Origin of the sequence: Pseudomonas sp. B14(2022) (genome assembly GCF_012030485.1) — a bacterium.
GTDB lineage: Bacteria > Pseudomonadota > Gammaproteobacteria > Pseudomonadales > Pseudomonadaceae > Aquipseudomonas.
In genome coordinates this window covers 56,225-113,895 of record NZ_JAAUVM010000005.1, presented here as the reverse complement: position 1 = coordinate 113,895, position 57,671 = coordinate 56,225, and the positions used below count along the sequence as shown (strand labels likewise).

Genomic DNA, 57,671 nt, shown 5'->3' with positions numbered 1-57,671 from the left:
CGGCGGCTTCAATGAGGCGCCGCTGCTGGACACCCCGGCCTCGATCACGGTGATCAATGCCGCGTTGATCAAGGACCAGCAAGCACGCCTGCTCAGTGAAGTGCTGCGCAACGATGCCTCGGTGGGCGACAGCTACGCCCCCATCGGCTACTACGAAAATTTCGTGGTGCGCGGTTTCTCGCTGAATGCGGCGAGCAGCTACAAGATCAACGGACGCACTATCACCGGCGAGCAGAACGTTGCCCTGGAAAACAAGCAGCAGGTAGAAGTGCTCAAGGGTCTGGCCGGTTTGCAGAGCGGGATTTCCGAACCCAGCGGCGTGATCAACTACGTGACCAAGCGCCCGGAGGATGTGCGCTCGGTGACGGTGTCCACCGATGACCGTGGCAGTGGCTATATCGCCACCGACGTCGGCGGCTGGTTTGGCAGCGAGCAGCAATTCGGCCTGCGCGCCAACGTCGCCCATGAAGACCTCAATTCCTATGTGGAGCACGCCAACGGCCAGCGCGATTTTGTGTCCCTGGCCTTCGACTGGAACATCAGCCCCGACGCCGTGCTGCAACTCGACGCGGAATACCAGAACAAGCAACAACGCTCGGTGCCGGGCTACCAGTTGCTGGGCGGCACCGAGGTGCCCCACGATGCCTCGCCGAAAAAACTGCTGGGCCACCAGAGCGGTTCCAGGCAGGTCGGCATCGACGCGTTGAACCTCAACGGCACGTTCGAGTACAGCTTCAGCGACCAGTGGAAAGGCAGCGTCAGCGCCGCGCGCAGCAAGGTGGTGATTGATGACTACAGTTCGTTTGCCTGGGGCGGCGACACCAACGGCGTGGGCAACCACTTCACGCCCGAAGGCAACTACGACGTCTACGACTACCGCAGCCCCGACGATACCCGCCGTGACGATGAAGTCCAGGCGGCGATGACCGGCCTGTTCGACACCGCAGGCATCGGCCATGAACTGACCTTCGGCACCAGCGCGTTTCGCCGGGTGATCGACAAGCGCAAGTCCGTCAACGAGTACATCGGCACGACCAATATCGACGATGATGCACCGACGTTCACGCCCACCGACAAGCCTTTGAACGACAGCCATCGCACCCTCGACAGCCGCCAGTACGGCCTGTTCGTCACCGACCGCATCCGCTTCAACGAGCAATGGCAAACCATCCTCGGCGGCCGCGAAGTGCGCCTGGATGAAAAAGCCTTCGACGGCGTGACGGGCGACCAAGCCCGCCATACCCAGCAATACGTGTTTCTGCCCCAGGCGGCATTGATCTACAAACCCATAGAAAATATCTCGCTGTACACCAGTTACAGCAAAGGCCTGTCCCTGGGCGGCACTGCGCCGTGGTTTGCCAACAACGCCGATGAAACCCTGGCCCCGACCACCTCGCGGCAAATCGAAGCCGGGGTGAAATACGACTGGCGCCGCATCAGCTTCGCCGCCGCCGTGTTCCAGACGCGCCAGGCCTACCAGTACGCCAAGCCGGAGGGCGCCGGTACCTTTACCTATGTGCAACAGGGCGAGCAGAAGAACACCGGCGTGGAACTGTCGGCCAACGGCTGGGCCACCGAGCGCCTGCAGATTTCCACCAGCGTGGCGGCGATTCGTGCCCGGGTAAACGGCAGCGGCACGCCGGAATACGAAGAGCACCAGGCGATCAACGTGCCCAAGCTGCGCGCCAGTGTGTACGCCGATTATGCCTTGCCGTGGGTCAATGGCCTGGCGGTGCTCGGCGGCGTGCAATACAGCGCCAAGAAGTACGCCAACCGCAGCGGCAATGTGGAGGTGGGGGATTATGCGGTGGTCAACGTCGGCAGCCGCTACACCACCAAGGTCGACGGCTACGAGACGGTGCTGCGCCTGAGCGTCGACAACCTGTTCGACAAGCGCTACTGGCGCGACGCGGGCGAGTACATGGGCGATGACTATCTGTTCATGGGCGCACCACTGACGGCGCGCCTGAGTGCTTCGGTAAACTTCTGACACTTACCCCTGTGGCGAGCGGGCTTGCCCCGCGTTGGGCTGCGCAGCAGCCCCAATAAGAGCGCTGCAGTGCGCCAGGCAGCTCCGGGGCTGTGTTTTGGGGCTGCTCCGCAGCCCAACGCGGGGCAAGCCCGCTCGCCACAAAAGAGCCCTTCTCAACCACCTTTACTTGGGCATCTTGCGAAACCCTACCGCGAGTCGATTCCAGCTGTTGATGGTGGCGATGGCCACGCTCAGGTCGACTTGCTCCTGGGGGCTGAACTCAGCGGCAAGCGCAGTGAAGTCTGCGTCCGGGGCGTGAGTCTGGCTCAGCAGCGTCAAGCTCTCGGCCCAGGCCAATGCCGCGCGTTCACGCGGGGTGAAGAACGGCGTTTCGCGCCAGGCCGACAGGGTGTACAGGCGACGCTCGGTCTCGCCACCCTTGCGGGCATCGGCGGTGTGCATGTCGAGGCAGAACGCGCAGCCGTTGATCTGTGATACACGCAGGCGTATCAGTTCCAGCAATGGCAGCTCGATGGACAGTTTGCCGACGGCGGCTTCCAGGGCGAGCATGGCTTTCATGGCGTCTGGGGAAGCGGTGTAGAAATCGGTACGGGCTTGCATGAGGAACTCCAGAACGGTGGGAAGTGGTGGCTAGGTTAGCCACCGGGCCGTACGGGAGAAATAGCCAATTGCGGGGAAGAACAGGTGACCAATGGGGCGGTGTGTGATCAACCCGGCAATGGAATCACCCGCAACGGCCTCACCGATTTATAGGAAAAACTCGAATAGATCTCCTTGACGCAAGGCAGCGTCTGCAACACCTCCCGCGCAAACTCGCCGAACGACTCCAGGTCCTTCGCCACCACCTCCAGCAAAAAGTCATAGCGCCCCGACACGTTATGACAGGCCACGATTTCCGGAATATCCAACAAGCGCTGCTCAAACGCGCGGGCAATTTCCTGGGTGTGGCTCTCCATCATGATGCTGACAAACGCCGTCACCCCATACCCCAGCGCCTTGGGCGAGAGGATCGCCTGGTAGCCGCTGATCACCCCGCTCTCCTCCAGGTTCCTGACCCGCCGCCAGCACGGAGAAGTGGTCAGGGACACGCGGTCGGCCAGCTCGGCCACGGTTAAACGGGCGTTGCCTTGCAGGGCGTTTAATAATGCTTTGTCGGTGCGATCCAGCGTGACGGGCATGATGTGCCTCTGTTTATTGTTTTTAGCGATTTTTCATCCCCGGACAGGGGACTTGTCGGCAATATTTGGAAAATACAGCCGTGGTTATGAGCATAGCATTGTAGGAAATAAGGAGTGTCCGACATGAACAATAAACACAACGCATTCGGCTTTTCCACCCGTGCCATTCACCACGGCTATGACCCCAAGGACCACCATGGCGCACTCGTGCCGCCGATCTACCTGTCGGCCACGTTTGCCTTTCCCACCGCCGAATACGGCGCCGCCTGTTTTGCCGGTGAGGCCAGCGGCCATTTCTATACACGCATTTCCAACCCGACCCTGGCGCTGCTGGAGTCCCGCATGGCCACCCTGGAAAACGGCGAGGCAGCGGTAGCGTTCAGTTCCGGCATGGGCGCAATTGCCGCGACATTCTGGACCCTGCTGCGCCCAGGCGATGAGGTGATCGTCAGCCAGACACTCTACGGCTGCACCTTCGCCCTGCTGCATCACGGTATCGGCGAGTTCGGCATCAAGGTGCGCCACGTCGACCTCACCGACCTGGCCGCCCTGCAAGCGGCGCTGAGCCCCGCCACGCGCATGATCTACTGCGAGACCCCGGCCAATCCCACCCTGCGACTGGTGGACATCGCCGCCGTGGCCGCCCTCGCCCATCAACAGCCGAATGTGACCGTGGTGGTCGATAACACCTACTGCACGCCGTACCTGCAACGGCCCCTGGAACTGGGCGCCGACGTGGTGGTGCACTCCGCCACCAAATACCTCAGCGGCCATGGCGACATCACCGCTGGTATTGCCGTCAGCAACCAGGCCCTCGCCCAGCGCATTCGCCTGCAAGGCCTCAAGGACTTGACCGGCGCGGTGATGTCGCCCCAGGACGCTTCGCTGTTGATGCGCGGTCTCAAGACGCTGGCCCTGCGCATGGACCGCCATTGCAGCAACGCCCAGGCCGTGGCCGAAGCCCTGCAGGCGCATCCCGCTGTGGAGTGGGTGACATATCCGGGGCTGCGCAGCTTCGCGCAGTATGAATTGGCGGCGCGGCAGATGAGCCAGGCCGGCGGCATGATCGCCTTCGAACTCAAGGGCGGTATCGACACCGGTCGACGCTTCATGAATGCCCTCAAGCTGTTCACCCGCGCGGTCAGCCTGGGCGACGCCGAGTCACTGGCCCAGCACCCGGCGAGCATGACCCATAGCACCTACACCCCTGAAGAACGCGCGCATCACGGTATCAGCGAAGGCCTGGTGCGTTTATCAGTGGGGCTTGAGGACGTTGCCGACCTGTTGGCGGACGTGCAGCAGGCGTTGGCCAAGTGCAGCCGCGCCGTGCCGCGCCAAACGCTCAAGCCTCCCGCACCTTCACCTTCAAATGCCGCGCATACCAAGGCCGCTGCGGCACGCGCTTGAACAGGCCCTGCAACAGGTTCTCGTCCTCGCCAAAGGTAATGCGCAATGCGAGCTTCATGGTTTCCGGGTCCATCTCCATCGACTTGCCCATCTGCAACCCCGGTGTGGTGCTGCAGCCATGAGTGTCCGGGCCCAGCCACGGGTCGCCGACTTCGACCCAGCGCCCCGGCGCGAACCAAGCCACGCCATTGACGTCCAGGCGCCTGACCTCGCCGGGGTTGAAGCGTTCGTGGGCGCGGTACCAGTCTTCTATGCGGTCGTCGATCCAGCCGTGAAAGTGCCAGAACACCGGGTTTACGTGGGATGAAAACGGGTCGCCGAGGAAGTCGTTTTCTGCCGCGTACCAGCGCGCGGCAAAGTCTGCCGGGTCGCGGGCCAGGGGTACCGGGGCGCCGTTGGACGGGTCGCGGGGCACCGAGGCCCAGCGCATGTGCAGCCAGTCGTGCAGGCCCAGTTCCATTTCGGAGCCGAGTTGACCAAGGGTGCGTTTGGCCAGGTAGCGCGGGTCGCGGTATTGGGATTCCCAGACCTGGAAGTTGCTGTGGTAAGTCTCGGCGGCCTTGATGTCGGCGACCCACTGGGTGTACTCGCTGTCATCCGGCTCCGACCAGGTGGGCGGCAGCGCGAAGCCGTCGTGGTTGTCGAAGTAACGCAGGAAACCAAGGCGATCACGCTCCAGCGCCGGTTGCGGTTCGGGGAATGCGGGCCACGAGGGCAAGTCCTGCATGGAACGCGCGGTGCCGAGCATATGGCGGTGCATGAAGAAGAAGTCGATGCCCGAGCCGTTGCGGTCTTTGAGCTTGCCGCGGGCGTCGCGCTCTTTACCGCGCGGGCCGGGTTGCCAGCCGATGCCGCGCAGGGCGTCGCGTTTTGCTTCGGAGAGTTTGTGCCACTGGTCACGGGTGGCGTGCCATAGCTGGTGAAACAGGCGGTGCTCGGGGGCGATCAGCCAGGCCAACAGGGTCGGGTTGAGGCCGATGCGTTGGCGGGCTTCGGGAAACAGCTGTTTGTGGGCGATAAAGCGGTTGTCGCGCTCGGTCAGGGCAAGCGGCCGGTCCAGGTCGAGGATGTGCCCACTGAGGGTGCCGCTGCCGGCATTGCCGAAGTCGGCCCAGACCTCATCGAGGGTCATCTTGAACTCATAGGCGGGCCTGCCGTCGAGGGCATCGCGGTCGATCAGGCGCCAGTAGAGCAACGCGCCCTCGCCCGTCAGCAGGTCACCGAGCACGCGGTAGCGCGGTTCGCCTTCGCTGCGCAGGTTGGCGGCGGTGTCCAGGTAGCCGCGCAGGCCACGGCCACGGGGAGCGATGTCGAGCAGCAGTTCCAGGCCTTGCAGCGGCAAGCCCTTGAGGCCGGCGTCGCGGCCTTCCAGGCGCAGGCTCCACACCCCGCGCAAGGTGTTGGCCAAGTACTGCCCGGCGGTGTCGGCCAGGTCAACGGTGGCTTCGCCGGGAGTGATGGGGAATTCTTCTTCGCGCGTCAACTCGCGATGGGCATAGAAGGCGGCCGGCACAGCCGCGCCGGTCAGCGCCAGGCCTGCGATGAACCCACGTCGAGAGATGGTCATTGTCTACCTTAGGAAACGGCTTTATCAGAGCTAGAACGTTTGCAGGCCAGGGAAATTTACCGCCCTGCCCGCGTCGCCTAAATTTCCCCGCGCATCACTCGTTCCTCCCTGATAGCGAAGGCCTCAACTGACTGAGATGGCAATGACAAAACCACGTTCGAAAAAGGCGCTGTACATCGGCTTGCCGCTGGCACTGGCCATCGGTGCCGGCGCAGGCTTCCTGGCCTGGGATCACTGGTTCAAGGGCAATGCCGGCTACCCGCTCGCAGTGATCAAGCAGGCCAATGAAATGCAGGACCGCCTGCTGTCGTTCGACAGCCACATCACCGTCCCCATGGACTTCGGCACCGCCGGCAACGAGGTCGACAAGGACGGCAGCGGCCAGTTCGACCTGGCCAAAGCGGCACGCGGTCGCTTGTCCGGCGCTGCGCTGACGATTTTCGGCTGGCCGGAAATCTGGAATGGCCCCAACGCGCCGCACAGGCCCACTGACGGCTTTGTCGAGGAAGCCCGCCACGAGCAGGAGGTGCGCTACAAGATCATCTCCGGCATGGTGCGTGATTTTCCCAATCAAGTCGGCATCGCCTATACCCCGGACGACTTTCGACGCCTGCATGGCGAAGGCAAGTTTGCGATCTTTATCAGCATGCTCAACGCCTACCCGCTGGGCAATGACCTGAACCAACTGGACCTGTGGGCGGCACGTGGCATGCGCATGTTCGGCTTCAGCTATGTGGGCAATAACGCCTGGTCGGACTCATCGCGCCCGCTGCCGTTTTTCAACGACTCGGTGGATGCGCTCGACGGCCTGTCGGACATCGGCAAACAAGCGGTGCAGCGCCTCAATGACCTGGGGGTGATCATCGATGTGTCACAGATGTCGACCAAGGCCCTGGAGCAGGTGGCGCAGTTGAGCCGCACGCCGATGGTGGCGTCGCACTCGGCGCCGCGCGCAGCGGTGGACATCCCGCGCAACCTCAGCGACAAGGAACTGCAACTGATCAAGCGCAGCGGCGGCGTGGTGCAAATCGTGGGCTTCTCGGCCTACCTGCGCCCGCTGAGCCAACCGACCCAGGACAAGCTCAACACCCTGCGCGCCCGCTTCGACCTGCCCCCCCTGCCCAACCTGGCCGTAGCCTTGATGCCGGGTGACGCGATCATCGCCGCCTGGCCCGAGCACAGGTTCGGCGAGTACGCCAGCGCGCTGTACGCGATCCTCGATGAGGAACCCAAGGCCACGCTCAAGGACCTGGGCGACGCCATCGACTACACCGTGCGCAAGATCGGTATCGATCACGTCGGTATCGCTTCGGACTTCAACGACGGCGGCGGCCTCGACGGCTGGAACAACGTCGGCGAAATCCGCAACGTCACCGCCGAGCTGATCCAGCGCGGTTACTCCGAAGCCGACATCGCCAAACTGTGGGGAGGCAACTTCCTGCGGGTGTGGGACCAGGTACAAAAAGCCGCCAAGCCCTTGGCCAATCGTTAATCACCTAGAAGCAAGTCCATGACTGACCGCCGTACGTTTCTCAAGCTGGCCGGGGTAGTTGCCGCCAGCCTGCCATTGGGCGCTGCACGCCTCCCGCAAGCACTGGCTGCCAACACAACGGATGACCCATGGACGGGGTTCAAGCAGTTGTTCAACCAGGATCCGGATTACCTGCACTTCTCCAATTTCCTGGTGGCCTCGCACCCCAGGCCGGTACGCGAAGCCATTGAGCGCTACCGCGCACAGATCGACCGTAACCCGGGGCTCGCCATGGACTGGGACCTGGAGGAAACCTGGAAACGCGAAGGCCAGGTGCGCGAATGGGCCGGCCGCTACCTCAAGGCCGCCCCGCCGCAGATCGCCCTCACCGGCAGCACCTCCGAAGGCCTGGCGATGATCTATGGCGGGATCAAGGTGCGCCCGGACCAGGAAATCCTCACCACCGTGCATGAGCATTACGCCACCCAGAACGTGCTGGATTTTCGCGTGCTCAAGGAAGGCACCCAGGTACGCCGGATCACACTGTTCGAGCGCGCCAGCCAGGTCTCTGCCGACGAAGTAGTGGGAAACATCCAGCGCAATATCCGCCCCAACACCCGCGTGCTGGGCATGACCTGGGTACAGTCCGGCAGCGGTGTGAAACTGCCCATCGGTGAGATCGGCAAGCTGGTGGAGGAGCACAACCGCAACCGCGACGACAAGGACCGCATCCTCTATGTGGTGGACGGCGTGCATGGTTTCGGCGTGGAAAACCTCGACTTCCCCGACATGCACTGCGACTTCTTTATTGCCGGCACCCATAAATGGATGTTCGGCCCCCGCGGCACCGGCCTGGTCTGCGCCCGCAACCCTGAAAACAAGTACGTCACGCCCATGGTGCCGACCTTCTCCGAGGACAAGGACTTCGCCACCATCATGACCCCCGGCGGTTATCACGCCTTCGAGCATCGCTGGGCGGCGGATGAGGCCTTCAAGCTGCACCTGCAACTGGGCAAGGCGCCGGTGCAGGCGCGCATTCATGGGCTGAACGCCGAACTCAAGGAGCAATTGCTGGCGCACCCGCAGATCGAATTGGTCACGCCGCGCAGCCCCGAACTGTCGGCCGGTTTTACCTTCTTCCGGGTCAAAGGCCAGGACAGTGATGCGGTGGCGGCCCACATGCTGAAAAACCGCGTGGTGATCGATGCGGTGGACCGCGACGTCGGCCCGGTGATCCGCACGGCGCCCGGCCTGCTCAACAATTCCGAAGAAATCCAGCGCTTCATGACCCTGCTCAGCCAGCGGTTGTGACACCCCTTTCCCCTTTGAACGAGAGGCCCACATGACGCCATTGCGACTCAAACCCCTGACGGCCCTGGCGCTGACCGCCCTGTGCGGCGCGCTGCTGCCAGGCCTGGCCCAGGCCGCCACACCGCAACCGGGCAAAGTGTTCAAGGACTGCAAGGACTGCCCGGAAATGGTGGTACTCCCTGCGGGCACCTTCACCATGGGCACACCGGAAGACGAAGTCGGCCGCGAGCCGGACGAAGGCCCGATGCATGATGTGACCTTTGCCAAGCCGTTCGCCATGAGCCGCTTCCAGATCACCGCCGGCGAATGGGACAGCTATATCCGCCAGGCCGGTGTGAAGATCGCCGACGGCGACACGCGCCCCGGCCGCGAATGCATCGCCAGCAAGCCGCGCTACCCCCAGGGCCCGCGCCAGCCGGCGGTGTGCATGGACATGGACGATATCAAGCACTATGTGGCCTGGCTGTCGAAAAAGACCGGCCAGCAGTACCACATGGTCAGCGAAGCCCAGCGCGAATACGCCGCGCGCGCCGGTTCCACCGGGCCATTCCCCTTCCCGTTCGACGAGGGCAAGGGCTACAGCATCGCCGAGCATGCCAACACCTACGGGCCGGCGGACGGGTACAGCTATTCTTCGCCCGTAGGCAGCTACCCGCCGAATGCGTTTGGCATGTACGACATGCATGGCAATGTCTATGAGCGGGTGGCCGACTGCGAGCACCCCAACTATGTCGGCGCGCCGACGGATGGCAGCGCCTGGATGGAGCCGAACTGCGAGGGCTACATGATTCGCGGCAATGACTGGGGCGAGGCGCCGGTGTTCTCGCGTTCGGGCAACCGCAACACCATCTATCCGCAGACGCGGGGGGATTGGATTGGCTTCAGGGTAGTGCGCGATCTCTGAAGCTGACGGGATTTAATGTGGGGGGCTTGCTCCCGATGGGGTGCGGCAGTCGACATCGCCATTGACTGATACTCCGCCATCGGGCGCAAGCCCCCTCCCACAGTCAAATCGTGCGTGGCTTAGACCCCCTTCTGCGCCAACAACTCCAGGCCTTCATGCAGCGCCGGGAACAGGCTGTTGTTGAAGTTGTTCCAGCGCAGCTCGAGGATGGTGTCGTCCGGCGAGATCTCGGTCTTGAGCACGTCGTGGAACACTTCGCCGGAGTCGATGCCGTTGTCCACGTAGTGGAACGATGCGCCAGTGAGGTACAGCGGTTCACACGGCTGCGTCTGCTTGGTCGCCCAATCCACCACGGCTTGTCCACGGGCACCGTACAAGGCATTCCAGGTGGCGTAGGCACCCCGGCGCTCATAGGGCGATTCGATACGGGTGATACCGGGGTGAATGTTCATGATGCGACGGGCAAACGGCGCACCGGGGCGCACCAGTTCGTCCAGGATCACCAGCAGGCCGTCCAGCACCACGATATCGGCCTTCAATTCCACCAGCGTGTCATGCAGGCGGCGTTCGAAGTCCTGCTTGCCGGCGATATGCTCGGCGCTGCCCCGTGGCAGGCGGCGATAGGTGGACGGCACGCTCAGCAGCAGGTCGTTGACCAGGTTGCCCTGTACCTGCAAATCCGCCGGATAGAGCCACTGGCGCCCCGGTTTATAGGCAAACCCATAGTCAGCCACCAACTGCTGGTCGCGCGGGTTCTGCTCATCGTCGTCATACACCACGCCCACCAGGTTGTAGGCCTCGCCCAGCGACGTGTCGTTGAGCGACCCCACCAGAAACTCCAGCACCGACTTCATGTAGCGCTCGTGGTCCTTGTAGGCCACCGGCTGCCCGGCCTTGTCGGCGGCGGCATTGCGCAGGGACCACACGTACACCAGGTTCTTTTTCGTCATTGTTTCGCTCTCGCTGGAAAGATCAGGCACGCGCCGATACGCGTGCGCCTACACCACAAGAACGAACCAGCCGCCGGGCAATTTATCCACCCACCACACCACCGGGCATGCCGAGGTAAATAGTCGCGTCAATCTTTCGTTTGTCATGGGTAAGGGTCTGTGTGCCCAGCCCCCTCTTTTTCACTTTCCGGGAAGTACTTATGACCGACCCCAAGCGCGGCGCCTTCAAAGGTTTGCTTGCATTGCTCAGGCCGTTTCGCACCATCGTGACGGTCTCCATCGCCCTGGGCATGGCCGGCGGCCTGGCCATCACGCTGTTGCTGGCGACCATCAACAACGCGCTGCACTCTTCGACCGGTATGACCCAAGGCGTGATCCTGAGCTTTGCTGCGCTGTGCGTGCTGGCGCTGACCAGTTCGATCGTCTCCGATATCGGCACCAACTACGTGGGCCAGCGGATCATTGCCGCCCTGCGCAAGGATCTCGGCGAAAAGGTGCTGTCGGCGCCCATCGAGCAGATCGAACGCTACCGAACCCACAAACTGATTCCAGTATTGACGCACGACGTCGATACCATCAGTGATTTTTCCTTCTCCTTCACCCCACTGGCCATCGCAACCACAGTGACCCTGGGCTGCCTGGGCTACCTGGCGTACCTGTCGGTGCCGATGTTCCTGATGATGGTGGTGGCGATCGTCATCGGTACCGCCGTGCAGTACGCGGCACGCTCGGCGGGCATCAAGGGGTTCGAAGCCGCTCGCGACCAGGAAGACGAGCTGCAGCGCTACTATACCGCCATCGCCTCGGGTGCCAAGGAGCTGCGCATTCATCGGCCACGCCGCTATCGCATGAATACCCATCGCATCCAGGCGACTGCTGATCGTATCGGCGATATCCAGATCCGCTCTGTCAACATCTTCATTGTCGCCAAGACGTTCGGCTCCATGCTGTTTTTCGTGGTGATCGGCCTGGCGCTGGCCTTCCAGGCCTATAACCCAAACCCCGATCCGGCCGTGATCACCGGTTTTGTGCTGGTGTTGCTGTACATGAAGGGCCCGCTGGAGCACGTGGTGACCGCGCTGCCGATCGTCAGCCGCGCACAGATCGCGTTCTCGCGCATCGCCGAGCTGTCCGAGCGGTTCTCATCCCCCGAACCGCACCTGCTGCTGGAAGACAGTGAAGCGCCAAAACCCCAAGTGCACAGCCTTGAGCTGCGCGGCGTGACCTACAGCCCTCCGCCGGTGGAAGGCAGCGAGCCGTTCCACCTGGGCCCGATCAACCTGAGCATCAAGCAAGGCGATATCGTGTTTATCGTCGGTGAAAACGGCTGCGGCAAAACCACCCTGATCAAGCTGTTGCTGGGGCTTTATCAGCCGCAATCAGGTGAAATACACCTCAATGGCGAAGCTGTGATTGCCCCTACCCGCGACGACTACCGCCAACTGTTCACCACCGTATTCGCCGACTATTACCTATTCGACGATCTCGTCCAAGGGGGTGGGCAGAAGTCTCTGGACAGTGCGGCCCAGTATCTGGACCGCCTGGAGATCGCCCACAAGGTCACGATCAAGGACGGCGCGTTCAGCACCACCGACCTGTCCACCGGCCAGCGCAAGCGCCTCGCGTTGGTCAATGCCTGGCTGGAGGAACGCCCGGTACTGGTGTTCGACGAATGGGCCGCCGACCAGGATCCGGCCTTCCGCCGCATCTTCTACACGGAGCTGCTGCCAGACCTCAAGCGCCTGGGCAAAACCATCATCGTGATCAGCCACGACGACCGCTATTTCGACATCGCCGACCAGTTGGTGCGCTTGCGCGCTGGCAAGGTGGTGCACGAAATGGAGCCAGCATGAATTTTCTTTTCCGGTTTTTCCAGGTGGGAACGTCTCACTAGTGGTAATGAGAACCAACCTCATAAATACCTATAAACTGCCTAACTAAAATATAGAAGAGAAAGCACCCATGTCAGTACGACTCGGTCTCAGCCCCCTGAGCAAAGCGCTCTCCATGCGCAGGACCTTGAACATCCACCTCAAGCCTTGCGCCTTGGCCCTAGCGGTGTCGTTACCGCTATCGAGTTACGTGCAGGCACAAGAGATCGAGATCGACATTCCTGCACAGCCGTTGGGGACCGCGCTCCAGGAATTTGGCCGTCAGACCAACTTGCAGGTGCTATACAGCCCGACGGATGTACAGGGCAAAAACAGCACGACGGTGAAGGGCAAGCTAGAGCCAGCCCACGCCATCGCCGCCCTGCTCAAGGACACCGGTATCAGCTACGGCCTGCAAGGCAGCGCAGTGACCATCACGGCGGGCGCGACCTCCGGGCTGGAGCTGGGAGCCACCCAGGTGACCGCCAACCAGTTGGGTACGGTCACCGAAGGCACGGGCTCCTACACACCAGGCACTATCGCTACCGCCACGCGACTGGTGCTGACCCCGCGTGAAACACCGCAGTCGATCAGCGTGATTACGCGCCAGCATATGGATGATTTCGCACTCAACTCCATTGATGATGTGATGCGTCATACACCGGGCATTACCTTGTCGGCCCTGGACAGCGAACGCACTAACTATTTCTCCCGTGGGTTCTCGATCGAGAACTTCCAGTACGACGGCATCCCTACCCTGCGCAACTCGGCCTATTCGTCCGGGCAAACCCTGAGCGACATGGCGATCTACGACCGCGTGGAAGTCCTCAAGGGCGCAAGCGGCCTGCTGACGGGCGCCGGGGCACCGGGCGCAACCATCAACCTGATCCGCAAAAAGCCTACCCGTGATTTCAAAGGCAGCGTGGAGCTGGGTGCCGGCAGCTGGGACAACTATCGCTCCCAGGTCGACGTAAGTGGCCCTCTCACCGAGAGCGGCAACATCCGCGCCCGTGCCGTAGCCGCGTACCAGGACAATCATTCGTTCATGGACCGCTACGAGCGCAAGACCAACGTGTACTTCGGCACCGTGGAAGCGGACCTGGACGAGGACACCCTGCTCACCATCGGCTTCGACTACCAGAACAGCGATCCTCAAGGTTCTGGCTGGTCGGGCAGCCGCCCGCTGTTTGACCGTAGCGGCAACCGCATCGATGTAAAGCGCTCATACAACAACGGCGCGAAGTGGAGCAGCTGGGAACAGTTCACTCAGAGTTTCTTCACAACCCTGGAGCACAATTTCGACAACGGCTGGGTGGTCAAAGGCCAGTACACACACCAGTTCTCCGGTTATGACGCGCCGATGGGTGCGATCCAGCTGGGCCCATTCACGGCAACCGGTCTGTCGACGCTCTACGCGAACAAATTCACCGGCGATACCCGATCCGACTCCGGCGATATCTACGCCAGCGGCCCATTCAGTCTGGGCGGCCGCGAGCATCAGTTGGTGGTGGGCGCCTCTGCGTCCAATTCCCAGTGGAAAGGTAAGGATTACGGCGCGCCGATTCACGCCAATGGGCGCATTGTCGACTTCTGGAACTTCGACGGTAACTTCCCGGAGCCGAACTGGGGCACACCGACTCGAATCATTGATGAAACCACCCGGCAAACCGCTGGCTATATGACCGCCCGCTTCAACCTCACGGATGACCTGAACGTCTTCATGGGCACCCGCGTGGCCAACTACTGGCTAACTGGCGACAACAAGTCCACCGAAACCGGCAAGCTCGTACCCTATGCCGGCGTAACCTATGACCTGAACGACAACTTCACCGCGTACGCCAGCTACAGCGAGATCTTCATGCCGCAGGTGTATAACCGCGACAGAGAGAACAAACTGCTCGAACCGGATGAGGGCAAGAATTACGAACTGGGTTTGAAAGGCGAGTTTTTCAACGGTGGTCTGAACACCAGTCTGGCCTACTTCGAAGTGCATGAAACCAACAGGGCTGACCCTGATTCTGACTACAACGCCAACCCGACCAACCCGTCGATTTTGTATGCCTATAAAGGCATCGCCGCCAAAACCAAAGGCTTCGAGGCCGAAATGTCCGGTGAGCTAGCCCCAGGCTGGCAGGCCCAGGCTGGTTACACCCATAAAGTCATCCGGGATGAGCATGGTGTAAAAGTATCTACTTGGGAGCCTCAGGATCAGGTCAGCTTCTTCACCTCGTACAAGCTCAGCGGGCCGCTGGACCGTTTGACCATCGGCGGTGGCGCTCGCTGGCAGGGCAAGTCCTGGCAGGAAGTGACCAACAGTGGCAAGGGACGGCAGGAGGACTTCACCCAGGAAGCGTATTGGGTCGTGGACGCAATGGCTAAGTACCAGATCACCGACAACGTCTCCGCGACACTGAACGTGAACAACATCTTCGACAAGTACTACTACACCAACATTGGCTTCTATAACACGGCCTATTATGGTGACCCACGCAACGTCATGCTGAGCACACGCTGGGACTTCTAGCCCCCGCAGTTGCGTGCAAACAGCACTTAGCCCCCCGCCATCAGGCGGGGGTTTTCTTTGTTGTGCGCCAGGCATGGCGCGTAGCGCCGTGACTGGAACACCACGCAAAAAACACCGGCGCAAGGCCGGTGTCCAGTGTAAGCGTGCTCGCCCGGGCTAGTGCCTGGCAGCCGTCAGGGCCGCTACGAACGAGGCAATGAACTCAGGGTTGTCGACGATTCGATCATGGGTCGTATCGATGACCACCGAAGTGTCCAGTCCATGGCCGATCCCCTCTTCAAGTGCCGTGCAGATGACTTGCCGATCACTGGCAGATTTGCTTTGTGCTGCCCACCAGCAACTCACAGGAGCAGCGAGGCGCGCATAGGCGGCATCCCTCAAGCGCTCATCGAGTGTGCGTTTCAACGCCCACGAAACCTCCAGCTCGCCGCCTTGTTGCAGCTCGTTGCGCAAGCTGACAAATACCTCGCCCAAAGCCGACTGTCCCCACTCGCAAAGTGCCTCCCACCGTTGGTCCGCCGTGGCGCCCGAGTGCTCGATATCCTGCCAGGCCTGTGCAATATCCTGGGCCGAGTCAGGGAACATGACCGTCAGCAACTCCACGCGCTTATCGCCTGCTTCCAGTGATTCAAACGCCGGCCGCAGGGTTTTGTCCCTGTCCCAGAACGCAGTGACATGCATCGGCGGAGGCGCATCGATGCTCCCCAGGAACGCCACTTTGGCCCCCTGCGCCTCCAGTCTGCCAGCCACCTGCAACGCAAGGTTCCCACCCAGCGACCACCCCGCGAGGTAATACGGCCCCTGCGGCTGGCTCGCAAGAACCTGATGGGTATAGTCCTGAACCATGGCATCCCACGTCGGCACCTGGCTTTGCGGATCAAGCAGAGCCCGACAAATAACGCCCTGTACCGGCATCTCCGAGCGCAAGGCCATGCCAAGCGCCTTGTAGCAGTGTACTGAACCGAAACTTGGGTGAAACAGAAACAATGACGGCCCGCCCTGCTGGCCATTCAAGTCAACGAGCAGCGAGCGCGCTCGTTCATCCGACGCGCTGCCCGCCAACGCCCTAACGGTTGGACGCGTCATCAATTGGTTGACCGTGAGCATCAACCCGCATTGAGCCGCCAGGCGTTCTTTCACCACCAGCAACAGCAATGAATGCCCGCCCAGTTCAAAAAAGTTATCGTCCAGGCCAACCCGCTCGGTACCCAGCACCTGTTGCCAGATCTGCGCGACCTGGTGTTCGAGCGCCGTATGCGGCGCCACGTACTCGCGTCGCTGAACGGCGGTTTCGGGGCGCGGCAGTGCCTTGCGCTCAAGTTTGCCGTTGGGGCTCAACGGCATACTGTCCAGCAAGACCCACTGGGCCGGCACCATAAAGGCCGGCAGATGAGTCGATAGATAGGCCGTGAGGGTTTCTCGCCAGTGCGGCATTGGCTGATCAAGCACCACGTAGCCGACCAATTGCGTGCCGTCCAGCGCCAGCACCGCGGTCTCGCGAACCCCTTCATGCTCAAGCAGGCGCGCTTCGATCTCACCCAACTCGATCCGCAGGCCGCGCAGCTTGACTTGATGGTCAATACGCCCGGCGTACTCGATCACCCCATCAGGACGATAACGCGCCAGGTCTCCAGTGCGGTACATGCGCTCGCCGCCCCCGAACGGGCTGGCGACAAATCGCTCGGCGGTCAACACTGGCCGACGATGATACCCACGTGCCAGCCCCTTGCCTGCCAGGTACAACTCGCCGAGCACACCGATCGGCACCGGTTCAAGGTTAGCGTCCAGGATATGACACCTCAGGTTGGCAATGGGTTTGCCGATGGGCACCGCGTCCTTGCCTTCGTCAATGCAGGCCCAGCTGGTGACATCAATGGCTGCTTCCGTAGGCCCGTAGAGGTTATACAGGTGGGCCTGAGGCAGCTTGGCGAAGACTTGTTGTTGCGCATCCACCGGTAAGGCTTCGCCGCTACAGATGATGCGCTGCACACTACTGCAACGGCCCACTAGGCGGTCCTGCAGGAAGGCTTGCAGCATCGACGGCACAAAGTGCAGCGTGGTGACAGATTCACGCGTGATCACCTCCACCAGCTTCGTCGGATCACGGTGATCGCCGGGTGCCGCCATCACCAATCGCGCGCCGCTGAGCAACGGCCAGAAGAACTCCCACACCGACACATCAAAACTGAACGGCGTCTTCTGCAGCACCGTATCACCGGCACACAATGCATACGCCTGTTGCATCCAGCACAAGCGGTTGGTCAAGGCTGCATGGCTGTTGCCCGCGCCCTTGGGCTTGCCGGTGGAACCGGAGGTGTAGATCACATAGGCAAGGTGTTCACCGCTGAGGGCTACGTCAGGGTTGGCCTCGCTGTACGCGTCCAGCCAAAGCTCATCGCGGTCCAGGTCAATACGCAACACGCTGTCGGAGGCCGGCAGGCTCAAGTGCGACTGGCTGAGCAACAGCTTTACCGCACTGTCCTCCAGCGTATAGGCCTGGCGCTCCGCGGGGTAATCCGGGTCCACAGGCACGTAGGCACCTCCGGCCTTGAGGATCGCCAACAAGGCGACGACCATTTCCACGGAACGCTCCATTGCCACGCCCACCAACACGTCCGGACCGACACCACGTGCGATCAAGGCATGGGCCAGGCGGTTGGCGCGATGGTTCAGGACGGCATAGCTCAGCTGCTGCGCGCCAAACACCAGGGCTGGCCGATGCGGGTCATGTTCGGCGTGGGCTTCAAACAGTTGGTGCACGGTCTTTTCAAGGGGGTAATCGACAGCGGTGGCATTCCAGCCATCGACGATCTGCCGGCGCTCTGCTGCGTCCAGGATTGCCAGAGAGTCGACCAGGGCCTCCGGCGTTGCAACCATTGCACTCAACAGTCGTTGCCAGTGCTGCGCCATGCGCTCGATGGTTGCTGCGTCGAACAGGTCGGTCGCGTAGCCAAAGGATGCCCGAATGCTCGATGCCTCCTGCACAACATTCAAGCTAAGGTCGAACTGAGCGGTTCGGCTCTCCCAGTCCAGGCCCTCCAACACCAGGCCGGAGGTTCCCGGCTCGCTTGTACTGCCAGCGCCACGGTTCTGATGGTTGAACATGACCTGGAACAATGGGCTGTAACTTAAGCTGCGTTCGGGACGAAGCGCTTCCACCAGTTGTTCGAACGGCAAGTCTTGATGCGCCTGGGCTTCCAGCACCCGTTGACGGGCTTGGCGCAACAGCGCCAGCACGCTGGTGTGCTCGTCCACCTCGGCCTTCAGCACCTGGGTATTGACGAAGAAGCCGACCAGGCGCTGCGTCTCGACCCGGTTACGGTTGGCGGTCGGCACACCGATACGGATGTCCTGTTGCCCGCTGTAGCGATGCAACAACACCTGAAAGGAGGCCAGCAGCACCATGAAACCGGTGGCGCCTTCACGCTGAGCCAAGGCGTTGACACCCGCTACCACGCGCTCATCCAGCACCAGGTCCAGGGAAGCACCGCGAAAACTTTGCACCGCCGGGCGTGGCCGGTCCAACGGCAGTTCCAGCACCGGCTGATCGCCGCCGAGCAGGCTGCGCCAATATTCCAGTTGGCGGTCCTTTTCCCCCGCTTCCATCCAACTGCGCTGCCACAGGGCGTAGTCGGTGTACTGGACTGGCAGTTCAGGCAACTCAAACTCACGCCCATGGGTGTAGGCGCCATAGGCCTGTATCACTTCCTCCACCATCACTTGCATCGAAGCACCGTCGGAAATGATGTGGTGCTGCACCAGGACCAGCACATGGTCCTGCTCTGCCAGACGCAGGAGCGTCATGCGCAGCAACGGGCCGCGCTCCAGGTCAAAGGGTTGCGCAATTTCCTGTTCGACGCGCGCTTTCAACTGGCTTTCGTCAATGGTTTCAGGCACTAGTGTCACGAGGTATGCGGGCTGGACTTCCTGCTGCATGCCTTCACCGACCTGGCGAAACCGCGTGCGCAAACTCTCGTGTCGGGCTATCAGGTGTTCAAAGCTCTTTTGCAGCGCCGTAATATCCAGATGTCCCCTGAGCCGCAAGGCGCTGGGGATATGGTATGCAGCGCTCTGCGGATCCAATTGCCAGAGAAACCATTGCCGCTCCTGAGCATACGAGAGCGTCAGGAAGGGCGCCTCTCGCCGTACCTTCGGGATCGGCAGGTTGCCCGGCGAAACGCCTTCCTGCAGCATCCTCTGCAGGTACACCTTGCGCTGTTCCAGCGGCAGCCCGATAAAGCGCTGCATGATTTTGTACGCCATCTGGCCGTCCATTACAGCTGCTCCATTTCGTCGAGGAGTGAATCGAGGAACGACAGTTTCTCAGTGCTTATACCGCCGCCCTGACCCTGTAAATGCTCTGCCAGTTCCCTGAGCTGGGCATGCTGGAACAGCTCATGCACGCTGATCTTCACGCCCAGCTCCAGCTGAATGCGCGACATCACATTGATCACCAGCAACGAGTGCCCGCCCAGCTCGAAGAAGTTGTCATTCATCCCCACTTGCTCAACATCCAGCACGTCTTGCCAGATTGCCGCCAGTTGCTGTTCAAGGTCGCTGCAAGGCGCTACATATTCGCCTTGCACAACATGGCTGTCGGGCTCCGGCAGGGCCTTGCGGTCCAGTTTGCCGCTGGGGCTCAACGGCATGTGCGACAGGCGCACGAACTGTTTGGGCACCATGTAGTCCGGCAGTAGCGCCTGCAGGGCATGGCGCAACGCCTGAGCGTGATCGATCTCATCGAGTACCGTTGGGAGGGCCACGTAGTAGCCTATCAACTGGCCGCCACCACCGTCCTGGCGCAGGACGACCTCGGCCTGGGCCACTCCGGCCTGGAGCAGCACCAGCGCACGAATTTCCTCCAGTTCCACACGGAAGCCGCGAATCTTGATCTGATGGTCCAGGCGCCCCAGGTATTCCAGCGCGCCATCCTCGGCCCAGCGCACACGGTCGCCGGTCCGATACAGGCGTGAACTGGCGCCGCCGAACGGGTCCGCGATAAAGCGCTCGGCCGACAACCCCGGACGTCCGAGATAGCCGCGCGCCAAACCGGCTCCCCCCACGCACAACTCGCCGGCAACACCGATCGGGACCGGGTTCAGATCACCGTCCAGTACCCGGCAAATCACACCGTCCAATGGCCGGCCAATCGGCGAACGGGTGCCGTCCTCAAGGGAGCACGCCCACCAGGTCGCGTTGATCGTCGTTTCGGTCGGCCCATAACGGTTGTGCAATGTTACGCCTGGCAGGGTCCGCAGGATCTGATCGCGCAAATCGGCGGTCAACGCTTCACCGCCTGAGAACACCCTACGCACGCGGGTGCACTGGGCGACGCCCGGCGTATCCATGAACAATTGCAACAGCGAGGGCACAAAATGCAGCGTGGTCACGCCAAATGCCTGGATCAACTCCAACAGGCGCACCGGATCCCGATGTTCGCCCGGGGCCGCTATCACTAGCCGGCTGCCGCTGATCAGCGGCCAGAAACACTCCCATACCGATACGTCAAAACTCATCGGGGCTTTCTGCAACAGCACATCGTCGGCCTGCAATGCGTAGGTATCCTGCATCCATTGCAAGCGTTGCGCCAATGCTTCGTGTGTCACACCCACACCTTTCGGGTTGCCGGTGGTGCCGGAGGTGTAGATCACGTACATCAGGTTATAACCGTTGACGGGCACCTGCGGATCAGTTTCACCGCACCCGCTCAACCAGCGTTGATCACCTTCAAGGCTCAGGCACTGCACGCCATCGGCCAACGGCAGGGTCAGGTGCGACTGAGTCAGTAGCCACTTCACGCCGCTGTCCTTGAGCATGTAGGCCAAGCGCTCTTCGGGATAGTCGGCGTCAAGCGGTACATACGCACCACCGGCCTTGAGGATCGCCAGCAGCCCGACCAGCATGTCGAAAGAACGCTCCAGCGCGATACCTACCAGCGAATCCGGGCCTACACCTTGCTTGATCAGCCCATTCGCCAGGCGGTTGGCACGTCGGTTCAGCGCATCGTAGGTCAACTGCTGCTCGCCGAAGATCACAGCGGTTGCCTGTGGCGTGCGGCGCACCTGCTGTTCGAATTGCTGCTGGACACACTGCCAAGAGGTCTCGCTCGGCAACCCGTTGCCTTTCTCCAGCAGGGCCAGGTGCTCCGACTCTGTCAACAGCGTCAACTGTGCCAGGGCCGCATGGGGCTTGGCGACCAGCTCTGCCAACAGGTGCAGCAGATGCCGGTTGAGACGTTCAACCGTCGGGCCGTCGACCTCACTGCGGTCATAGCTGTAGTGCAACGTCAGGGTTTCGCCGACACCGACGGCGATCGACAGCGGATAGTGCGTCTGTTCCCGGCTGCTGACACTGCCAAACCGCACCCCTTGCGGGGCACCCTGCTCCAGCACCTCCGATACAGGGTAGTTCTCGAACACCAGAATGGTGTCGAACAACGCCTCGCCCCCCAGCCCGGCCAGGCGTTGCAGCTCGAACAACGGCGTGTGTTCATGCTCGCGCAACGCAAGGTTCTGTTGCTGGATCTGTTGCATCCATTGCGACGCGGGCATATCTGGGCGAGGAGTTGCTACCACTGGCAAGGTATTGATGAACAACCCAACTTGCTGCTCAACACCACGCAGGTCCGCGGGGCGGCCCGATACTGTGGCGCCGAAGACCACGGTGTCCTGCCCGGTGTAGCGTTGCAGCAACAGCAACCAGGCGGACTGCACCAGGGTGTTGAGGGTAATCTTCTGGCCTTGGGCAAAGGCCTTGAGGCGGGCCATGCCCACGGCATCCAGCTCATGGGCGTGTTCACCCAGCCCGGACGCCCTCACATCCTTGTTGCGAGGCAGCGCCTGGAACAGACGTGTCGGCTCATCCAAGCTGGCCAGCTGGGTCTTCCAGAAGGCTTCGCGCAGGGTTTTATCCTGGGATTGCAGCCAGGCGATAAAGTCCCGGTAACGCGCGACCTGAGCCTGCGGCACATGGCCGGCGTAACGCCCCAGAACTTCGCCGAGCAGTTGGGAGCTGCTCCAGCCATCCATCAGGATATGGTGGCTGGTGTAGATCAGATGGCAACGTTGCGGGCCGGTGTGCGCCAGGGCAATGCGCACCAACGGCGGGCTCTCCAGAGTGAAGCCTTGCAAGCGCTGCGCATCGGCCAACTGATCCAGTTGCTGCTGCTGATCGGCACCTTCTGGGCACTCGGTTTCGATAAACGGCATTTGCACCTGGCGATGCACCACTTGCAGAGGCTGCGCAAGATCCCCGTCCCAGATGAAGCCGGTACGCAGAATGTCATGGTTATCCAGCGCTGCCTGCCAGGCTTCACGGAAACGCGGGATGTCCAGGCCCTCAACATTCACGCGCATCTGGTTGACATAGTCGCCCGCCTGGGGCTCGTACAAGGTGTGGAACAACATGCCCTGCTGCATCGGCGACAGCGGGTACACATCATCGACGGCAGCCAACGCAAACTGGTCCAGCTGTGCCTGGCTGAGTCGGGCCAGCGGGAAGTCCGACGGCGTTACGCCCTGATGTGCGGCCAGGCAGCAATGCTCGATCAAGTGCTTGAGTTCCTGCGCATAGGCATCGGCCAGGCGTTGTACGGTGACCTCGCTGAACATCTCGCGGCTGAAGCTCCAGACCAGGTTCAGTTCACCGCCGTACACCTGCCCGTTGATTTCCAGCCAGTTACCCAGCAAGGCGTGCTCGCTCTGGTCAGCGCCAGCGCTTTCGCCCGTAGGGGTGAAGAAGGCCTGTGCCGCAGCATCATTGAAACTGCCGTCGAACTGCCCCAGGTAATTGAAGGTGATCCGTGGCTGCACCAGCCCGCCCAATACCCGCCGGGCCTGGTCATCGCCCAAGTAGCGCAGTGCGCCGAAGCCAATCCCTTTATCCGGGACAGCGCGCAATTGCTCCTTGATACCCTTGATCGAGTCGGCCAGGGACGTGGCCGGGGTCAGCGCCAGCGGGTACATGCTGGTGAACCAACCGACTGTGCGGGTCAGGTCGACGTCCTCGAACAGATCCTCACGACCGTGCCCTTCAAGTTTGACCAACAGCGATTCGCCGCCCGTCCACCGTGTGATGACCCGGGATAACGCGGTCAGTAGCAGGTCATTGATCTGCGTACGGTATGCCGCCGGAGCCTCTTGCAGCAGGCGTCGGGTATAGGATTGATCGAGGTGCGTGCCCACGCTCAGAGCCAGTGAATTGTGCAAACCACCTTGCGGGTTATCGCAAGGCAGATCGGCCTCGACGCCTTGCATCTGCGCCTGCCAGAAGCGCAGTTCTTCCTGCAGTGCCGGGCTATGCGCATGAGCCTGTAATCGCTTGCCCCAAGCCTGGATCGAACTGCTCTTAGCTGGCAGCACAGCCGCCTGCCCAGTCTGCAGTTGGGTGTAGGCGGTCTGCAGATCTTCGAGCAGGATCCGCCATGACACGCCGTCCACCACCAGGTGGTGAATCACCAGCAACAGCCGTTGCGATGCATCCGGCAACTCGACCAGCACCGCACGCATCAGCGGCCCTTCTGACAGGTCCAGGCTGCGTTGTGCCTGCAGGCCCAAGGGCTCAAGCGCCTCAATGGTATCGAGGGCGGTTTGCCAGAGCAGCTCGTCTTGGGCTTCAACCCCTCGGTAGTGAGCCTGCCAGCCGGCCGCTTGCGGGCTGAAACTCAGGCGCAATGCGTCGTGATGCGCCAGCAGCGCTGCCAGGGCGGCGCGCAATGTCGCGCCATCCAGTCGTTCGCCCGGGCGCAGGACCACGGATTGGTTCCAGTGGTGACGCTCGGCAATGTCTGCCTGGAAAAAGTACTGGTGTATCGGCAACAGCAACGTTTCGCCGGTGACCGGCCCTTGCTCGATCACAAGGCCCTCCCCGCCCGCCTGGGCAACCGCTGCCAGGCTCAGTACAGTCTGATGCTGAAACAGGTCCTTGGGCGTAAATCGAACACCGACCTGCCGTGCACGGCTAACTACCTGGATCGAAATGATCGAGTCGCCCCCCAGCTCAAAGAAGTTGTCGTTCAAGCCCACACGCGGCAGGCGCAGCACATCGGCCCAGATGGCAGCGATCTTCTGTTCCAGCTCGCTCTGCGGTGCGACATATGCTTGCTGCATCTGGCTCACATCCGGCTGCGGCAGGCCCTTGCGGTCGAGCTTGCCGTTGGGGGTCAGCGGCATCTGCGCCAGGAACATGAAGTGCGCGGGCACCATGTAATCCGGCAAGCGGGTCTTGAGTGTGCGGCGCAAGGCATCACGAAACTCGGTTTCGTTGACCTGAGCGGTTACCGGTAGCACATAAGCCACCAGCTGCTTGCCACTCGGCCCTTCCTGGGCCACCACCACGGTTTCGCCGACGTTGTCCTGCTCGCGCAGGCGCGCTTCGATCTCGCCCAGCTCGATACGGAAGCCACGGATTTTCACCTGATGGTCGACGCGACCGAGGTAATCCACCACGCCATCCGGGCGCCCACGGGTCAGGTCGCCGCTGCGATACACACGACTGCCGGGCTTGCCGAACGGGTCCGGCACGAAGCGCTCGGCGGTCAGTGCCGGACGTTCCAGGTAACCACGGGCCACGCCCTCGCCGCCCAGGTACAGCTCACCGGCGACGCCGATGGGTTGCAGGTTGAGTTGCGCGTCCAGCACGTAGCCGCTGCGGTTGCCCAGCAGCGTGCCGATTGGCGCGTAGACGGCGCCGCAGGGATCGCCTTTACGTGCTTTCCACAGCAGCGGCGTGACCACGGTTTCCGTCGGGCCGTAGCCGTTGAACAGGTAGGTCGGCTTGAGCGCGCGCCAGGCCAGGTCATAGCTGGCCTGGGCCACTGCGTCGCCGCCAAAGCAGTACACACGCACCTTCGGTGGATTACCGTCACGCTCGGCATGCTCGGCCAGCTGTTGCAGGTACACCGGCGGGAACACCGCCATGGTCACGTTGTGACGGTGCATCTGTTCGTAGGTGTACTCGGGCAGCCATAGGCTGTCGTCACGGATCAGCACACTGGCGCCATTGATCAGCGGGTGCATCCAGCCTTCGTGGGAGCCGTCGAAGGCGAAGGACATGAAGTGCAGTTCGCAATCGGCCGGGGACGTTTCATAACGCTCGCCAGTGGCAATGATATGCGCCACCAACGGCCCATGAGAGACCGCCACGCCTTTGGGCATGCCGGTGGATCCCGAGGTGTAGATCACGTAGGCGAGGTTGTCGCCGTCCAGGTTCACGTTTGGCGCGGTGTCACTGTAATCGGCCCATTGCTCGGTGCGATCAATCGCCAGGCTGTCCAGGCCTTCGGGAATCGGCAGTTGCTGCAAGGCACTGGTGTGGGTCAGCAGCAACTTCGCACGGCTGTCCTGCATCATGTACAGCAGGCGATCACGCGGGTATTCGATGTCCAGCGGCACGTAGACGCCGCCGGCTTTCATCACCGCCAGGAACGCCACCATGCTCTCGGCGCTGCGCGGCATGGCGATGGCCACACGCACTTCGGGGCCGACGCCACGGGCGATCAGGGCGTGGGCCAGGCGATTGGCCTGGCGGTCAAGCTCGCCGTAGCTCAGGGTTTGCGCGTCGAATTTCACCGCGACTGCATCCGGGTTTTCGGCGGCGCGGTCGGCTACCAACTCGTGAACAAAGCGCTCGGCCGAAAAGCCGGCGTCGGTCTGGTTCCATAGTTGCAGGATGTGTTGTTGCTCATCCTGGCCGAGCAGGTTGAGTTGGTTGATGGGTTGCTGTTGGTCGGCAACCATCGCCTGCAATAGCCTCTGCCAGTGGTCGGCCATACGCTCGATGGTCGCAGGGGCGAACAGGTCGGTGGCATACCCCAGTGAAGCACTCAGCCCCTCACCCCACTCTTGGACGTCCAGGTCAAGATCGAAATGCGCGGTGTGGCTGTTCCAGGCCAGCCCTTCGACACGCAGCTCACTCGATGCGTGCTCCGCGAAAGCCTGGCGGTTGGCCACTTGGTGGTTGAACATCACCTGAAACAACGGGTTCAGACTCAGGCTGCGCTCCGGCTGCAGCGCCTCTACCAATTGCTCGAACGGCAAGTCCTGATGGGCCTGGGCGTCCAGCGCGCGCTGCTTGACCTGCTGCAGCAACTGGGCAACGGTGGTTTGCCCATCGATATCAGCCTTGAGCACCTGAGTGTTGATGAAAAAGCCAATGAGCCGTTCAGTTTCAACGCGATTGCGGTTGGCAATCGGCACACCGACGCGGATGTCTTCCTGGCCACTGTAGCGATGCAGTAAGGTCTGAAACGAAGCCAGCAACAGCATGAACATCGTCACGCCTTCGCGCTGGGCCAAGGCGTTGAGGCCGGACACCAGTGTGGTCGGCAACTCCAGGTGCAAACGCGCACCGTGATGGCTTTGCTCCGCCGGGCGCTGGAAGTCGAACGGCAACTCAAGCACGGGTTGCTCACCTGCCAGCAGATCAAGCCAGTAGGCGAGTTGGCGCTCTTTCTCGCCAGCATCCATCCAGTCGCGTTGCCATACGGCGTAATCGGCATATTGAATCGGCAGTGCAGGCAACTGCAGGTCTTGACCCTGGCTGAAGGCACCATACAGTTGCACCAGTTCATCGACCATGACGTGCATCGACCAACCATCGGAAACGATATGGTGCTGCACCAGCACCAGTACATGGTCTTCATCAGCGATGCGCAGCAGCTCAACACGCAGCAGCGGGCCCTGCTCCAGGTTGAACGTGAGCGCTATCTTCGCCTCCACGGTGGCTTGGAGGTCAGCCTCCAGCACGTCGCTACGGGTGATGGCGACAGGTGCAGGCTCAGCCACGATTTGCACGGCGCCGTGGTTTTCCTGGCGCAACAGAGTGCGCAGGCTCTCATGACGCGCCACCAGGCGGTCAAAGCTTTGTTGCAGCGCAGCTTGATCCAACCGCCCCTTCAGGCGCAGCGCGCTGGGCACATGGTAAGCGGCGCTGCCTGGGTCCAGTTGCCAGAGAAACCACTGCCGTTCCTGGGCATATGACAGCGGCAAGCCGCGGTCACGTGCCACGGGAACCAGCGCCGGCGCCTTGACACCCTCACTCGCTTCGAGCGCGAGCAGCGCGGCGACAAATCCTTGCAGGCGCGGCTGTTCGAACAGCACCTTGAGCGGCACTTCCAATGCCAGCGCCTGGCGCAGTCGCGAGGCCACTTGCATGGCCAGCAGCGAGTGCCCGCCCAGCTCGAAGAAGTGATCCATGAGGCCGACGCGCTCCACCCCGAGGATATCCGCCCACATCGCCGCCACTTGCACCTCAAGTGCACTGACCGGTGCGACCCAGGTTTGCAGCGAAAGGCTCGCATCCGGTTTTGGCAATGCCTGGCGATCCAGCTTGCCGTTGGGGTTCAGCGGCAGGCGCTCAAGGAACATCAGGTGGGCCGGCACCATATAGTCCGGCAATTGCTCACGCAGCACCGTCTTGAGGGCTTCGTCCAATGCGCGGGTGTCTGGCTGTTCGGCCACCAGATAGGCCAGCAACTGGTTGTTCACCGCCAACACCACGGCCTCACGAACACCCGCCTGGGCCAGCAACAGGGCTTCGATTTCACCCAGCTCGATACGGAAACCGCGGATCTTGACTTGATGATCGACCCGTCCTACGTATTCGATCACGCCGTCGGCACGGTAACGCGCCAGATCCCCTGTGCGGTACAGGCGATCGCCGTTACCGCTGAAAGGATCAGCGACGAAGCGTTCGGCCGTCAGCAATGGCCGGTTCAGGTAAGCGCGCGCCAGGCCACAGGCGCTGCCGATATACAACTCGCCCACGGCGCCCAACGGCGCGAGGTTGAGGTCCCGGTCCAGCACGTACAAAGCACGCCCCGGCAGAGAGCGACCAATCGGGCTGGCGGTAACGCCAATGACTTCATCGCCCGAGGTGCAGTCCAGCACACTGGAGACCACCGTGGCCTCGGTCGGTCCGTAGGTGTTGAGCAGTCGCACATGCCTCAGGCCCGCACGCAACCATTGTGCTGGACCGTCCAGCGGCATGGCTTCGCCACCGATATGCACTTGCCGCAGGGCACCATAGGTACGCGATCCGGCTGCCAGACAGTCGAGCAGGAACAGGTTCCAGTAGGCGGTCGGCAAGTCGGCCAGGGTAATGCCCTGTTGCAGGATTTCGCGGTACAGGCGCCCGCTGTCCCAGAGTTCCGGGCCACGCAGTACCACGGCAGCGCCGTGGGTCAGCGCCGGATACAGCTGCTCGACGAACCCATCGAAGTTCAGGGTCGCAAACTGCAGTACGCGGTCATTCTCAGTCAGCTTGGAATAACCGGCGGCAATGCTCGCGAATTCGCTCAAGGCGCCATGGTCAATCGCCACGCCCTTGGGTTTGCCGGTCGAGCCGGAGGTATAGATCACATAAGCAAGGTTGTGCGGCCCGACTGTTGCGCTAAGGTTTTCCTCGGCGTACGACGCCAGCGAGACCGTATCGATCGCCAATACAGCAACGCCTGCGGGCAACGCTATCGGCACACGGGACTGGATCAGCACCAGGCGCACGCCACTGTCTTCGAGTATATGAGCCAGGCGTTCGCGCGGGTACTGCGGGTCGAGCGGCACATAGGCACCACCGGCCTTAAGGACCGCCAACAGGCTGACCACCATGGCAAAGGAGCGCTCTACTGCGACCCCCACCAACACTTCCGGACCCACGCCCTCTGCCACCAGGCAATGAGCCAGACGGTTGGCTTGCCGATTGAGCGCGTCATAGGTCAGGGACTCGCCATCGAGTACCAGTGCCACTGCTTGCGGGCGTTTCAGCACCTGGGCCTCGAACAGGCGATGGACGCCGGCCTGCCACGCAGCCGCCGGGCGATTGGTATTCCAGGCCTGCAGCAGCGCGTGCTGTTCTTCAGCCGTCAGCAGCGGCAAGCACGCAATAGGATGGGACGGTGTCTTCACCACCGCCCGCAGCAGGCCAAGCCAATGCTGGGCCATGCGTCCAATGGTGGACGCCTCGAACAGATCTGTCGCGTAGGTCAACGATGCCCAGAGCCTGTCCGCGGACGCCTGGGTATCCAGGCTCAAGTCAAAGTGTGCAGTGTGACTATCCCATTCCAGACCTTCGACCTGCAAACCCGGAATCGACTGCGCGCCCGCCTCGTCGCGCACGTCGGACTGGTGGTTGAACATCACTTGGAACAACGGGCTATGGCTCAGACTGCGTTCCGGCTGCAACGCCTCCACCAACTGCTCGAACGGCAGGTCCTGATGCGCTTGCGCGTCCAGGGCCGTGTGCTCGACCTGCTGCAACAATTCGACAAACGACAACTCACCGGCGATATCGGCCTTGAGCACTTGGGTATTGACGAAGAAACCAATCAGACGCTCGGTCTCGACCCGGTTGCGGTTGGCAATCGGCACGCCGACGCGAATATCCGATTGGCCGCTGTAGCGATACAACAAGGCCTGGAAGGACGCCAGCAACACCATGAACAGGGTCGCGCCCTGACGCTGGGCCAAGGCCTGCAGTTCGCTCGCCAGCGCGGCGTCCAGCACCAGGTCCAGGCGTGCGCCGCGATGGCTTTGTACCGCCGGGCGCGGATGATCCAGCGGCAGCTCCAACACAGACTGCTCACCGGCCAGGCGTTCAACCCAGTAGGTCAGCTGGCGGGCCTGCTCGCCCGCCTCCATCCAGCCACGCTGCCACACCGCATAATCGGCATATTGAACCGGCAGCGCCGGCAACTGAGGCTCCAGGCCCTGGCTGAACGCAGCATAAGCTTGCACCAGCTCATCGACCATTACCTCCATCGACCAGGCGTCGGAGATGATGTGGTGCTGCACCAGCACCAGCACATGATCGTCCGCGGCCAGGCGCAACAGCTTGACCCGCAGCAGCGGGCCTCTGCACAAGTCGAATGGACGAGCGATTTCTGCTTCGACCCGGACCTTCAAGCTGCCCGGTTCATCACTGTGCAGGGTCTCGTTTTCGATCAGCAACGCGGTCGGCGCAGCGATCCGCTGTACCGTGCGCTCGCCATCCACGACAAACACGGTACGCAGGGTTTCATGCCGTTCAAGCAGGCTATCGAAGCTGCGTTGCAGGGCCCGGCGATCCAGGGCGCCGCGCAAGCGCAGGGCCGCCGGGATGTGATACGCGGTGCTCTGCGGCTCCAGTTGCCAGAGGAACCACTGCCGCTCCTGGGCATAGGACAGCGCCAGGGCTTGATCACGTGCCAACCGCAGGATCGGCGGCGAGTCCAGCGCGGTGCCTGACAACGCCTGCACGAACCGGCCAAGCACCGGCTGTTCGAACAGGCCTTTCAACGGTGCATCGATGCCCAGTGACTGGCGTACACGAGACACCACCCGCGTGGCCAGCAACGAGTGCCCACCGATTTCGAAGAAGTGATCCTCCAGGCCAACCTGCGGCAACCCCAGCACCTCAGCCCAGATAGCCGCGACCTGGCACTCGCGTTCGGTGACAGGCGGCACAAAGCGTTTTAGCAGGGCAGCGGCATCGGGTTTGGGCAACGCCTTGCGGTCGAGCTTGCCATTGGGCGTCAGTGGCATCCGCTCCAAAAACACCAGGTAGGCCGGCACCATGTACTCCGGCAACTGCTCGCGCAGGGCGGCCTTGAACCGCTCGCGCAGGGTGACCTGCTCCTCATCCGACACCGGTTGCCGGGTGACCAGGAAGGCCAGCAACTGGTCATGCTCAGCCACCACGGCGGCTTCGCGCACATCGGCCTGCTCACGCAGGCACGCCTCAATCTCTCCCAGTTCTATACGGAACCCACGCACCTTGACCTGATGGTCGACGCGGCCGATGTACTCGACCACGCCATCCGCGCGATAGCGCGCCAGGTCGCCGGTGCGGTACAGGCGTTCGCCGTTAGTAGCGAACGGGTTAGGCACGAAACGTTCGGCAGTCATCGCTGCGCGGCCGTGGTAACCACGGGCCAGGCCGACACCGCCGATCAGCAGCTCACCGCTGGTGCCTACCGGGCTCGGGGTGAGCTCGGCATTGAGGATAAACAACGAGGTGTTGGCGATTGGCCGACCGACAAACGGCAACGGTTCAACCAGTAGATGGGCCGCCGACCAAATAGTGGTTTCGGTCGGGCCATACAGGTTCCACACCGTGCCCTGCTGGGCCAGCATGCGTTGCGCCAGGTCGGCCGGCAACGCCTCGCCACCGCACAGGCACTTGACCCCGCGCAGCAAGGCGCGGCGTTCGCTGTCCAGGAGCATGCGCCAGCTCGAGGGCGTGGCTTGCACCACACTGATCGCTTCGCGCTGTACCAGATCCAGAATCGCCTCGGGGTCCAGGGAAACGTGCTTGTCGGCCAGTACCACCGTCGCACCTGTCGCCAGCGGTACGTAGAGTTCCAGGGCAAAGATATCGAACGAGAACGTCGTCAACGACAACAGCCGCGCGTCAGCGCCAATGGACAGGGTGCTGGCCATGCCATGGGTGAAGCTGCTCAGTGCGCCATGACGCACCATCACGCCCTTGGGCTTGCCGGTGGAGCCGGAGGTGTAGATCACATAGGCGAGGTGTTCGCCCGTCAGTTCGATGTCGGGGTTGGCGCTGCTGTAGCGCGCATCTTCCTGTGCGTCCATGAGCAGCAATTGCTGGTCAGCCGCCAGTGGCAGGCGTTCGTGCAGGTCGCCGGCAGTCAGTAATACGCGTGCGCGGCTGTCTTCGAGCATGAACGCCAGCCGATCCGCCGGGAACTGCGGATCGAGCGGCACATAGGCACCACCGGCCTTCAGGGTTGCCAGCAAGGCCAGCACCATGTCCACCGAACGGTCCAGGGCAATGGACACCAGCACGTCCGGGCCAACACCGGCGGCACGCAGGCGATGGGCCAGGCGATTGGCACGGCGGTTCAGTTCTGCGTAGCTCAGCGCCTGGCCATTGCAGACCAGCGCGATCGCGTCCGGACGGGCCTGGGCCTGGGTTTCCAGCAAATGGTGTACACCCACATCCTGCGGGAACGCCTGGTGCGTGTCATTCCAGGTATGCACCAGTTGCTGCCACTGCGTATCGTCCAGCAACGGCAACTCGCCGACCCGGCCGTTACAGTCCTGGACCACCAGGTGCAACAAACGGTGCCAGTGGCCGAGGAAACGTTCCAGGCCCGGCGCATCAAACACGTCGGTGGCATAGGTCAGGGACGCCTGGATACCATCAGCCGATTCCTGGGTGTCGAGGTTGAGGTCAAACTGCGACGTCTTGCTTTCCCACTCCAGCCCTTGTACTTGCAGGCCCGTGACGCTGCCGCCGCCGCGTTGGGTGTCGGTCTGGTGGTTGAACATCACTTGGAACAACGGGTTGTAGCTCAGGCTGCGCTCGGGCTGCAGCGCTTCCACCAGTTGCTCGAACGGCAAGTCTTGATGGGCCTGGGCCTCGACCGCACGTTGGCGGGTTTGCTGCAGCAATTCACGGAAGGTCATCTGGCCGTCGATATCGGCCTTGAGGATTTGCGTGTTGACGAAAAAGCCGATCAGGCGCTCGGTCTCCACCCGATTACGGTTGGCCACCGGCACGCCGATGCGGATGTCACCCTGGCCACTGTAGCGGTGCAACACGGCCTGGAACGACGCCAGCAACAGCATGAAGACCGTCACACCTTCGCGCTGTGCCAAGGTCTTGAGGGCCGCCACCAGCGAGGTTTCCAGGGTCAGGTCCAGCCTTGCCCCGCGGTAGCTCTGTACCGCTGGCCGCGGGCGGTCCATGGGCATTTCGAGGACCGGCTGCTCGCCGCCGAGCATGCCTTTCCAGTAACCCAACTGGCGCTCACGCTCGCCCGCCTCCATCCAGCTGCGTTGCCACAGCGCGTAGTCGGCGTACTGGATCGGCAAGGCCGGCAGTTGCAGGTCCTGGCCCTTCACATAGGCGGCGTACAGCTGCACCAGCTCGTCGACCATCACCTGCATCGACCAGCCATCGGAAACGATGTGATGCTGCACCAGCACCAGCACGTGCTCCTGGGGCGCCAGGCGCAGCAGCTTGACCCGCAACAGTGGACCTTGCTGCAAATCGAACGGCTGGGCGATCTCGGCTTCCACCAGCGCCTTGAGTTCGGATTCCTCGGCGTCGACCAGGGCGATCTCCACCCGGACCTGATCGGCAATCACCTGCAGGGCGCTGTCGCCGTCCTCCTGCAAATGCGTGCGCAGGCTTTCATGGCGCATCACCAGTGTGTCAAAGCTGCGCTGCAACGCAGTCACGTCCAGCTGACCGGTCAGGCGCAGGGCCCTTGGCACGTGATAGGCAGTGCTCTGCGGCTCCAACTGCCACAGGAACCACTGCCGTTCCTGGGCATAAGAGAGTCGAAGGGGCTCACCTTCCTGGCGCTTGAAAACCGGGGCAATCTCAAACAGGTTGATGCCTTGCTGCTTGAGCATTACCGCCAACGCTTTCTTTTGTTGCGCTGAAAGTGACCCTACCGACTCGATTAATGCTTGCACGCCACGCCCCTCAGGAAATCAATTTATCCAAATCTTCTGCTGATAGACGTTTGAGAGCCTCCAAGGATTTAGCCAATGCGTCCTGCACCGGCGAATTATTTGTCTGCTGGCCAGCCACATAGGCGCTGAAGTCGGCCAGGGTCGGGGTGGTGAAGATCGATTTGACGTCGAATTCGGCGTGCAGCTGCTCACGCAGGCGCACCACCACCTGGGTCGCCAGCAGCGAGTGCCCGCCCAGTTCGAAGAAGTTGTCGTTCAAACCCACGCGCGGTACCTCCAGGACCTCGGCCCAGATCGCGGCGATCTGCTGTTCCAGCTCGCTCTGCGGCGCGACATACTCCCGCGCTTGCAAACTGGCGTCCGCCTTGGGCAAGGCCTTGCGATCCAGTTTGCCGTTGGGGCTCAGGGGCATCTGCTCCAGCAGCACCCATTGGGCGGGCACCATGTAGTCCGGCAACTGCTGGGCGAGATGGGCGCCGAACACATCGCGCCAATCGTCCCCGGCGTTTTGCAGCACCAGGTAGCCCACCAGGTATTTGCCGTCGACCGCCAGCACGGCGGTCTCACGGACCCATTCGTGCTCCAGCAGGCGCGCCTCGATTTCCCCCAGTTCGATGCGCAGGCCGCGTAGCTTGACTTGATGATCGATGCGCCCGGCGTATTCGATCACGCCGTCTGCGCGGTAGCGTGCGAGGTCGCCGGTACGGTACAGGCGCTCGCCCTGGATGAACGGGTGGGCGACAAAACGTTCGGCGGTGAGTGCCGGGCGGCGGTGGTAACCACGGGCCAGGCCGATACCGCCCAAGTACAACTCGCCGAGGACGCCGACCGGTACGGGTTCGAAGTGGCTGTCGAGGATGTAGCAACCCAGGTTGGCAATCGGGCGACCAATCGGCACCGCGTCGCGGCCTTCGTCCACGCAGGTCCAGTGGGTCACGTCGATGGCGGCTTCGGTCGGGCCGTACAGGTTGTAGAGCCCGGCCTGCGGCAGCTTGGCGAAGACCTGCTGCTGGGCGTCCACCGGCAAGGCCTCGCCGCTGCACACGATGCGGCGCAAGGTATGACAGGTCGCAACCGTCGGGTCCTGCAGGAACGCCTGCAACATCGACGGGACAAAGTGCAGCGTGGTGACGTGTTCGGCATTGATCAGGCGCACCAGTTTGGTCGGATCGCGATGATCCCCCGGCGCGGCGACCACCAGGCGCGAGCCGGTCATCAACGGCCAGAAGAACTCCCACACCGACACGTCGAAGCTGAACGGGGTCTTTTGCAGCACCGTGTCGCTGGCGTCCAGGCCATAGGCTTCCTGCATCCATTGCAGGCGGTTCAGCAATGCCGAATGACGGTTGCCGGCGCCTTTGGGTTGACCGGTGGAGCCCGAGGTGTAGATCACGTAGGCAAGGTTCTCGCCGTCCAGGGCGATCCCTGGGTTGGCGTCACTGTAGCCCTCGAAGGCAGATTCACCCAGCACCAGGGTTTCCAGGCCCTGGGGAATCGGCAACTGCTCACGCAAATGCGCCTGGGTCAGCAGCAGTTTCACCCCACTGTCGTCCAGCATGTAGGCCAGGCGTTCGCGGGGGTATTCCGGGTCCAGCGGCACATAGGCACCACCGGCCTTGAGCACCGCGAGCAGGCCGACGACCATTTCGATGGAACGCTCCACCGCCAGGCCCACCAGTACGTCCGGCCCCACGCCGGCTTCGAGCAGGCGATGCGCCAGGCGGTTGGCGCGGCGGTTGAGTTCGGCGTAGCTCAAGCGCTGCTCGGCAAACACCAGGGCCGCAGCGTCCGGCGTGCGCCCCACCTGCTGTTCAATCAGTTGATGCACGCAGTGCTGCAATGGGTAGTCCCGCGCCGTGGCGTTCCAGTCCTGTACCACCTGCTGACGCTCGGCCACATCGAGCATGGCCAGGTCACCCAGACGCTGCTGGCCGCCCTCGAGCATGGCTTGCAGCAGATTGAGCAGATGGCGGCCGCAGGTTTGCACCGTGCCCAGGTCGAAATGCGCACGCGCAAAGCTGAACTGCACCGACAGCGTGTCACCCACGTCCACCAGCACCGTCAGCGGGAAGCTGGTTTGCTCGCGGGAATCCGGCAGGCCAAAACGGATACCGCTGCCGCCACTCTGCTCCAGGGCCTTGGACACCGGGTAGTTTTCGAACACCAGGATGTTATCGAACAAGGCTTCACCGCCCTGCCCGGCCCAGCGCTGGATATCGTACAGCCCGGTATGTTCATGCTCGCGCAAAGCCAGGTTCTGCGCCTGCACCGCTTGCAACCAGTCGGCCACGGTTTGCTGGCCATCCACTGCGCAGATCACCGGCAAGGTGTTGATGAACAGGCCGATCTGCTGCTCCACCCCCACGAGGTCTGCCGGGCGCCCGGCCACGGTGGCGCCGAACGACACCACCGCCTGCCCGCTATGGCGCTGCAACAGGACCAGCCATGCCGCCTGGATCAGGGTATTGAGCGTGACCTTATTGCTGCGCGCAAAAGCCTCGAGGCGACCCGTCAGCGGGCGATCCAGGCTCAGTTGGTGTTCGCCATGCCCATTCGCCGCGCTTGGCTGGCTGCTGCCCAGGCGGGTCGGCGCTTGCAATGCACTCAACTGCTCGCGCCAGAAGGTTTCGGTCGCACCGGCATCCCGCTGCTGCAACCAGCCAATGTAATCGCGATAGCGACCCGCCGCTTCAGGCACCGCCACACCGGCGTAACGTTGCAGCACTTCACCGAACAGTCGCGAATTGCTCCAACCGTCCATCAGGATGTGATGGTTGGTGTAGATCAGCTCATGGCGTTGCTCGTCGGTGCGCACCAGCACCAGACGGACAAGGGGTGCCTTGGCCAGGTCAAAGCCCTGGCGACGCTGGGCTTGCTGCAGGTTTTGCAACGCCAGCTCACGCTCCGGCATGGCGCGCCAGTCGAGGTGTTCGATCGGCAACCGGGCCTCGCGATACACCACCTGGCACGGCCATTCCAACTGGCCTTCCCAGAAGAACCCACTGCGCAACACATCATGGGCCTGCACCGTGGCATCCCAGGCCTGCTGGAACCGCGCTACATCCAGGCCCTCGACCGTCACGCGGATCTGGTTGATGTAGTCGCCGGCGGCCTGTTCGTACAGGGTGTGAAACAGCATGCCCTGCTGCATGGGCGACAAGGTGTAGATGTCTTCAATCCCATCAGCGGCCAGCGGCAAGGATTCAAGCTGCTGCTGGTTCAGGCGCGACAACGGGAAGTCCGAGGCCGTCACGCCGTGGTTGCCGGGGGTACAGCAATGTTCCACCAATGCCGTCAGTTCACGGCTGAAGGCCTGGCTCAAGGCGTCGATCTGCGACACCTCGAACATCAGCGGGCTGAAGGTCCAGCCCAGGTGCAGTTCACCGCCGAACACCTGGCCGTTGAGTATCAACCAGTTGCCCAGCGGCGCCTCCGGGCTCTGCTCGGCACCGGCACTTTCTGCGGCCAGCGCGAACAAGCCGTCCGGCTGGTCAAAGCTGCCGTCGATCTGGCCCAGGTAATTGAAGGTGATACGCGGCACCGGCAATGCGCTGAACGCCTGGCGCGTGGCCTCGTCGCCGAGGTAGCGCAGCGCGCCGAAGCCCAGGCCCTTGTCCGGCACGGCGCGCAGTTGCTCCTTGATCTGCTTGATAGAAGCGCCAAGGGATTCGGCCGGGGTCAGGCGCACCGGGAACAGGCTGGTGAACCAACCCAGGGTGCGGGTCAGGTCGATATCGTCGAACAGGTCTTCGCGGCCGTGGCCTTCCAGCTGGATCAAGCTGGAAGCCTGCCCCGTCCACTGGCAGATGACGCGCGCCAGGGCGGTCAGCAGCAGATCGTTGATCTGGGTGCGATAGGCCGCAGGCGCCTGTTGCAGTAATTGCCGGGTGTGCTCGGCGTCCAACTGGCTGACCACGGTCTGCGCCAGGCGGACAGGACGCGCGCCTTGCGGATCACGGCATGGCAGATCGGCAGGCACGCCCTGGAGTTGTTGCAGCCAGAAGTGTTTCTGCGGCTGTACCGCTTCGCTGCGGGCATGGGCCTGCAAACGCTCGGCCCAGGCCTTGAACGACGAGGTCTTGGCCGGTAACGGCTGTTGGCGGTACAGGCGTTGCAGGTCCTCAAGGAGCACCCGCCAGGACACGCCATCCACCACCAGGTGGTGCATCACCAGCAACAGGCGCTGGGAACCGTCGGCCAGTTCGGCAAGCACCGCACGCAGCAAGGGCCCCTGATGCAGGTCGAGGCTGCGCTGGGCTTTTTCGCACAGCGCGGCCAGTTCGTCGGCATCCTTCACCGTGGCTTGCCACAGCACCTCAGGGGTGGCGGCTGCATGCTCGGCCTGCCACCCTTCGGCCTGCTGGCTGAAACTCAGGCGCAGCGCATCGTGGTGTTGGACGATGGCGTGTAAAGCCGCTTGCAGTCGACCTGCCCTGACCGGCTCGCGTGGCGCCAGCAGCAAGGACTGATTCCAGTGGTGGCGGTCCGGCAGGTCCATCTCGAAGAACAACTGCTGGAACGGCAGCAACGGCGTCTCGCCCTGCACCGGGCCTTGGTCGATCACCTGCGCTGTCTGCAACTGCGCCACCCGGGCGAGGCTGCGCACGGTCTGATGCTGGAACAGCGCCTTGGCGGTGAAATGAATACCGGCGGCACGGGCGCGGCTGACCACTTGAATGGAGATGATCGAGTCACCGCCGCGCTCGAAGAAGTTGTCATTCAAACCCACCTGTTCGACGCCCAGCACCTCGGCCCAGATCGCCGCGATCTGCTGCTCCAGCACACTGTGCGGAGCTTCGTAGGGGTGGGTGGCTTCGGGTTTGGGCAGCGCCTTGCGGTCGAGTTTGCCGTTGGGGCTCAGGGGCATCTGTTCCAGCAGCATCCACTGTGCCGGGACCATGTAGTCGGGCAGGTGTTGAGCCAGGTGGGCGCTGAGCACATCGCGCCAATCGTCCCCGGCGTTTTGCAACACCAGGTAGCCCACCAGGTATTTGCCGTCGACCGCCAGCACGGCGGTCTCACGGACCCATTCGTGCTCCAGCAGGCGCGCCTCGATTTCCCCCAGTTCGATGCGCAGGCCGCGTAGCTTGACTTGATGATCGATGCGCCCGGCGTATTCGATCACGCCGTCTGCGCGGTAGCGTGCGAGGTCGCCTGTACGGTACAGGCGCTCGCCCTGGATGAACGGGTGGGCGACAAAACGTTCGGCGGTGAGTGCCGGGCGGCGGTGGTAACCACGGGCCAGGCCGATACCGCCCAAGTACAACTCGCCGAGGACGCCGACCGGTACGGGTTCGAAGTGGCTGTCGAGGATGTAGCAACCCAGGTTGGCAATCGGGCGACCAATCGGCACCGCGTCGCGGCCTTCGTCCACGCAGGTCCAGTGGGTCACGTCGATGGCGGCTTCGGTCGGGCCGTACAGGTTGTAGAGCCCGGCCTGCGGCAGCTTGGCGAAGACCTGCTGCTGGGCGTCCACCGGCAAGGCCTCGCCGCTGCACACGATGCGGTGCAGGCTTTGGCAAGTCGACACCGCCGGATCCTGCAGGAACGCCTGCAACATCGATGGCACGAAGTGCAGCGTAGTGACCCGCTGTTGATTGATCAGGTTGATCAGCCTGGCCGGATCACGATGATCACCGGGTGCTGCAACCACCAGGCGCGCACCAGTCATCAACGGCCAGAAGAACTCCCACACCGACACGTCGAAGCTGAACGGGGTCTTTTGCAGCACCGTGTCGCTGGCGTCCAGGCCATAGGCTTCCTGCATCCATTGCAGGCGGTTCAGCAATGCCGAATGACGGTTGCCGGCGCCTTTGGGTTGGCCGGTGGAGCCCGAGGTGTAGATCACGTAGGCGAGGTTTTCGCCGTCCACAATGACCCCGGGATTGGCATCGCTGTAGCCCTCGAAGGCAGATTCACCCAGCACCAGGGTTTCCAGGCCCTGGGGAATCGGCAACTGCTCACGCAAATGCGCCTGGGTCAGCAGCAGTTTCACGCCGCTGTCGTCCAGCATGTAGGCCAGGCGTTCGCGCGGGTATTCCGGGTCCAGCGGCACATAGGCACCACCGGCCTTGAGCACCGCCAACAAGCCGACGACCATTTCGATGGAACGCTCCACCGCCAGGCCCACCAGCACGTCCGGCCCCACGCCGGCTTCGATCAGCCGATGCGCCAGGCGGTTGGCGCGGCGGTTCAGTTCGGCGTAGCTCAGGGACAGGTCGTTGAAGCGCAGCGCCGGTGCATCCGGCTGCGCCTGCACCTGGGCTTCGATCAACTGATGCACCCACTGCCCTTGGGGGTAGTCGCGCTCCGTGGCGTTCCATTGCGAGAGGATTTGCTCGCGCTCCTCGGCATTGAGTGTCGCCATATCCTGCAAGGGCAAGGCAGGGTTCGCCACGCCCGCACGCAACAGGCTCAGCCAATGTTCGGCCATGCGCGCGACGGTGGCGGCGCCGAACAGGTCGGTCGCGTAGGTCAAGGACGCCCAGATCGCGTCGCCGCTCTCCTGGGTATCCAGGCTCAGGTCGAACTGGGCACTGTGGCTGTCCCATTCGAGGTTGGCCACGCGCAGGCCCGGCAGTTGCTGCGCGGCGGCAGGGGAATTGGCCTGGTGGCTGAACATCACCTGGAACAGCGGGTTATGGCTCAGGCTGCGCTCCGGCTGCAGCGCTTCCACCAATTGCTCGAAGGGCAAGTCCTGATGGGCCTGGGCTTCCAGCGCGCGGCGCTTGGTCTGCTGCAGTAACTGGGCGAAGCTCATCTGGCCATCGAGGTCAGCCTTGAGCACTTGCGTATTGACGAAGAAGCCGATCAGCGATTCGGTCTCGACGCGGTTGCGGTTGGCAATCGGCACGCCGACGCGAATATCCTGCTGGCCGCTGTAGCGGTACAGAAATGCCTGGAAGGAGGCCAGCAGCAACATGAACATCGTCACGCCTTCGCGCTGGGCCAGGGCTTTCAACCCTGCAACCAGTGCCGGTTCCAGCGCGATGTCCAGACGCGCGCCACGGTAGCTCTGTTGCGCCGGGCGCGGCTGGTCGAATGGCAGCTCCAGCACCGGCTGCGTGCCGCTGAGCAGTTCACGCCAGTAGTCCAGTTGGCGGGCCTTCTCCCCCGCTTCCATCCAGCGGCGTTGCCACAGTGCGTAGTCGGCGTACTGGATCGGCAAAGGTGCCAGCACGCAGTCCTGGCCCTGGCTGTAGGCAGCGTAGAGCTGCATCAGCTCCTGCACCATCACGCCCATCGACCAACCATCGGAGACGATATGGTGCTGCACCAGCACCAGCACGTGCTCGTCTTCACCGAGGGTAAGCAGGCTGACGCGCAGTAGCGGGCCTTGCTGCAAGTCGAACGGGCGGGCGATTTCGGCTTCGACGCGGGCCTTGAGCTGCGCCTCGTCGACCGAGCTTTCAGCGATCTCGATCACGCCGTGGGCCAGCACTTCCTGGGAGCGCTGTTCATCATCCAGGTGCAGGCGCGTGCGCAGGCTTTCATGGCGCACCGCGAGGGTGTCGAAGCTCTTTTGCAGCGCAACCTTGTCCAGGCGCCCGCTCAGGCGCAGGGCGCCCGGTACGTGATAGGCGGCGCTGTCCGGGTCCAGTTGCCAGAGAAACCACTGCCGTTCCTGGGCGTAGGACAACGGCAGCATCTGGCCGTCCTCACGGATCGAGGCAATCGGCAGCTGGGCGAAGCTCATGCCCCGGCTTTGCAGGCGCTGGTAAAACTGCTGGCGTTGTTCCAGAGGCAGGCGAAGAAAGCGCGAAACCAGATCGATATTAGGGTTGGAAAGCATGGGTCAAATCGCCTCTAGTTCGCTCAAAAAGTCACGAAGGTCATCAAAATCTTCCGCAGTGCCTGCACGGAAGGTGGCAGCGGCCTGCACATAGGCGCGCAGCGTTTCGGTCTGGAACACTTCCACCAACGGCACTTCCAGGCCCAGCTCGGCCTGGACCCGCGATGTGATCTGGATCGCCAGCAACGAGTGGCCGCCGACTTCGAAGAAGTTGTCGTTCAGGCCCACCTGCGGCAGGCGCAATACCTCGGCCCAGATCGCGGCAATCTTCTGTTCAAGCTCGGTTTCGGGGGCCACATAGGCCTGTTGCAGCAGGCTCGCATCCGGCTCGGGCAAGCCCTTGCGGTCGAGCTTGCCGTTGGGGGTCAGCGGCATTTGCGCCAGGAACATGAAGTACGTCGGCACCATGTAATCCGGCAGGCGGGTTTTCAGGGCACGGCGCAGGTGGTCGCGGAACTCGGCTTCGTTGACCAGGCTGGCGTCGGCCGGCACCACGTAGGCCACCAGCTGTTTGCCGGTCGGGCCTTCCTGGGCCACCACCACGGTTTCGCCAACGTTGTCCTGCTCACGCAGGCGCGCTTCGATCTCGCCCAGCTCGATACGGAAGCCACGGATTTTCACCTGGTGGTCGACGCGACCGAGGTAATCCACCACGCCATCCGGGCGCCCACGGGTCAGGTCGCCGCTGCGATACACACGACTGCCGGGCTTGCCGAACGGGTCCGGCACGAAGCGCTCGGCGGTCAGCGCCGGACGTTCCAGGTAACCGCGGGCCACGCCCTCGCCACCCAGGTACAGCTCACCGGCGACGCCGATGGGTTGCAGGTTGAGTTGCGCGTCCAGCACGTAGCCGCTGCGGTTGCCCAGCAACGTGCCGATTGGCGCGTAGACGGCGCCGCAAGGATCGCCTCGACGGGCTTTCCACAGCAGCGGCGTGACCACGGTTTCCGTCGGGCCGTAGCCGTTGAACAGGTAGGTCGGCTTGAGCGCGCGCCAGGCCAGGTCATAGCTGGCCTGGGCCACTGCGTCGCCGCCGAAGCAGTAGACCCGAACCTTCGGCGGGTTGCCGTCACGCTCGGCATGTTCGGCCAACTGCTGCAGGTACACCGGAGGGAACACCGCCATGGTCACGTTGTGACGGTGCATCTGTTCGTAGGTGTACTCGGGCAGCCATAGGCTGTCGTCACGGATCAGCACGCTGGCGCCGTTGATCAGCGGGTGCATCCAGCCTTCGTGGGAGCCATCGAAGGCGAAGGACATGAAGTGCAGTTCGCAATCGGCCGGCGATGTTTCATAACGCTCGCCGGTGGCGATGATATGCGCCACCAACGGCCCATGAGAGACCGCCACGCCTTTGGGCATGCCGGTCGAGCCGGAGGTGTAGATCACGTAGGCGAGGTTGTCGCCGTCCAGCGTCACGTTTGGGGCGGTGTCGCTGTAATCGGCCCATTGCTCGGTGCGATCAATCGCCAGGCTGTCCAGGCCTTCGGGAATCGGCAGTTGCTGCAAGGCACTGGTGTGGGTCAGCAGCAACTTCGCACGGCTGTCCTGCATCATGTAGAGCAGGCGATCACGCGGGTACTCGATATCCAGTGGCACATACACGCCGCCGGCCTTCATCACCGCCAGGAACGCCACCATGCTCTCGGCGCTGCGCGGCATGGCGATGGCCACACGCACTTCCGGGCCGACGCCACGGGCGATCAGAGCGTGGGCCAGGCGGTTGGCCTGGCGGTCAAGCTCGCCGTAGCTCAGGGTTTGCGCGTCGAATTTCACTGCGACTGCATCCGGGTTTTCCCGGGCGCGGTCGGCGACCAGTTCGTGCACCAGGCGCTTGGCCGAGAAGCCGGCGTCGGTCTGGTCCCACAGTTGAAGAATGTGTTGTTGCTCATCCTGGCCGAGCAGGTTGAGTTGGCTGATGGCTTGCTGTTGGTCGGCAACCATCGCCTGCAACAGGTTTTGCCAGTGGCCGGCCATGCGCTCAATAGTGGCTGGGGCAAACAGATCGGTGGCGTAGCTCAGGGAGGCTCGCAGGGTCGCCTGGCTTACCTCCACATCCAGTGCCAGGTCGAACTGGGCCACGCCTTCATCCCAGCTCAGCACCTCAACGTCCAGTTCGGTGAGGCGCTGCAGGTGATTGGCTGCCGAGGTCACGCGATGGTTGAACATCACTTGGAACAGTGGGCTCAGGCTCATGCTGCGCTCGGGTTGCAGCGCTTCGACCAGCTGTTCGAACGGCAGGTCCTGATGGGCCTGGGCTTCGAGGGAACGTTGGCGTACCTGGTGCAGCAGTTGCACAACGCTCATCTGCCCGTGGATATCGGCCTTGAGCACTTGGGTATTGACGAAGAAGCCGATCAGCCCCTCGGTTTCCAGGCGATTGCGGTTGGCAATCGGCACCCCGACACGCACGTCTTCCTGGCCGCTGTAGCGGTGCAGCAACGCCTGGTAGGACGCCAGCAGCACCATCGGCAACGTCACTCCGGCGCCCTGCGCCAGACGACGCAAACCGGCCAGCAGCTGCGGTTGCAACTCGATGCCCAGGCGTGCGCCACGATGACTTTGGAGGGCCGGACGCAGGTAGTCGAAAGGCAATTCCAGCACCGGCTGCACGCCACCCAACTGTTCATGCCAGTAGGACAGTTGACGGGCCTTCTCTCCCGCCTCCATCCATTGGCGCTGCCACACGGCATAGTCGGCGTACTGGATCGGCAAGGCCGGCAGGGTTGGCGTCTGCCCGTGGCTGAAGGCGGCGTACAGTTGCACCAGCTCCTCGACCATCAGTTGCATCGACCAGCCATCGGAGACGATGTGGTGCTGCACCAGCACCAGCACATGTTCGTCCTCGGCCAGGCGCAGCAACCGGGCCCGCAGCAACGGCCCGCGCAGCAGGTCGAATGGCTGCGCAACGACGTCAGCCACCCGTGCCTTGAGGCCGGCTTCATCGGTGTCGGCCAGATCGATTTCAATCAGGCCCGAGTCTTCAATCACTTGGACCGTGCCGGCGGCGTCCTGGCGCAAATGGGTGCGCAGGCTTTCATGGCGTGCCAGCAAGGTGTCGAAGCTGCGTTGCAGCGCCGCCAGGTCCAGCGGGCCTGTCAAACGCAAGGCGCTGGGGATGTGGTACGCGGCGCTTTCGGGGTCGAGTTGCCAGAGGAACCATTGGCGTTCCTGGGCATACGACAGCGGCAACGGCTGGCTGCGATCGGCCTTGAGCAGCGCCGGCGCGACCACGCCCTCCTCACCCAGGGCCACCACGAAGTCACCCAGCAACGGGTGTTCGAACAGGGTCTTGAGCGCCACTTCCAGCACCAGAGCCTGGCGTACCCGCGATACCACCCGCGTGGCCAGCAGCGAATGCCCGCCCAGCTCGAAGAAGTGGTCGTCGAGGCCGACCTGGGGTACGCCCAGCACCTCGGACCAGATCGCCGCGACCTGTTGTTCGCGCGGGGTGACGGCGGCCACATGGCTTTTCAGCAACAGGCGGGTATCGACCTTGGGCAAGGCCTTGCGGTCGAGCTTGCCGTTGGGGGTCAAGGGCAGGCTGTCGAGGAACATCACGTGCGCCGGCACCATGTAGTCCGGCAGGCGCTCACGCAAGGCCGCTGTGTAGGCGTGCGGCGGCTGTGCCGCAGACGTCACCAGGTAGGCGATCAAGCGGTCGTTGTCGGCGAGCACCACGGCTTCGCGAACGCCTTCATGCTCGCGCAGGCAGGCTTCGATTTCGCCCAGTTCGATACGGAAACCGCGCACCTTGACCTGATGGTCGACCCGGCCGATGTACTCCACCACGCCGTCGGCACGGTAGCGTGCCAGGTCACCGCTGCGGTACAGGCGCTCGCCCGGCGCGCCATACGGGTTGGGCACGAAACGTTCGGCGGTGAGGGCTGGCCGCGCGTGGTAGCCGCGCGCCAGGCCGACGCCGCCGATCAGCAGTTCACCGGCCGCGCCCACCGGGCATGGGCTGAGCCCGGCATTGAGGATGAACAACGCGGTGTTGGCGATCGGTCGCCCGACCAGAGGTTGCGCCTCCAGCAGGCGATGGGCCGCCGACCAAATGGTGGTTTCGGTGGGACCGTAGAGGTTCCACACCGGGCCTTGCAGGTCGAGCATGCGCTGGGCCAGGTCGGCCGGCAGCGCTTCGCCGCCGCACAGGCACTTGATGCCGCGCAGCACGTCGGCACGCGGGCTTTCCAGCAGCATGCGCCAAGTGGACGGCGTGGCTTGCAGCACGTTGGCGGATTGGGCGGTGACCAGGTCGATTATCGCCTCCGGGTCGAGCGCCAGTTCCTGGCCACTCAGCAGCACCGTGGCGCCGACTGTCAGCGGCACGTACAGCTCCAGGGCAAAGATGTCGAACGAGAACGTCGTCAGCGACAGCACCCGCGCCTGCGCGCCGATGTCCAGGGTGCCGGCCATGCCGCAGGTAAAGCTGCACAGCGCCTGGTGCGGCACCATCACGCCCTTGGGCTTGCCGGTGGAGCCAGAGGTGTAGATCACATAGGCCAGGTGGTGTGGCGTGACGCTGACCTGCGGGTTGTGTTCGTCACCGCCAGCGTCCTCGACCAACAGCACCTGCAGGCCTTGCGGTTGCACCAGGCGCCCGATCAGCGGCGACTGAGTCAGCAGCACCTGGGCGCGGCTGTCTTCGAGCATGAACGCCAGGCGATCGGCCGGGAATTGCGGGTCCAGCGGCACGTAGGCGCCACCGGCCTTGAGGGTCGCAAGCAGGCCGACCACCATGGGCAGGGAACGCTCCACATGCACCGCCACCCGCACGTCCGGGCCGACGCCCGCCGCGATCAGGCGATGGGCCAGGCGGTTGGCGCGGCGGTTGAGTTCGCTGTAGCTCACGGCCTCGCCGTTGAATTGCAGCGCGATGGCGTGCGGCTGCGCCAGGGCTTGCGCTTCGAACAACTGGTGGACACAACGCTCGCGTGGGTAGTCGACGGTCGTGCGGTTCCAGTCTTCGACCATCTGCTGCCATTGCGATGGGTTGAGCATCGCCAGCTCGTCCAGAGCCTGGGAGGCATCGTTGACCACTGCGCGCAGCAGGTTCTGCCAGTGCACAGCCAGGCGCTCCAGGGTGGCGGCGTCGAACAGGTCGGTGGCGTAGGTCAGGGATGCCCAAAGGCCGTCGACGGACTCCTCGGTTTCCAGGTTGAGGTCGAACTGGGTCGTGTGACCGGTCCAATCCACCGGCTGCAGATCCAGGCCAGGCAGTTGCACCGGGCCGGCGCGCAGGTTGTCCTGGTGATTGAACATCACCTGGAACAACGGATTATGGCTGAGGCTGCGTTCCGGTTGCAGCGCCTCTACCAGTTGTTCGAACGGCAAGTCCTGATGGGCCTGGGCCTCCAGGGCACGTTGCTTGACCTGGGCCAGCAACTGCTCGAAGGCCATCTGCCCGTGCAGGTCGGCCTTGAGCACCTGGGTGTTGACGAAGAAGCCAACCAGACGCTCGGTTTCCAGGCGATTGCGGTTGGCGATCGGTACCCCGACACGAATCTCGGCCTGGCCGCTGTAGCGGTGCAGTAAGGTCTGGAACGACGCCAGCAGGAGCATGAACAGGGTTACGTCCTGGCGCTGGGCGAGTGCCTTGAGTTCGGCCACCAGGGCGTTGTCCAGGTGTACCCGCCGACGCGCACCGCGATGGCTTTGCACCGCCGGGCGCGGGTGGTCCAGGGGCAGTTCCAGCACCGCGTGTTCGGTACCCAGGCGTGCACACCAGTAATCAAGTTGGCGTTGTTTCTCCCCGGCCGCCATCCAATCGCGCTGCCACACGGCATAGTCGGCGTACTGGATCGGTAAGGCCGGCAACAGCGCCTGGCCTTGATACAGCGCCAGCAGTTCGTCGACCATCACTTGCATCGACCAGCCGTCAGAGATGATGTGGTGCTGGGTGATCACCAGCACATGGTGCGCGGCCGTGATCTCCAGCAGCATGACGCGCATCAGCGGGCCGTTGAGCAGGTCGAACGGACGTTGGATTTCTTGCGCGACCGCCTGCTCGATGGCCGAGTCTTGCACCTGCTGGCGTTGGATCACCACCGCCAGGTTTGGCTGGATGACCTGCCAGGTGTGCTCAGCCTCTTCCACGAAGGTGGTACGCAACGGTTCATGGCGTTGCACCAGTGCCTGGAATGCGTGTTCCAGTGCCGGGACATCCAGCTCACCGCGCAGGTGCAATGCGGTCGGTACGTGGTAGGCGGCGCTGCCGGGGTCCAGTTGCCAAAGAAACCATTGGCGTTCCTGGGCGAAGGACAGTGCCAACGGTCGGTCGCGCCCCAGGGCCACCATCGGGCTGGCAGTGCCGGCCTGCAACCCTGCGCAGGCCACCGCGAACGCTTCCAGCGTGGGCTGTTCGAACAACGCTCGCAACGGCACTTCCAGCTTGAGGTCGTGACGCACGCGGGAGATCACCTGAGTGGCCAGCAGCGAATGGCCGCCGCGTTCAAAGAAATGGTCATCGAGCCCCACCTGCTCGACGTGCAACACCGCTTGCCAGATCGCCGCCAACTGCATGTGCAGCGGGCTTTGCGGAGCGCGGTAGGCCTGCCGCGCCTGGCTCAGGTCCGCCAGCGGCAGTGCGCGGCGGTCAAGCTTACCGTTGTTGTTCAACGGCAAGGCATCGAGCACCAGCCAATGCCCCGGCACCATGTAGTCCGGCAAGGACTGGCGCAAGACCGCCGCCAGCGCCTGGGTATCCAGTGGCTGGCCGTGGGCCGCGACCACGTACGCCACCAACTGCGTGCCGGTGGCACTCGGCTGCGCAACGACGGCAGCTTCGCGCACCCCCGGCAGGGCTTGCAGGCTGGCCTCGATTTCGCCCATTTCGATACGGAACCCGCGGATCTTCACCTGATGGTCGATACGCCCCACGTACTCCAAGGCGCCCGCCTCGTTGTAACGGGCCAGGTCGCCACTGCGGTAGAGCCGCGCACCGGGCACCGCCGAAAACGGGTCCGGGAGGAAACGCTCGGCGGTCAACGCCGGGCGGTCGAAGTAACGCTGGGCCAGGCCGAACTCGGCGCCGATGCACAGCTCGCCAACGCCATCGGTGGCCAACAGTTCGAAACCGCTGTCGAGTACGTACAGCGAGCGGCCAGCGATCGCCCGGCCAATCGGCACGCCGAACGCATCACTGGCATCCGCCAGTTGGCACTCATGCACGCTGGACACCACGGTGGCCTCGGTCGGCCCGTAGGTGTTGACCAGGCGCACGCCGCCCAGGCCGGCCGCGTGCCAGGCGCGCAGCCCTTCCACCGACATGGCCTCGCCGCCTACATGCACCTGGCGCAGGTTACCCAGGGCACGACCATCGGCCGCGCACTCTTTGGCCAGCAGGTACCAGTAGGCCGCCGGCAAGTCAGCCAGGGTCACGCCCTGTTCGACGATTTCCCGTGCCAGTTGCCCGGCATCCCACAGTTCATCGCCACGCATGATCAACGCGGCGCCCACACACAGCGGCGGATAGCACTGTTCGACAAAGCCGTCGAAACTGAAGGTCGCGAACTGCAGCACGCGGTCCTCTGCACACAGTTGGCTGTAGACCTCGGCGCTGTCGCAGAATTGGCCGAGGGCCGCATGGTCGATGGCCACGCCCTTGGGTTGGCCGGTGGAACCCGAGGTGTAGATTACGTACGCCAGATCGGCAGCGGCAGCGTGGGTGAGTGGGTTGCTGGCAGGGTAGCCGGCCAGCTCGGTACCGGAGACGGTGAAGTCCAGGCGGGCCAGCCCTTGCGGCAGCGGCAGGTCGGCCAGTAACCCGGTTTCGCTGAGCAGCAGGTCCAGACGGCTGTCCGCCAGCATGTAGGCCAGGCGGTCGGCGGGATAGTTCGGGTCCAGGGGCACATAGGCCGCGCCGCTTTTGAGCACGGCCAGCAGGCTGACGATCAGTTGCGGGCCGCGCCGCGACGCCAGGCCCACGCGCTGGCCCGGGCCCACGCCCAGCGCCAGCAGACGATGGGCAAGCCGATTGGCACTTTCATTGAGCTGGGCATAGCTCAAGCGTGCTTCGCCAGCCTGCACCGCCAGCGCGTGCGGTGTGGCAGCGGCCTGGGCCGCGATGCGTTCGTGCACGCGCGAATGGCGCTGGGCCGCGCCCGGTGATTGGCTGAGGGCAAGCACGTCGCGTTGTGCAGTGGCGTCAAGCAATTGCAGGTTGCCAAGGGGCGCCTGGGCATCGGTGAGCAACTGCACCAGCAGGTGCTGCAGGTTGGCGCTCAAGCGGGCGACCTGCTCAGCGCTGAAGCGGGCCCGGTCGTAACTGAACTCCAGGCGCAGGCTGGCTCCCAACTCAATGCCCAGGGTCAGCGGGTAATGGGTGCGTTCATGGTTGTGCATACGGCCAAACGTCAGGCCTGCGGGCGCGCCCTGCTTCAGGGCCTCGGCCACCGGGAAGTTTTCAAACACCAGCAAGGTGTCGAACAATGCGCCCTGCTGGCCGGCCCAGCCTTGTATGTCGTACAGCGGCACATGCTCGTGGTCACGCAGGCTGAGGTTCAGGGCTTGCAACTCGTTGAGCCATTGGGCGGCCGGCTGGGCTGGCGACGGCGCGCTGACAATGGGCAGCGTGTTGATGAACAGGCCCAGTTGCTGCTCGATCCCCGGCAGCGGTGCCGAACGCCCGGCGACGGTGGCGCCGAAGGCCACGCAATCCTGGCCGGTGTAGCGCTGCAGCAACAAGCTCCACGCCCCTTGCAGCACGGTATTGAGGGTGATTTTCTGACGACGGGCGAACTCGCCGAGGGCGTGTGTGAACTCGCCCTCGAGGATCAATTGATGCTCAGCCGTGCCCAGGCCATCGACCGGCGCGCGCAGCGCTTGCGCGAGCAAGGTAGGTGTTTGCAACGGCGCCAGGGCGGCTTTCCAGAACGTCTCACCCGAGGCTTGCTGTTGCAGCCAGCCCAGGTAATCGCGGAACTGCCCCAGCGGCGCGGGCAAGGCCTGGCCGGCATAGTGAGCGATGACTTCACCCAGCAACTGGGCGTTACTCCAGCCGTCCATGAGGATGTGGTGGCTGGTGAAGATCAGGTGCCAGGCGTTACCGGCGCCCCGCACCAGCATCAGGCGAAACAGCGGCGCAGCATTGAGCGCAAAGCCCTTCTCACGTTCAGCCTCGGCAAGCGCATCGAAGTCGGCATTGATGTCTTCGATCACATGCAACTGCACGTCGACCTGACGCTGGATCACTTGATGCGCACTGTCCAGGCCCAGCCAGTGGAAGCTGCTGCGCAGAATGTCATGGCGGTCCAGTGACGCCTGCCAGGCGCGGCCGAAAGCCAACAGGTCGAGGCCGTCGATATCCAGGCGCAACTGGTTGATGTACGCCTGGGCTTCTGGTTCGTAGAGGGTATGGAACAACATGCCCTGCTGCATCGGCGACAGCGGATAAAGATCGGCAATCGCCGGCCCCGTCACCGGCAACGCGTCCAGTTGCTGTTGGGTCAAGCGTGCCAGTGGGAAGTCCGAAGGGGTAACCTGCCCTGCCGGGGTGGCTCGGCAATGCTCGATCAAGGCCTTGAGCTCTGCCGCGTAGTCATCCGCCAACTGCTGCACCGTTGACGCCTCGAACATCTCGCGGCTGAAGCCCCATTGCAGGGCCAGTTCACCGCCGTACACCTGCCCTTCGACCGTCAGCCAGTTGGCCAGCGGTGCCTCGGCATCCTGGGCCTGGCCGCTGCCCTGGGTGGCCGGAATAAACAGCGCGGATTCGTTGAACTGGCGGTCGAACTGGCCCAGGTAGTTGAAGGTGATGCGTGGCACGGCCAGGTTCGCCAAGGCTTCGCGGGCCGCAGGCGGGCCGAGGTAGCGCAGCAGACCATAGCCGATGCCTTTGGCGGGCACGGCACGCAGCTGCTCCTTGACCGACTTGATCGCGGCCGACAGCTCACCGTCGGCTTGCAGGCGTACCGGGAACAGGCTGGTGAACCAGCCGACGGTGCGGGTCAGGTCGACGCTGTCGAACAGGTCTTCGCGGCCATGGCCTTCCAGTTGGATCAGTGCGGCGTTCTGGCCGCTCCAGCGGCTGACCACCCGCGCCAGGGCCGTGAGCAACAAATCGTTGACCTGGGTACGGTAAGCCGCTGGCGCGTCCTGGAGCAGTTGACGGGTGTGTTCGGCATCAAGGCGGATTTCGAGCTTGCTGCCCAAGCGGTTTTGCAGGCCGCCCTTGGGGTTGTCGCACGGCAAGTCCGCGTCCACCGACTGCGCCTGCCAGTACGCCAACTGGTGGTCCAGCGTGCGGGCATGGGCTTGCAACTGTTCGGCCCACAGCTGGTAGGCGCTGGTTTTGGCCGGTAGCGATGCCTTGCGGTAAGCCTGTTGCAGGTCTTCCAGGACGATACGCCAGGACACACCATCGACCGCCAGGTGATGGATCACCAGCAGCAGGCGCTGGCTGCCATCGGCCATGCGCACCAACGCGGCACGCAGCAGCGGGCCTTTCGCCAGGTCGAGGCTGCGCTGGGCCTCATCGCACAGCGCCGCCAGCTCATCGTCGCTGCCGGCGCGGTTTTGCCACAGGCCCGACTCGGTGACTGGCGCGGCATAGGCTTGCTGCCAGCCGTCGGCCTGTTGCACAAAACGCAGGCGCAAGGCGTCGTGATGGTTGATTACCTGAGTCAGGGCGGCTTCCAGGCGTGCCGGTTCCAACAGCTCGCGCGGGGTCAACAACAACGATTGGTTCCAATGCTGACGCATAGGGATCGCCTGGGCGAAAAAGCCCTGCTGCACCGGGGTCAGGATCACCTCGCCGCTGGCAGGGCCTTGGTCGATTACAGTGGTTTGCTCGAAGCTTGCCACCAATGCCAGGCTGCGCACGCTCTGGTACTGAAACAGGTCGCGTGGGCTGAGACGAATCCCCGCCTGGCGCGCGCGGCTGACCACCTGGATGGAGATGATCGAATCGCCGCCCAGCTCGAAAAAGTTGTCATCCAGACCGACTTGCTCGACACCGAGCACATCGCTCCAGATCGCCGCCAGGGCTTTTTGCAGGGTGTTTTCCGCAGCGACATACGCCTGTTGCGGCGCAGTATCGGGCACCGGCAGGGCTTTGCGGTCGAGCTTGCCGTTGGCGGTCACCGGCAGCTTGGCCAGGTGCACCAGGTGGGTCGGCACCATGTATTCCGGCAGGCTGCCGAGCAGCCAGGCCTTGAGGTCGGTGGGCGCCTCGCCCTCCAGCACCAGGTACGCCACCAGTTGCTTGCCGCCGTGTACCAGCACCACCGCCTCACGCACCGCCGGGTGTTGCATCAGGCGCGTCTCGATTTCGCCGAGTTCTATTCGCAGCCCGCGCAGCTTGACCTGGTGGTCGAGGCGGCCAAGGTATTCGATCACACCGTCGTCACGCTGGCGCACACGGTCGCCGGTACGGTACAGGCGCGCGCCGTCACCGAAGGGGCTGGGCACAAAACGTTCGGCGGTCAGTGCCGGACGGCGATGGTAACTGCGGGCCAGGCCGGTGCCGCCCAGATACAGCTCGCCGGACACGCCGGCAGGCACCGGGTTGAGCTGAGCATCGAGCACGTAGTTGCCAAGGTTGGCAATCGGACGGCCGATGGGCACGGCGTCACGGCCTTCGTCGATGCAGGTCCAGTGGGTCACGTCGATGGCCGCTTCGGTCGGGCCGTAGAGGTTGAACAAGCCGGCCTGGGGCAGCTTGGCGAACACCTGCAATTGCGCGTCCAGGGGCAAGGCTTCGCCACTGCACACGATGCGCTTGAGGCTTATGCAGGCCTGCACGCCTGGTTCATGGATAAACGCCTGGAGCATGGACGGCACGAAGTGCACGGTGGTGATCGCGTGCTCGCTGATGGTCTCGATCAGCCGCGCCGGCTCGCGGTGTTCGCCAGGGGCTGCGACTACCAGGCGGGCGCCGGTCATCAGCGGCCAGAAGAACTCCCATACCGACACGTCAAAGCTGAACGGGGTTTTCTGCAGCACCGCGTCACTGGCATCGAGGCCGTAGGCCTGTTGCATCCAGCACAGCCGGTTGACCAGTGCGCGATGGCTGTTGCCGGCGCCCTTGGGCTTGCCGGTGGAACCGGAGGTGTAGATCACATAGGCGAGGTTCAGCGCGTGGATGTCGACGGCGGGCGCTGTGACGCTGTAACCGTCGAGCCAGCCTGGCGCCTGGTCGAGGAGCATCACCCGAATACCTTCGCCAGGCAGCAGCGGCAACAGGCTGTGCTGGCTCAGCAGCAGCTGGATGCCGCTGTCTTCGATCATATAGGCCAGGCGTTCCTGGGGATATTCGGGGTCGAGCGGGACGTAGGCGCCGCCGGACTTGAGAATGGCCAGCAGGCCGATGACCATCTCAAGGGAGCGCTCAACGCAGATACCCACCAGGGCGTCAGGGCCGACCCCCTGCTCGCCCAAGGCATGGGCCAATTGGTTGGCGCGGGCGTCGAGTTGCGCGTAGGTCAGCGTGGTCGCGCCGAACACCAGCGCCGGCGCATCCGGTGTGCGCTGTGCCTGGTCTTCGATCAGGTGATGAATACCGCGCTCGGTCGGATACGCTTGCGCGGTCTGGTTCCAGGCGTGCACCAGCATGTGTTGCTCATCGGCGGCCAGCATCGGCAGTTCACCAATGCGCTGCTCGCCATCGGCGACCATGGCCTGCAACAGGCTGATCCAGTGGCGCGCCATACGCGCGATGGACGGCGCGTCAAACAAGTCATTGGCGTAGGTCAGCGCAGCGTGCAGGGTGCCGGATTTTTCATAGGTGTCGAGGGTCAGGTCGAACTGGGTGGTGCGGCCTTGCCACTCCACCAGGGCCAGTTCCAGGCCGGAGGCGGTGCTGACCGAGGCGATATCGGCCACCACCGGCTGATGGTTGTACATCACCTGGAACAGCGGCGTATGGCTGAGGCTGCGCTCGACATTCAGGGCTTCCACCAGGCGCTCGAACGGCAGCTCCTGATGGGCCTGGGCGCCGAGGGCATGCTCCTTGATCCCTTGCAGCAACTCGGTGACCCGGGTTTGCCCGCTCAGCTCAGTGCGCAAGACTTGCGTGTTGACGAAGAAGCCGATCAGCCCCTCGACTTCCGTACGGTTACGGTTGGCGATCGGCACGCCGACGCGAATATCGCCCTGGCCGGTGTAGCGATGCAGCAGCACATTGAAGGCGCCGAGCAGCAGCATGAACAGGGTGACGTTGTGCTGTTGCGCGCAGGTGCGCAACTGCGCGGCCAGCGCCGGGTCAATCGCGAAGGTGTGGCGGGTGCCCTGATAGCTGGGCATGGCCGGGCGCGGGTGGTCGGTGGGCAGTTCCAGCACCGGATGCTCATCACCCAGGCGCGCCTGCCAGTATTCCAATTGACGGGCCTGCTCCCCCGCTTCCAGCCAGCGCCGCTGCCACAAGGCGTAGTCGCTGTACTGGATCGGCAGCGCCGGCAATTGCGGCGCTTCGTTGCGCTCGTGGGCGTCGTAAAAACGGATGAACTCGTCGATCAGCACGTTCATCGACCAGCCATCGGAGACGATATGGTGCAGGGTCAGCAGCAGCACGTGCTCCTGGGCATCGAGCTTGAGCAGTTGCACGCGCAGCAGTGGGCCGTGCTCCAGGTCGAACGGCAGCAGCGATTGGCGGGTGGCCGCGTCGTTGACGGCGTGTTCGCGTTCGGCCGGGGCCAACGCCGTTAGATCGAGCTGTTCAATGGCCAACGACGGCGCTACGGCCACCTGCATCAAGCGTTCATCGGCCTGGCGCTGGAACACCGTGCGCAGGGTTTCGTGCCGGGCCACCAGGCTGGCGAACGCCTGCTCCATGGCGCCAAGGTTCAGCGCACCTTTGAGGCGCACCGCACCCGGCAGGTTGTAGGCGCCGCTGCTCGGATCCAGTTGCCAGAGAAACCACATGCGCTGTTGCGCGTAGGACAGCGCCTGGCGGTCCTCTGCTTCCACGCCGGCCGGAATCGGAAACCGCGAAAAATCCACCCCTTCTTTCTGCAGTGCCTGCAGGAACAGCTGGCGTTTTTCCAGGGGCAACCCGATAAACCGGCGAGCAAGTTTCAAGGAGTCTTCAGCATTCATTTGTTGGAGTCCGGAGCAATAGGCAGGAAGCACAAAGGCACGTCGTCCCTATAAAACGAACCGGACAGGGAAAAATTAGCGGGGGATGGGCGGCGTAGAGCGAGCTGTGATCAGGGGTTACATCAATCCCCGGGAAAGACACACGAACCCCAGCTAGCATTGACGAACACCACTTTTTTGCAACTACATCTAGTTACACGCAGGGAGCGCCGTGTCCAAAAATGAAAAGCTGCTCGCCAAATGGCTCAACGAGCAGATGGCATTTACCTGGCCAGAGCTCGTCACGCTGCTGCGTCGTCTTGGCTACACACAGATTGAGGGGCTGGAAGCCGCGTCAAGTTCGACCTCGGCGATCCGGGTGCAATGAGCACCTTGCACAAGCCTCATCCCGGCAACGAACTGAAACACTACATTCGGCGCCAGATCATCGAACAATTGAAATCAGGAGAACTGATTCAGTGAACAACCAACTGAAACACAATGGCTACATCGGCTCTATCGAAGCCAGCCTCGAAGACAACTGCCTGTTCGGCAAGATCCTGTTCATCAAGGCACTGGTGAGCTACGAAGGCAAAACCGTCGCCGAACTGGACGCTGCATTTCGCGAAGCTGTGGACGACTACCTCACTACCTGCCAGGCCCTTGGGCAAACACCGGAGAAGCCGTGCAAAGGCTCTTTTAACGTGCGGGTCGGCCACGATCTTCATCTTGCCGCCGCCCTTGAAGCGACACGTAAAAAGGTGACCCTGAACGACCTGACGCGCCAGGCGCTGAACGAATTCCTGCAACATCACCGAGCGGACTCCGGCCCCCTGATTGGCTGACGTTTCGACGTTTCATTGTGGGTTATGACGCTCAACCCAACCGCCGATACCCCAGCACCGCTGACCCCATCAACACCGCCCCCGCCGCCAGCGCCACCCAGAATCCGCTGGCGGCACCAAAATGGTCGATCATCCAGCCGGAGCTGGCGGCACCGATGGCCACGCCGATGCTCAGGCCGGTGATCAGCCAGGTCATGCCTTCGGTCAGGCGGCTCGCGGGCACGATCTTTTCCACCAGGGCCATGGACACGATCAGGGTCGGGGCGAAGAACAGTCCGGAAATGAAGATGGCCACCGCCAGGCCCGGAATGTGGGTGACCAGCAGCAACGGCAAGGTGGTCAGCGCCGTGGCCACGCCGCAGAACAGGAACTGCCGGGGCAACGGCGCCTTGAGCTTGAGGGTGCCAAAGGCCAGGCCCGCCAGGCACGAACCGATGGCGTACACCGAGAGCACGATGCTTGCCGCCGCCGGCTGGCCCTGGTGCTGGGCAAAGGCCACGCTGACCACATCCACCACGCCCACGATCACCCCCATGGCCAGCAGCAGGATCATCAGGATCAGCACCGACGGTGACGCGATCAGCCAGCCCCGATGGTGAGCGTGGTGCTCATGCACCGGGGGTTCGGTCGCACGTTGCAGCACAAACGTGGTAACGCCAACCGCCAGCAGCAGCGCGGCCACCAGAGGGCCGGCTTCGGGGAACAGCACCACGCTCAAGCCCACCGAAATCGGTGGGCCGATGATGAAGCACACCTCATCCAGCACCGATTCCAGGGCGAATGCGGTCTGCAGCTTAGGCTGGCCCCGGTACAGCTCGGTCCAGCGCGCCCGCACCATGGCTGACATATTCGGCATGCAACCCGCCAGGGCAGCAAACAGGAACAACGTCCAGGTCGGCGCCTGCAACCGCGTGCACAGCAACAGCATCAGCAGCGCCCCGCCGCCGATCAAGGCGGCAATCGGCAGCACCCGGCCTTGGCTGTACCGATCCACCAACCGTGACACCTGCGGCGCGCAAAACGCCGTGGCCAGGGCGAACACCGCCGCCACCGATCCGGCCAGGCCATAGCCGCCGTGCACCTGGGAGAGCATGGTGATCAGGCCAATACCGGCCATGGACACCGGCATGCGCGCCAGCATGCCGGCCCATACGAAGGCCCGGGCACCGGGGACCTGGAACAACTCGGCGTAAGGGTTTGCCATGATTTAAACGTCTTCTGTCCTTAAATTGCGCATCCTTTTATCACACCAACCGCTTGATCTGCTTATGCCGCCACACCAACCGGTAATACGCGATCTGCAATCCCAACATCGCCAGGTACGTCACCGGGAACGCCATCCACACGCCTTCCAGGCCGAAGTGCGCATTCAGCAGGTATGCCATCGGCAGCTCAACACACAGCACGCAGAAGATCGAAA

The 57,671-nt window shown here is 63.2% G+C and carries 17 protein-coding genes and 4 pseudogenes (2 of these 21 running past the window's edge); 9 read left to right on the top strand and 12 right to left on the bottom strand.

The window, feature by feature from the left end; genetic code table 11:
* On the top strand, positions 1 to 1,990 hold the 3' portion of the coding sequence (locus HCF10_RS10135; protein WP_167655435.1) for a TonB-dependent siderophore receptor. It extends 158 nt beyond the left edge of the window; 1,990 of the gene's 2,148 nt are visible here — the last part of the coding sequence; the start codon falls outside the window, past its left edge; it ends in the stop codon at positions 1,988 to 1,990.
* Positions 1,991 to 2,155: 165 nt separating this feature from the next.
* Here the strand turns inward: HCF10_RS10135 and HCF10_RS10130 are convergent, their stop codons facing one another.
* A complete protein-coding gene (locus HCF10_RS10130; RefSeq protein ID WP_053133396.1) occupies positions 2,156 to 2,593 on the bottom strand; it encodes a carboxymuconolactone decarboxylase family protein in 438 nt (145 codons plus the stop codon).
* Between the two features lie 107 nt (positions 2,594 to 2,700).
* Positions 2,701 to 3,171, bottom strand: coding sequence for an Lrp/AsnC family transcriptional regulator (locus HCF10_RS10125; protein ID WP_090405514.1), 471 nt, complete (start codon positions 3,169 to 3,171; stop codon positions 2,701 to 2,703).
* A 123-nt stretch (positions 3,172 to 3,294) separates the two neighbouring features.
* Here HCF10_RS10125 and HCF10_RS10120 point away from each other — a divergent pair, with 123 nt between their 5' ends.
* Positions 3,295 to 4,578: a methionine gamma-lyase gene (locus HCF10_RS10120; RefSeq protein ID WP_237683103.1), complete on the top strand. Its 1,284-nt coding sequence runs from the start codon at positions 3,295 to 3,297 to the stop codon at positions 4,576 to 4,578.
* Here HCF10_RS10120 and pvdP read toward each other — a convergent pair.
* Positions 4,514 to 6,145: a pyoverdine maturation tyrosinase PvdP gene (gene pvdP / locus HCF10_RS10115; RefSeq protein ID WP_167655434.1), complete on the bottom strand. Its 1,632-nt coding sequence runs from the start codon at positions 6,143 to 6,145 to the stop codon at positions 4,514 to 4,516. The genes HCF10_RS10120 and pvdP overlap by 65 nt on opposite strands.
* 142 nt (positions 6,146 to 6,287) lie before the next feature.
* On the opposite strand from pvdP, the gene pvdM reads away from it, so the two are divergent.
* From pvdM to pvdO, 3 genes are read left to right on the top strand one after another with little or no spacing between them, the layout of a single operon-like run.
* A complete protein-coding gene (gene pvdM, locus HCF10_RS10110; protein WP_167655433.1) occupies positions 6,288 to 7,637 on the top strand; it encodes a pyoverdine-tailoring dipeptidase-like protein PvdM in 1,350 nt (449 codons plus the stop codon).
* Between the two features lie 18 nt (positions 7,638 to 7,655).
* Positions 7,656 to 8,927 (top strand): pyoverdine-tailoring periplasmic protein PvdN, encoded by a 1,272-nt coding sequence (pvdN, locus tag HCF10_RS10105; protein WP_167655432.1) that lies wholly within the window; start codon positions 7,656 to 7,658, stop codon positions 8,925 to 8,927.
* A gap of 31 nt (positions 8,928 to 8,958) precedes the next feature.
* On the top strand, positions 8,959 to 9,831 hold the full coding sequence (gene pvdO / locus HCF10_RS10100; protein WP_167655431.1) for a dihydropyoverdine dehydrogenase: 873 nt from the start codon (positions 8,959 to 8,961) through the stop codon (positions 9,829 to 9,831).
* A gap of 119 nt (positions 9,832 to 9,950) precedes the next feature.
* On the opposite strand, the gene HCF10_RS10095 is transcribed toward pvdO, so the two are convergent.
* A complete protein-coding gene (locus HCF10_RS10095) occupies positions 9,951 to 10,781 on the bottom strand; it encodes a N(5)-hydroxyornithine transformylase PvdF (RefSeq protein WP_167655430.1) in 831 nt (276 codons plus the stop codon).
* 200 nt (positions 10,782 to 10,981) lie between these two features.
* On the opposite strand from HCF10_RS10095, the gene HCF10_RS10090 reads away from it, so the two are divergent.
* Both HCF10_RS10090 and HCF10_RS10085 read left to right on the top strand, forming a co-directional pair.
* Positions 10,982 to 12,634 (top strand): cyclic peptide export ABC transporter, encoded by a 1,653-nt coding sequence (locus HCF10_RS10090; RefSeq protein WP_167655429.1) that lies wholly within the window; start codon positions 10,982 to 10,984, stop codon positions 12,632 to 12,634.
* A gap of 154 nt (positions 12,635 to 12,788) precedes the next feature.
* Positions 12,789 to 15,176, top strand: coding sequence for a TonB-dependent siderophore receptor (locus HCF10_RS10085; protein WP_167655524.1), 2,388 nt, complete (start codon positions 12,789 to 12,791; stop codon positions 15,174 to 15,176).
* Between the two features lie 156 nt (positions 15,177 to 15,332).
* Here HCF10_RS10085 and HCF10_RS10080 read toward each other — a convergent pair whose 3' ends face one another.
* The 6 genes and pseudogenes from HCF10_RS10080 to HCF10_RS10065 form a co-directional block, all read right to left on the bottom strand.
* Positions 15,333 to 19,451 (bottom strand): amino acid adenylation domain-containing protein, encoded by a 4,119-nt coding sequence (locus HCF10_RS10080; protein ID WP_167655428.1) that lies wholly within the window; start codon positions 19,449 to 19,451, stop codon positions 15,333 to 15,335.
* Positions 19,451 to 33,598, bottom strand: a complete 14,148-nt coding sequence (locus tag HCF10_RS10075) for a non-ribosomal peptide synthase/polyketide synthase (RefSeq protein WP_443200907.1) — start codon at positions 33,596 to 33,598, stop codon at positions 19,451 to 19,453. Before HCF10_RS10075 ends, HCF10_RS10080 begins: the two co-directional genes overlap by 1 nt.
* A gap of 10 nt (positions 33,599 to 33,608) precedes the next feature.
* Positions 33,609 to 33,848 (bottom strand): annotated as a pseudogene (locus tag HCF10_RS32010) (phosphopantetheine-binding protein); the annotation flags it as partial.
* A gap of 177 nt (positions 33,849 to 34,025) precedes the next feature.
* A pseudogene (locus HCF10_RS10070) lies at positions 34,026 to 39,965 on the bottom strand (amino acid adenylation domain-containing protein); the annotation flags it as partial.
* Between the two features lie 21 nt (positions 39,966 to 39,986).
* Positions 39,987 to 41,246: pseudogene (locus tag HCF10_RS32005) on the bottom strand (condensation domain-containing protein); the annotation flags it as partial.
* A 147-nt stretch (positions 41,247 to 41,393) separates the two neighbouring features.
* Positions 41,394 to 55,427 (bottom strand): non-ribosomal peptide synthase/polyketide synthase, encoded by a 14,034-nt coding sequence (locus tag HCF10_RS10065; protein WP_167655426.1) that lies wholly within the window; start codon positions 55,425 to 55,427, stop codon positions 41,394 to 41,396.
* A gap of 211 nt (positions 55,428 to 55,638) precedes the next feature.
* Between HCF10_RS10065 and HCF10_RS10060 the strand changes: the two are divergent.
* Positions 55,639 to 55,889, top strand: a pseudogene (locus HCF10_RS10060) (type II toxin-antitoxin system HicA family toxin).
* Positions 55,886 to 56,251 carry a type II toxin-antitoxin system HicB family antitoxin gene (locus HCF10_RS10055; protein ID WP_131700177.1) on the top strand — a complete coding sequence of 122 codons (366 nt, stop codon included), beginning with the start codon at positions 55,886 to 55,888 and terminating at the stop codon, positions 56,249 to 56,251. The pseudogene HCF10_RS10060 and the gene HCF10_RS10055 overlap by 4 nt, the downstream one beginning before the upstream one ends.
* A gap of 31 nt (positions 56,252 to 56,282) precedes the next feature.
* On the opposite strand, the gene HCF10_RS10050 is transcribed toward HCF10_RS10055, so the two are convergent.
* Together HCF10_RS10050 and HCF10_RS10045 are read right to left on the bottom strand one after the other, a co-directional pair.
* A complete protein-coding gene (locus tag HCF10_RS10050) occupies positions 56,283 to 57,455 on the bottom strand; it encodes an MFS transporter (protein WP_167655425.1) in 1,173 nt (390 codons plus the stop codon).
* Positions 57,456 to 57,495: 40 nt separating this feature from the next.
* A protein-coding gene (locus HCF10_RS10045; protein ID WP_167655424.1) for an MATE family efflux transporter crosses the window boundary here: on the bottom strand, positions 57,496 to 57,671 show its end. The gene runs 1,180 nt beyond the window's last position; the window shows 176 of its 1,356 coding nt (coding positions 1,181-1,356); its start codon lies off the right edge, out of view — the gene reads right to left on this strand; the stop codon is at positions 57,496 to 57,498.

Bases quoted from the DNA above. Each gene is read 5' to 3' on its own strand.
- HCF10_RS10080 (WP_167655428.1), bottom strand. From the start codon at position 19,451: ATGGACGGCCAGATGGCGTACAAAATCATGCAGCGCTTTATCGGGCTG.
- HCF10_RS10090 (WP_167655429.1), top strand. From the start codon at position 10,982: ATGACCGACCCCAAGCGCGGCGCCTTCAAAGGTTTGCTTGCATTGCTC.
- HCF10_RS10120 (WP_237683103.1), top strand. From the start codon at position 3,295: ATGAACAATAAACACAACGCATTCGGCTTTTCCACCCGTGCCATTCAC.
- HCF10_RS10050 (WP_167655425.1), bottom strand. From the start codon at position 57,455: ATGGCAAACCCTTACGCCGAGTTGTTCCAGGTCCCCGGTGCCCGGGCC.
- pvdP (WP_167655434.1), bottom strand. From the start codon at position 6,145: ATGACCATCTCTCGACGTGGGTTCATCGCAGGCCTGGCGCTGACCGGC.
- HCF10_RS10065 (WP_167655426.1), bottom strand. From the start codon at position 55,427: ATGAATGCTGAAGACTCCTTGAAACTTGCTCGCCGGTTTATCGGGTTG.
- pvdO (WP_167655431.1), top strand. From the start codon at position 8,959: ATGACGCCATTGCGACTCAAACCCCTGACGGCCCTGGCGCTGACCGCC.
- pvdN (WP_167655432.1), top strand. From the start codon at position 7,656: ATGACTGACCGCCGTACGTTTCTCAAGCTGGCCGGGGTAGTTGCCGCC.
- HCF10_RS10095 (WP_167655430.1), bottom strand. From the start codon at position 10,781: ATGACGAAAAAGAACCTGGTGTACGTGTGGTCCCTGCGCAATGCCGCC.
- HCF10_RS10125 (WP_090405514.1), bottom strand. From the start codon at position 3,171: ATGCCCGTCACGCTGGATCGCACCGACAAAGCATTATTAAACGCCCTG.
- HCF10_RS10085 (WP_167655524.1), top strand. From the start codon at position 12,789: ATGCGCAGGACCTTGAACATCCACCTCAAGCCTTGCGCCTTGGCCCTA.
- HCF10_RS10130 (WP_053133396.1), bottom strand. From the start codon at position 2,593: ATGCAAGCCCGTACCGATTTCTACACCGCTTCCCCAGACGCCATGAAA.
- pvdM (WP_167655433.1), top strand. From the start codon at position 6,288: ATGACAAAACCACGTTCGAAAAAGGCGCTGTACATCGGCTTGCCGCTG.